General features: G+C 61.8%; 49 protein-coding genes and 1 tRNA gene (1 of these 50 cut by a window edge). 29 read left to right on the forward strand and 21 right to left on the reverse strand.

Annotated features, from left to right (window positions below; translation table 11 throughout):
* Positions 1–258, forward strand: partial view of an exopolysaccharide biosynthesis protein gene (locus tag LC298_RS14175; protein WP_199223325.1) — the end only. Its footprint begins 345 nt before the window's first position; 258 of the gene's 603 nt are visible here — the last part of the coding sequence; its start codon lies beyond the left edge, outside the window; its stop codon occupies positions 256–258.
* Positions 259–323: 65 nt separating this feature from the next.
* Here the strand turns inward: LC298_RS14175 and LC298_RS14180 are convergent, their stop codons facing one another.
* Positions 324–980, reverse strand: coding sequence for a DUF1236 domain-containing protein (locus tag LC298_RS14180; protein WP_131570373.1), 657 nt, complete (start codon positions 978–980; stop codon positions 324–326).
* A 276-nt stretch (positions 981–1,256) separates the two neighbouring features.
* Here LC298_RS14180 and LC298_RS14185 point away from each other — a divergent pair, with 276 nt between their 5' ends.
* Together LC298_RS14185 and LC298_RS14190 are read left to right on the forward strand one after the other, a co-directional pair.
* Positions 1,257–1,415 carry a hypothetical protein gene (locus LC298_RS14185; RefSeq protein WP_158284793.1) on the forward strand — a complete coding sequence of 53 codons (159 nt, stop codon included), beginning with the start codon at positions 1,257–1,259 and terminating at the stop codon, positions 1,413–1,415.
* Positions 1,405–2,841, forward strand: coding sequence for a GMC oxidoreductase (locus tag LC298_RS14190; protein WP_131570370.1), 1,437 nt, complete (start codon positions 1,405–1,407; stop codon positions 2,839–2,841). The genes LC298_RS14185 and LC298_RS14190 overlap by 11 nt, the downstream gene beginning before the upstream one ends.
* Before the next feature lie 34 nt (positions 2,842–2,875).
* Here LC298_RS14190 and LC298_RS14195 read toward each other — a convergent pair whose 3' ends face one another.
* On the reverse strand, positions 2,876–4,129 hold the full coding sequence (locus LC298_RS14195; protein ID WP_131570368.1) for an AGE family epimerase/isomerase: 1,254 nt from the start codon (positions 4,127–4,129) through the stop codon (positions 2,876–2,878).
* Between the two features lie 255 nt (positions 4,130–4,384).
* Here LC298_RS14195 and LC298_RS14200 point away from each other — a divergent pair, with 255 nt between their 5' ends.
* The 7 genes from LC298_RS14200 to LC298_RS14230 all read left to right on the forward strand — a co-directional run bounded on the left by LC298_RS14200 (position 4,385) and on the right by LC298_RS14230 (position 11,860).
* The gene (locus tag LC298_RS14200) at positions 4,385–5,422 is read left to right on the forward strand and encodes a LacI family DNA-binding transcriptional regulator (RefSeq protein ID WP_131570366.1); all 1,038 of its coding nucleotides are present in this window, start codon (positions 4,385–4,387) and stop codon (positions 5,420–5,422) included.
* 40 nt (positions 5,423–5,462) lie between these two features.
* Complete coding sequence (locus LC298_RS14205) at positions 5,463–6,731, forward strand: ABC transporter substrate-binding protein (protein WP_131570364.1); 1,269 nt, start codon at positions 5,463–5,465, stop codon at positions 6,729–6,731.
* A 57-nt stretch (positions 6,732–6,788) separates the two neighbouring features.
* A complete protein-coding gene (locus LC298_RS14210) occupies positions 6,789–7,640 on the forward strand; it encodes a carbohydrate ABC transporter permease (RefSeq protein WP_131570362.1) in 852 nt (283 codons plus the stop codon).
* Positions 7,637–8,482 (forward strand): carbohydrate ABC transporter permease, encoded by an 846-nt coding sequence (locus LC298_RS14215; protein WP_131570359.1) that lies wholly within the window; start codon positions 7,637–7,639, stop codon positions 8,480–8,482. The genes LC298_RS14210 and LC298_RS14215 overlap by 4 nt, the downstream gene beginning before the upstream one ends.
* Before the next feature lie 24 nt (positions 8,483–8,506).
* Positions 8,507–9,550: an ABC transporter ATP-binding protein gene (locus LC298_RS14220; protein ID WP_131570357.1), complete on the forward strand. Its 1,044-nt coding sequence runs from the start codon at positions 8,507–8,509 to the stop codon at positions 9,548–9,550.
* A complete protein-coding gene (locus LC298_RS14225) occupies positions 9,547–10,827 on the forward strand; it encodes an amylo-alpha-1,6-glucosidase (RefSeq protein WP_131570355.1) in 1,281 nt (426 codons plus the stop codon). The genes LC298_RS14220 and LC298_RS14225 overlap by 4 nt, the downstream gene beginning before the upstream one ends.
* A 130-nt stretch (positions 10,828–10,957) precedes the next feature.
* Positions 10,958–11,860: a LysR family transcriptional regulator gene (locus LC298_RS14230; protein ID WP_131570353.1), complete on the forward strand. Its 903-nt coding sequence runs from the start codon at positions 10,958–10,960 to the stop codon at positions 11,858–11,860.
* Between the two features lie 2 nt (positions 11,861–11,862).
* Here the strand turns inward: LC298_RS14230 and LC298_RS14235 are convergent, their stop codons facing one another.
* On the reverse strand, positions 11,863–12,114 hold the full coding sequence (locus LC298_RS14235) for a hypothetical protein (protein ID WP_131570351.1): 252 nt from the start codon (positions 12,112–12,114) through the stop codon (positions 11,863–11,865).
* Positions 12,115–12,131: 17 nt separating this feature from the next.
* Here LC298_RS14235 and LC298_RS14240 point away from each other — a divergent pair, with 17 nt between their 5' ends.
* Positions 12,132–12,980 (forward strand): bifunctional allantoicase/(S)-ureidoglycine aminohydrolase, encoded by an 849-nt coding sequence (locus LC298_RS14240; RefSeq protein ID WP_131570349.1) that lies wholly within the window; start codon positions 12,132–12,134, stop codon positions 12,978–12,980.
* 36 nt (positions 12,981–13,016) lie between these two features.
* Here LC298_RS14240 and LC298_RS14245 read toward each other — a convergent pair whose 3' ends face one another.
* Positions 13,017–13,685: a GntR family transcriptional regulator gene (locus LC298_RS14245; RefSeq protein WP_131570347.1), complete on the reverse strand. Its 669-nt coding sequence runs from the start codon at positions 13,683–13,685 to the stop codon at positions 13,017–13,019.
* Between the two features lie 173 nt (positions 13,686–13,858).
* Here LC298_RS14245 and LC298_RS14250 point away from each other — a divergent pair, with 173 nt between their 5' ends.
* Together LC298_RS14250 and LC298_RS14255 are read left to right on the forward strand one after the other, a co-directional pair.
* The gene (locus LC298_RS14250) at positions 13,859–15,310 is read left to right on the forward strand and encodes an NCS1 family nucleobase:cation symporter-1 (RefSeq protein ID WP_131570345.1); all 1,452 of its coding nucleotides are present in this window, start codon (positions 13,859–13,861) and stop codon (positions 15,308–15,310) included.
* Between the two features lie 117 nt (positions 15,311–15,427).
* Positions 15,428–15,913: an ureidoglycolate lyase gene (locus tag LC298_RS14255; protein ID WP_131570343.1), complete on the forward strand. Its 486-nt coding sequence runs from the start codon at positions 15,428–15,430 to the stop codon at positions 15,911–15,913.
* Between the two features lie 30 nt (positions 15,914–15,943).
* Here the strand turns inward: LC298_RS14255 and LC298_RS14260 are convergent, their stop codons facing one another.
* The 6 genes from LC298_RS14260 to bhcA form a co-directional block, all read right to left on the reverse strand.
* Positions 15,944–18,223, reverse strand: a complete 2,280-nt coding sequence (locus LC298_RS14260; protein WP_280176625.1) for an NADP-dependent malic enzyme — start codon at positions 18,221–18,223, stop codon at positions 15,944–15,946.
* 16 nt (positions 18,224–18,239) lie between these two features.
* Positions 18,240–18,587 (reverse strand): glyceraldehyde 3-phosphate dehydrogenase NAD-binding domain-containing protein, encoded by a 348-nt coding sequence (locus LC298_RS14265; protein ID WP_131570341.1) that lies wholly within the window; start codon positions 18,585–18,587, stop codon positions 18,240–18,242.
* 32 nt (positions 18,588–18,619) lie between these two features.
* Complete coding sequence (gene bhcD / locus LC298_RS14270) at positions 18,620–19,588, reverse strand: iminosuccinate reductase BhcD (protein WP_131570338.1); 969 nt, start codon at positions 19,586–19,588, stop codon at positions 18,620–18,622.
* 72 nt (positions 19,589–19,660) lie between these two features.
* Positions 19,661–20,824 (reverse strand): 3-hydroxy-D-aspartate aldolase BhcC, encoded by a 1,164-nt coding sequence (gene bhcC / locus LC298_RS14275; RefSeq protein ID WP_131570336.1) that lies wholly within the window; start codon positions 20,822–20,824, stop codon positions 19,661–19,663.
* Between the two features lie 16 nt (positions 20,825–20,840).
* Positions 20,841–21,791 carry a beta-hydroxyaspartate dehydratase BhcB gene (bhcB, locus tag LC298_RS14280; protein WP_131570646.1) on the reverse strand — a complete coding sequence of 317 codons (951 nt, stop codon included), beginning with the start codon at positions 21,789–21,791 and terminating at the stop codon, positions 20,841–20,843.
* A 31-nt stretch (positions 21,792–21,822) separates the two neighbouring features.
* On the reverse strand, positions 21,823–23,013 hold the full coding sequence (gene bhcA / locus LC298_RS14285) for an L-aspartate--glyoxylate aminotransferase BhcA (RefSeq protein ID WP_131570644.1): 1,191 nt from the start codon (positions 23,011–23,013) through the stop codon (positions 21,823–21,825).
* Positions 23,014–23,215: 202 nt separating this feature from the next.
* Here bhcA and bhcR point away from each other — a divergent pair, with 202 nt between their 5' ends.
* Positions 23,216–24,037, forward strand: a complete 822-nt coding sequence (gene bhcR / locus LC298_RS14290) for an HTH-type transcriptional regulator BhcR (protein ID WP_131570334.1) — start codon at positions 23,216–23,218, stop codon at positions 24,035–24,037.
* Positions 24,038–24,088: 51 nt separating this feature from the next.
* Here bhcR and LC298_RS14295 read toward each other — a convergent pair.
* Positions 24,089–24,173: transfer RNA gene (locus LC298_RS14295), tRNA-Leu, on the reverse strand.
* Positions 24,174–24,326: 153 nt separating this feature from the next.
* Between LC298_RS14295 and LC298_RS14300 the strand changes: the two genes are divergently transcribed.
* The 3 genes from LC298_RS14300 to LC298_RS14310 all read left to right on the forward strand — a co-directional run bounded on the left by LC298_RS14300 (position 24,327) and on the right by LC298_RS14310 (position 27,029).
* The gene (locus LC298_RS14300; RefSeq protein WP_199223324.1) at positions 24,327–25,106 is read left to right on the forward strand and encodes a competence/damage-inducible protein A; all 780 of its coding nucleotides are present in this window, start codon (positions 24,327–24,329) and stop codon (positions 25,104–25,106) included.
* Between the two features lie 181 nt (positions 25,107–25,287).
* The gene (gene gpt, locus LC298_RS14305) at positions 25,288–25,785 is read left to right on the forward strand and encodes a xanthine phosphoribosyltransferase (protein WP_131570332.1); all 498 of its coding nucleotides are present in this window, start codon (positions 25,288–25,290) and stop codon (positions 25,783–25,785) included.
* Between the two features lie 5 nt (positions 25,786–25,790).
* Complete coding sequence (locus LC298_RS14310; protein ID WP_131570330.1) at positions 25,791–27,029, forward strand: MFS transporter; 1,239 nt, start codon at positions 25,791–25,793, stop codon at positions 27,027–27,029.
* Positions 27,030–27,098: 69 nt separating this feature from the next.
* On the opposite strand, the gene LC298_RS14315 is transcribed toward LC298_RS14310, so the two are convergent.
* Entirely contained in the window at positions 27,099–27,677 is a 579-nt protein-coding gene (locus LC298_RS14315) for a PDC sensor domain-containing protein (RefSeq protein ID WP_131570328.1), read from the reverse strand.
* A 50-nt stretch (positions 27,678–27,727) separates the two neighbouring features.
* The gene (locus LC298_RS14320) at positions 27,728–29,602 is read right to left on the reverse strand and encodes a methyl-accepting chemotaxis protein (protein WP_428977566.1); all 1,875 of its coding nucleotides are present in this window, start codon (positions 29,600–29,602) and stop codon (positions 27,728–27,730) included.
* Positions 29,603–30,782: 1,180 nt separating this feature from the next.
* Here LC298_RS14320 and LC298_RS14325 point away from each other — a divergent pair.
* From LC298_RS14325 to LC298_RS14335, 3 genes are all read left to right on the forward strand, one after another.
* Positions 30,783–34,601 carry a vitamin B12-dependent ribonucleotide reductase gene (locus tag LC298_RS14325; protein WP_131570324.1) on the forward strand — a complete coding sequence of 1,273 codons (3,819 nt, stop codon included), beginning with the start codon at positions 30,783–30,785 and terminating at the stop codon, positions 34,599–34,601.
* 66 nt (positions 34,602–34,667) lie between these two features.
* Positions 34,668–35,351, forward strand: a complete 684-nt coding sequence (locus LC298_RS14330) for an AbiU2 domain-containing protein (protein WP_131570322.1) — start codon at positions 34,668–34,670, stop codon at positions 35,349–35,351.
* A gap of 77 nt (positions 35,352–35,428) precedes the next feature.
* Positions 35,429–36,361, forward strand: coding sequence for a hypothetical protein (locus tag LC298_RS14335; RefSeq protein WP_131570320.1), 933 nt, complete (start codon positions 35,429–35,431; stop codon positions 36,359–36,361).
* Between the two features lie 376 nt (positions 36,362–36,737).
* Here the strand turns inward: LC298_RS14335 and LC298_RS14340 are convergent, their stop codons facing one another.
* Positions 36,738–36,932 (reverse strand): SEC-C metal-binding domain-containing protein, encoded by a 195-nt coding sequence (locus LC298_RS14340; protein ID WP_131570318.1) that lies wholly within the window; start codon positions 36,930–36,932, stop codon positions 36,738–36,740.
* 164 nt (positions 36,933–37,096) lie between these two features.
* On the opposite strand from LC298_RS14340, the gene LC298_RS14345 reads away from it, so the two are divergent.
* The gene (locus tag LC298_RS14345) at positions 37,097–37,366 is read left to right on the forward strand and encodes a DUF2188 domain-containing protein (RefSeq protein WP_131570316.1); all 270 of its coding nucleotides are present in this window, start codon (positions 37,097–37,099) and stop codon (positions 37,364–37,366) included.
* A 326-nt stretch (positions 37,367–37,692) separates the two neighbouring features.
* Here LC298_RS14345 and LC298_RS14350 read toward each other — a convergent pair whose 3' ends face one another.
* Entirely contained in the window at positions 37,693–37,926 is a 234-nt protein-coding gene (locus LC298_RS14350) for a hypothetical protein (protein WP_131570314.1), read from the reverse strand.
* 243 nt (positions 37,927–38,169) lie between these two features.
* On the opposite strand from LC298_RS14350, the gene LC298_RS14355 reads away from it, so the two are divergent.
* Positions 38,170–39,339, forward strand: a complete 1,170-nt coding sequence (locus LC298_RS14355) for a helix-turn-helix transcriptional regulator (protein ID WP_131570312.1) — start codon at positions 38,170–38,172, stop codon at positions 39,337–39,339.
* Between the two features lie 64 nt (positions 39,340–39,403).
* On the opposite strand, the gene LC298_RS14360 is transcribed toward LC298_RS14355, so the two are convergent.
* From LC298_RS14360 to LC298_RS14375, 4 genes are read right to left on the reverse strand one after another with little or no spacing between them, the layout of a single operon-like run.
* The gene (locus tag LC298_RS14360) at positions 39,404–39,724 is read right to left on the reverse strand and encodes a DMT family transporter (RefSeq protein WP_223385676.1); all 321 of its coding nucleotides are present in this window, start codon (positions 39,722–39,724) and stop codon (positions 39,404–39,406) included.
* Positions 39,724–39,942: a hypothetical protein gene (locus LC298_RS14365; RefSeq protein WP_244596598.1), complete on the reverse strand. Its 219-nt coding sequence runs from the start codon at positions 39,940–39,942 to the stop codon at positions 39,724–39,726. Before LC298_RS14365 ends, LC298_RS14360 begins: the two co-directional genes overlap by 1 nt.
* The gene (locus LC298_RS14370) at positions 39,894–40,211 is read right to left on the reverse strand and encodes a hypothetical protein (protein ID WP_223385678.1); all 318 of its coding nucleotides are present in this window, start codon (positions 40,209–40,211) and stop codon (positions 39,894–39,896) included. The genes LC298_RS14365 and LC298_RS14370 overlap by 49 nt, the downstream gene beginning before the upstream one ends.
* On the reverse strand, positions 40,177–40,533 hold the full coding sequence (locus LC298_RS14375; protein WP_158284792.1) for a hypothetical protein: 357 nt from the start codon (positions 40,531–40,533) through the stop codon (positions 40,177–40,179). Before LC298_RS14375 ends, LC298_RS14370 begins: the two co-directional genes overlap by 35 nt.
* A 39-nt stretch (positions 40,534–40,572) precedes the next feature.
* On the opposite strand from LC298_RS14375, the gene LC298_RS14380 reads away from it, so the two are divergent.
* The 6 genes from LC298_RS14380 (at position 40,573) to LC298_RS14400 (ending at position 44,498) form a co-directional block, all read left to right on the forward strand.
* The gene (locus LC298_RS14380) at positions 40,573–41,496 is read left to right on the forward strand and encodes a LysR substrate-binding domain-containing protein (protein ID WP_131570308.1); all 924 of its coding nucleotides are present in this window, start codon (positions 40,573–40,575) and stop codon (positions 41,494–41,496) included.
* Between the two features lie 14 nt (positions 41,497–41,510).
* Positions 41,511–42,260 carry a metallophosphoesterase gene (locus LC298_RS14385; RefSeq protein ID WP_158284790.1) on the forward strand — a complete coding sequence of 250 codons (750 nt, stop codon included), beginning with the start codon at positions 41,511–41,513 and terminating at the stop codon, positions 42,258–42,260.
* 867 nt (positions 42,261–43,127) lie between these two features.
* On the forward strand, positions 43,128–43,292 hold the full coding sequence (locus LC298_RS14390) for a DUF3563 domain-containing protein (protein WP_131571830.1): 165 nt from the start codon (positions 43,128–43,130) through the stop codon (positions 43,290–43,292).
* Positions 43,293–43,452: 160 nt separating this feature from the next.
* Positions 43,453–43,575 carry a hypothetical protein gene (locus LC298_RS18050; protein WP_263289202.1) on the forward strand — a complete coding sequence of 41 codons (123 nt, stop codon included), beginning with the start codon at positions 43,453–43,455 and terminating at the stop codon, positions 43,573–43,575.
* Positions 43,576–43,864: 289 nt separating this feature from the next.
* Positions 43,865–44,203, forward strand: coding sequence for a hypothetical protein (locus tag LC298_RS14395; RefSeq protein WP_131571833.1), 339 nt, complete (start codon positions 43,865–43,867; stop codon positions 44,201–44,203).
* Positions 44,204–44,306: 103 nt separating this feature from the next.
* Positions 44,307–44,498 carry a hypothetical protein gene (locus tag LC298_RS14400; RefSeq protein ID WP_131571836.1) on the forward strand — a complete coding sequence of 64 codons (192 nt, stop codon included), beginning with the start codon at positions 44,307–44,309 and terminating at the stop codon, positions 44,496–44,498.
* 305 nt (positions 44,499–44,803) lie between these two features.
* Here LC298_RS14400 and cckA read toward each other — a convergent pair whose 3' ends face one another.
* Entirely contained in the window at positions 44,804–47,386 is a 2,583-nt protein-coding gene (gene cckA, locus LC298_RS14405; RefSeq protein WP_131571839.1) for a cell cycle histidine kinase CckA, read from the reverse strand.
* 273 nt (positions 47,387–47,659) lie between these two features.
* Here cckA and LC298_RS14410 point away from each other — a divergent pair, with 273 nt between their 5' ends.
* Positions 47,660–48,283 (forward strand): flagellar biosynthetic protein FliO, encoded by a 624-nt coding sequence (locus LC298_RS14410; RefSeq protein WP_131571842.1) that lies wholly within the window; start codon positions 47,660–47,662, stop codon positions 48,281–48,283.
* A gap of 47 nt (positions 48,284–48,330) precedes the next feature.
* On the opposite strand, the gene dksA is transcribed toward LC298_RS14410, so the two are convergent.
* Positions 48,331–48,696, reverse strand: coding sequence for an RNA polymerase-binding protein DksA (gene dksA, locus LC298_RS14415; protein WP_223385679.1), 366 nt, complete (start codon positions 48,694–48,696; stop codon positions 48,331–48,333).
* Between the last annotated feature and the right edge of the window lie 118 nt (positions 48,697–48,814).

The raw sequence follows: 48,814 nt of genomic DNA on the forward strand, positions 1-48,814 counted from the left end.
CGTTTCATTGACAGGCATACAACCGTGCGCCTCGGCATTCTCGTTCACCGCCCGTTTCGCTCCATTCTCCAGTTGGCGTGCATGTTGTGCGGCCTCGCAATGCCGTTTCTCGAACTGGTCCCGTTCTCCTCCTCCATCCTCGGTGCGGCGGTCGCTTTTTTTGCCATTGCACTTGTCGCAAAAGACGGCCTTGTCGCGCTGGCGGGGTTGTCGTTCCTCGCCGCGGTTCTCATCCTCGTCCTGCGCCTGGCGGCCTGATCGAGAAAGCGGAACAAAAAACGCCCCCGGGCAGAACCCGGAGGCGAATTCTCAATGACCGATGATCAACGGTACACGTAGACGATCTGGCGCGTACTCGCGTCGACCAGCACGGGCTGACCGTTGATATACACGTACTCGTAATCGTAATCCGGTACCGGACGCAGTTCGACCGTGTCCGGGACACCGGCGCCGACCACGACCTCGCCTTCGAGATATACCGGCTCAACGCGGTTCTCGACGACATAGGTGCCGACTGTCGGAGGAGGCGTTACAGCCGCGCTGGCAGCCGCACCGGCAACGCCGCCAATGGCTGCGCCGACCGGGCCGCCGATCAGGGCGCCGGCGATCGCACCGCCTGCGGCGCCGATCGTGGCATTTGTCGAGACGTCGCTTTCAACGACCGGAATCTGGGCCGTTGCGGGAGCTGCCGCGATAACGGTGGTCTCGCCGGCGAAATCCGAGCTCAGATACTCCGAATACGACCAGCCGGTCGTGCCGTTGTAGCTGACCTGGCACCATTTGCTGCCTTCGATGCAGCCATTCACGGTGGCCGAATCGTTGTGGGTGATCGCGCCGACCACGTCGAACTGCGGTCCGGGGCCGGAGCGAATATTCAGGTCAGTTGTTGCAGTTGCCGAGAAGTCGGCGAAGGCTGCGGTCGACGAGAGCAACAGAGCGGCTACGCCGGCAGAACTAATATTTCTTATTGTCTTGTTCATGATGAACTCCTTGGGGTTGAAAAGGCATCCCTTCCTTTTCTGTACTTGCAGCCCGATAAGTCTGGAGATGACCGTTCGTTCCTTCTCCAATCGAGGTCATTTGGCGGCTTTTTCATGGCGAGGTTGGAATGAAAGCTGAAGGCGGTGTCCGGAGGAGCGGCACCCGATGGCGCCTTGTTTTCGTTGGAAAAACCTTCCGCCGAAGCCGCGTTTCACGGTTGAGAAGGGTAACCGTGGTATGAACGAACGGCATGCAAGCCCGCTGGGAGACCCGTCATGAAATGCGCAGGAAAAGTGAACCGCCGCAATTTCCTTTCAGGATTCGTCACGCTGGTTGTTGGCTGCGTCTTTCAGGCACGAAAAATCACCGGAACTGATCGCATCGTCATGCGCGACGGCTGGATACTGAAGGAGAGCGATCTCCGTGATCTTTGACGACGCCGCGCAGTACCGTTCATCAGGATTTGCTCCGCAGGTAGCAATCGTTGGAGCAGGCCCGGCCGGGATCACTGTCGCCCGCAGGCTTGCGAAGGCGCGAATTCCGTGCGCTCTGCTTGATGCCGGCGGCAGGGTGTATTCGCAGGAATCGCAGGACGTCTACCGGGGCACCACCATTGGCGACCCTTATTTCGACCTTGATGCCACGCGCCTTCGCTACCTCGGCGGTACATCGGGCCACTGGACCGGATGGACCCGGTTTCTTGACCCGCACGACTTCGAGAAACGTGACTGGATACCAAATAGCGGGTGGCCGATTGGACGCGAGGCGATCGAGCCGCATTTCGCTTCGGCACGAGAGATCCTCGGTCTGCCCAGGTTTCTCGACGACCTGCCGATCTCGGACGACATTTCGCGCATTCACCTCATTCGCAGCGATCCGGTCCGATTCGGCGCGAAATATGCCGGAGAACTGGCGGACAGCGCGCTCATCGCTGTGGTGCTCAACACCTATGCGACGGATCTCGCCGCCGAGAACGGCCGGGTCACCGCGGCGAATATCAATTCGAACAGACGGCCGGCCGGGCGGATTGATGCGCCGCGTTTCGTGGTCGCCACCGGCGGCATCGAGAATTCGCGTCTTCTTCTGTGGTCCAATGAGACGTCAAGCCATCCCGTTGTCCCCGAAGCCGCCGCACTGGGCCGATACTGGATGGAGCATCCGGAATTCGAGGGTGGCGACATTTACGTCGAAGACACCGGGGCGTATCGAGCGGAGGTGGACGGCTGGGCGTATTTCGCGCCGACACCCGCGGCTATGCGCCTGAACCGGCTGATGAACTTTCACGCGGTCATCATGCCCCGGCGCTATACGGGGGGAAAAAGACTTCTTGCGGAACTTGCCTGCACCGCACCGGCCGCCGCCCAATGGCTCGCGGCCAAAGCGGGCAAGAACCTCTCGTGCGGCGCGCGGGTGGGATTGGCATGGGAACAGGCGCCCTTGCCCGAAAACCGGGTCACCCTCTCTTCAGACCAGCGAGATTACGCAGGGATTCCCCGCGTCGAACTTCACTGGAAAAAGGGAGAACTGGAACGGCGCACGCTTCTCGAGGGTCTGAAGCTCTTCGGCGCAACGCTTGCGACCAAGGACATCGGCCGCATTCGCATCGACGAATGGATCCGCAATGGCGGTGATTATCCCACCAACCAGGAGATGGCAGGGCACCACCATATGGGCGGCACCCGAATGAGCACGGATCCCACGACTGGTGTGGTCGACGGGGACTGCAAGGTCCACGGCATGGAGAATCTTTATGTAGCGGGCTCGTCGATCTTCACCACATCCGGCTACGCCAACCCGACGGCCACGATCGTGGCGTTTGCCGACAGGCTCGGCGCGCATCTGGCCGAAACCCGCGCCTGACCCGATGGCGGCGGCGCCAAGCGGCCAACGTCCCTTAACTCAGCCCTTCATTCAGCAGTCCGTGGGTTATCGTGCCGGCCGTGGGCAATAGCGGGATCAGACAGGCCTGGAGCGCGTGATAAAGGTCGGGTTTTCCGTCGAACAGCTTTGACAGCCGCCTCGATTCCTCAGGCTCGGTGCGCCACCCACCGTTTTCCTGATCGATCAATTTGCCGGCAACAAAATCCCAAATACGGCGATACCAGATTTCGTATTCCGGAGCCCCGTCGATGGCATTCAGAAAGGCGGCCGCGCCGATGCCCTCGGCGCAGGGCCACCATAAGCGGTTTCGCAGGCTCGGTTCGCCGCTCCAATCGAGCGTATAGAAAAATCCACCGTTCTCGCTGTCCCAACTGTCGGCGGTCGCCTGCGCGAAAAGGGCCTTCGTAGCCTCCGGAAGCCAGTTGGCTCGACGGCCCGTCATCTCCCAGAGCTGCAGCAGCAAGCGCGCCCATTCCAGTGAATGGCCCGGCGTGGTGCCGAAGGGGCGAAACACGTCGCCATTGGCGTAATCGCGATCGAGTTTCCAGGCTTCGTCGAAGTGTTCGGCCACCCGCCACCCCTGTTCGGCGGCGAGACGGCGGATCACCAAAGTCGCAGCGCTTTCCGCCATCTCAAGATATGACGTGTCACCGGTCGCCTCATGGGCAGCCATAAGGGCCTCGGTCATGTGCATATTCGAGTTCTGGCCGCGGTAACTGCTGATTGGACTCCAGTCTGCCGCAAATTCCTCCGCGAAAGCCCCCCTGTCGGCCTCCCAGAACCGGGTGTGCAAAACCTCGCTAACATCCGCGAGCAAACGGTCAGCATCAGGGTGACCGACAACCTTGGCGCTCGAGGCCGCCAGCAACACGAATGCATGCCCATAGGCCTGCTTCAAGGGATCGCTCGGGCCGGCATCTCCAATTCCCCAAAAATACCCGCCATTCACGCGATCCCGGTGGGATGTCCAGATGAACTCCATCCCGTGGTCGATAAACCGGTCAGTCCCTGGTCGCCCCAACAGGCGGCCGATGGCAAAACAGTGCACCATCCGGCAGGTCGCGTGTATTTCGCGTGCCGGCCGGCCGCCATGCGACCCTTCCCGAAGGATCGGCCGGCCCGTATTGTCGAGTTGATGAAACCCTCCGCGGGGGTCAATGCTGTCACGCTCGAAAAACTCGAACAACCCACTCGCCTGGTCGAGAAGCCACGCGCGATGATAGGCCAGCCCGGCCCATTTCCGTCCGTTGCTCGATCCGTCAGTCATTCACCGCTTCCTCTCTTTCGCTGTGGCCTCGCCCGCCCGGAAGTGCCCAAACATACACAGTCATTTTTTTCCGGGATTGGCACCGTTCAAGATCTCTGCATTTTCCGGCACTTAACGAGTTTTCGCGGGAAACACCATGCGCAAACGTTTGCATAACTGTGTGCAAACGTTTGCATAACCGTGTGCAAACGTTTGCACTAAGGATTTTTATCCGATAGAGTGGAACTTGGACCGAAGATCCATGGGAGGAAGCGCGTGCCCGACAGCGGCAAGACGCTCAAGGATGTGGCTGAAAGCCTAGGAATCTCGATTGCGACGGCTTCGCGTGCCCTCGCCGGGCAAGAGCGGATTTCGCTTGAGACCCGCCGCAAGGTCGTACAGGCCGCGGACAGGATCGGCTACGTCCCGAACCGGGCGGCGCGCGCCCTCGTTTCCGGCCAGACCGGCTTCGTCGGCCTCGTGCTGCCGACGCGCGGCCACGGGTTCGAGGACCCATTTCTGGGAGAATTCGTCACCGGTCTTGGCGCTGGCCTCTCCGAACACGGAAGTGACCTTTTCCTGACCGCTGTACCGCCAGGCGAATCGGAGCTTTCGGTGGTGGAGCACCTCGTGCGGGATGGCCGCGCTGACGGTCTGGTGCTCGCTCGCGTCACCGAGGAAGACCCGCGCGTCAATTTCCTGATGCAACGCAGCTTTCCCTTCGTCGCCCATGGCCGGATTCTGAAGACCGAGGCCGGTTACAACTGGCTCGATACCGATGGACGGACGGCCTTTATCGAGGCCTTCGACCTGCTTTACGCGCATGGCCATCGGCACTTTGCACTTGTCACCATCTCGGAGCCGATGACCTTCAGGCGACAGCGTCTTGACGGTCTGAATGAGGCTATTGCCCGCACGGACGATCCCACCGTCCGGCTGGCGGTCGCCGCCTCCCCGAGGTTCGACCGTGAGACGCGGGCAAAGGAGATCCAACGCTTGCTCACTGCCGCCGATCGGCCGACGGCAATTCTGACCCTTTTCGATGGCTTGGCGATTACCGTTTTGCAGGAAGCCGCTCGTTTGGGGCTCCGCGTTCCAGAGGACATTTCGGTCATCGGGTTCGACAACATTCCCACTGCCGAACATGTGCCACCTGGACTGACCACTTTCGACACCGGAATTCATGATTCCGCCCAAGAGATGGCCGGCATGCTCATGCGCAGCCTGTCGGGGCACAGCAGCAAGCCGGAAACCCGACTGGTCCATCCGCGCCTGGTCTTGCGCGGCAGCCACGGACCGGCGCCGAAAAACTGAATGCACCATTACCACTACCGACAAACACAGGGAGGTTGAAATGTCTGGTAATCGAAATCGCTCGTTGGGTGCGGCGCTTGCTGCCGTGACCACCATCTACTCCGCCGGGGTATTGGCCGAACCACTGTTCTGGTCCACCCAGGCCAATCCGATCGAGGAGACCCAGGCCATGCGCGAGCAAGTCCTTTCGGGTTTCGAAGGTGGCGTCGACTATCAATCCAGTGAACTCGGTCCATGGCTCACCCGCCTGCAGGCGGAGGCCGGCGCGGGCTCCGGCACGATCGCCGTCCTCGGCGGCCTGCATGGCCACTTCTCCGGACTTGAGGACAATCTGGCGGACTTGGGCGACATCGACTCGAGCGCGGTCAAATCCGCGTTGCTCGAACTGGGCACCCTTGGGACCGCCGAGCAGAAATACATCCCCTGGATGCAGGCCACCTACATCATGGCCGCCAACAAGAAGGCGCTGGAGTTCCTGCCGGACGGCGCGGAGTTGAATGCGCTCACCTACGACCAGTTCGTGGACTGGATGAAGGCCATGGCGGAAGCCACCGGAGGGCCGAAATTCGGCTTCCCCGCCGGTCCCAAGGGACTCAAGCACCGGTTCTTCCAAGGCTACCTTATCCCTTCCTACACCGGATCGATGGTTACGAAATTCCGCTCGGAGGAAGCCGCCGCGGCTTGGGAGAAATTCCGCGAGCTTTGGCAGTTTACGAGTCCCGCTTCGCCCAACTACAGCTTCATGCAGGAGCAGTTGGTGAGCGAGGAGGTCTGGGTCGCGTGGGATCATACCGCCCGGCTTGCCGATGCCTTCAACGAGCGTCCCGATGATTTCGTCGCCTTCGCGCCACCGGCAGGTCCGGCCGGACGTGCTTTCATGCCGGTCGTTGCGGGAGTAGCGGTTCCGACCACTGCCCCCGACATGGACGCCTCCAAGGCACTGGTGGCGTACATGCTCAAGCCCGAAACACAGATCGCGACGCTGCGGGCCACCAACTTCTTCCCGGTGGTCGATGTTGCCTTGCCGGATGACATGCCGGCCTCTGTGCGTCTCTCCGGCGAGGCGATCGCCGCGGCAACGGCGGCGTCTGATGCAATGCCTGCCCTGCTTCCGGTGGGACTCGGTGACCTCGGCGGCCAGTTCAACCAGGTCTACATCGACACCTTCGAGCGCATCATTCTTGCCGGACAGGATATTCCGGCAGTGCTCGATCAGCAGGGCGACGCGCTTGCCGCAATCGTCGAACAAGCCGCGGCTCCCTGCTGGGCGCCGGATGAGCCCTCCGACGGCCCCTGCCCCGTCGACTGACCCAGACCTGACGGCCAAGGGAGAGCGCCCTGCGCTCTCCCATACTGCTCGCGGAGGATGCCGCCATTGCCACGCCTTTTGCCCTATTTGCTGCTGCTTCCGGCCACGGCGTTCCTGTGCGTCTTTTTCCTCTACCCGTTCGTTCTTGTGGCGATGGAATCCGTCACACGTGAGGGGTCCTATTCCCTCGACAATTTCCAGCGGATGGTCTCACACTGGAAATTCGGCACTGCCATGCGCAACACGCTGCTGCTTGCTGCGGTCGTCGTTCCGGTCCAGTTGGCCTTGTCGCTCGCGATGGCCAGCGTCGTCACCAAACTCTCGACCGGCCGCAGCACCCTTCTCTACATCTTCGCGATCCCGCTCGGGATTTCGGACCTGGCCGCCGGCCTGATCTGGCTTGCGATATTCGAGCAGACCGGTTTTCTCAATTCCGCCCTGTACGGACTGGGGGTGATTGAGCAACCCGTGCTGTTCCTCAGCTATCAGAACCCGATGGTTATTTTCGCCGCCATCGCGCTTGCGGAAATATGGCGAGCGACGGCGATCATGATGGTCATCCTTGTCGCCGGCATGGGATTGATCCCGAAGGAATACGGCGAGGCCGCCGAGGTCTTCGGTGCCACCGCCTGGCAGCGGTTTCGAAAGGTTACCCTGCCGATGCTCAAGCCCAGCCTCCAGACCGCGCTGATCCTGCGCGTCATCCTCGCCTTCGAGGTTTTCGCGGTGGTGATCGCGCTCGGCGGGACGAACTTCCCGGTCCTGATGGAAGAAACCTTCCAGTGGCAGTTCACCCTGCAGGACAGGGGCGTCGCCGCCGCTTATGCCATGGTAATCCTAGGGATTTCCGTCGCCTTCACCATCCTCATTCTTCGGCTTCTGCATGTTCCAAAGGGGGCGAGGGTATGACCACCGCGACCGATACGGTTTCCGTGACCCGTGACGAGGTCCGCAGCGCCAGCAAGTGGCTGTTCGTCGCCGGCGTGGTGATGCTCTGCATCTGGGTGCTGTTGCCGATCTATTTCCTGATGATCAACGCCCTTTCCTCGCCCGAGGAAGTGACCTCGTTCCCGAAACGGATGTTCCCGTCTTTCGATCTTGCGTCGGTGACGTTCTTCTTCAAGTTCCAGGGGGTTCTGCGCGCGTTGTGGAATTCCGTACAGGTGGCAAGCCTTACGATGATCCTTGCGATCGGTCTCGGTGCGCCGGCCGGCTACGCCTTGTCGCGGTTCGACTTTCGCGGAAAGGAAGCGTTCCGCTTCCTGGTGATCATGACACGGGCGTTCCCCCTCCCCCTCCTGGCGCTCCCGTTGGCGATCATGTTCATACGCACAGGACTGGACGACACCATTTTGGGCCTGGCGCTGGTCCACGCCACACTGGCGTTGCCGTTTGCAGTGCTGATCACCTTTTCGCTGTTTTCCGGCATCCCGGTCGAACTGGAAGAAGCGGCGTGGACGCTGGGCTGCACCCGAATCCAGGCGTTCTACAAGGTAATTCTTCCACTGGCATTGCCCGGCATCGCCGCCTCGGCGGTCTTCGCCTTCGTCATCTCGTGGAACGAAGTATTCGCCGCCGCCGTGCTCACGATCCAGAACCGCACTCTCACGGCGTTTCTGTTGCAGAGCCTCGACGTATCGCCGCTGCCGCTAAAATTCGCGGGCGGCGCGATGCTGGTTCTTCCGGCTTTGATCTTCATCTTCGCCGTCCGCAAATACCTGTTCGCGATGTGGGGCATCGCAAACCGCTAGGAAGTTCGACTTAGGAAGCTCGACATGGCTGAAATTCGTATCAAGAACGTGGCGAAACAGTTCGGCGCCTTCACCGCATTGCATTCGGTGGACATGACGATCCGCGACCGGGAATTCATGGTCCTCCTCGGGGCATCCGGATGCGGAAAGACGACGCTCCTGCGGATCATCGCCGGCCTGGAGACCCCAAGCCAGGGCGAGGTCTGGATCGGAGACAGGCGGGTCGACAAGCTCCCGCCCCGCGAGCGCGGGATCGCCATGGTGTTTCAGAACTACGCGGTATTCCCCCACCTCACGGTGTTCGAGAACATCGCGTTCGGCTTGCGGATGGCCAAGCTTCCGCAGAGCGAGGTCGACCGCCGGGTGAAACGCACAGCCGAATTGATGCACATTGAACAGTTGCTGAAGCGCTACTCGGGCCAGTTGTCCGGCGGCCAACGCCAGCGGGTCGCCGTGGCGCGGGCGCTGGCGATGGAGCCGGACGTCATCCTGATGGACGAGCCGCTGTCGAACCTCGACGCGCTGCTGCGCCTCGAGATGCGCGCCGAACTGAAGGGGGTGCTTGCGGAAAGCAAGACCACGACGATCTACGTCACCCACGATCAGGTCGAAGCAATGTCGCTGGCCGACCGGATCTCGGTGATGAATGGCGGCTACATCGTCCAGTCCGCCGACCCGGTTGAGGTTTACCGCAACCCGGCGGCGCGCTTCGTGGGCAGTTTCATAGGCAATCCGCCGATGAACTTCCTGCCCGCAACCCGCGCCGGAACGAACCAGTGGACCGTCGCCGGACGGGTCGTCCCCGGCCCCAACGCTCCGCGCGACCGCATCGAGTTTGCCATACGCCCCGAAGACATGCGTCTTGGCGAAGACGGCATCCCCGCCACCGTCCGCGTGGTCGAGCCGCTCGGCGCGCACACCCTCGTCACCACCGACGTTGACGGCTCGATGCTGCGTGCCCTGGTCGATTCCGATCTGAGCGTCGCTCCCGGCGACCACCTGTCGCTGGTGCCCCAGCCGGACCGGGTTCGCTGGTTCGATCCCGAAACCATGGAAGCTGTGCGATGAGCGATGTCCAGACGCTGAGCCGGGATGCAGTCGACGTCCTGCGCGAGAACGATCGCGGCAACTATACGGTGCCTACAAAGGGGCTCTATCCCTTCCAGTGGAACTGGGATTCCTGTCTGACCGCTCTCGGGCTGTGGCACGTCGACGAGGATCGGGCCTGGCGGGAGATCGAGACGCTGTTCGCGCATCAATGGCCGGACGGCATGGTCCCGCACATCATCTTCCATGTCGACGACGACGGCTATTTTCCGGGCCCCTCGATCTGGGCGACCGGGCGCCCGACACCAACCTCCGGCATCACCCAGCCGCCCGTCGCGGGATTCGCGGTACGCAGGCTCTGGGACCGCGCCAGAAACCACGACGTCCTTTCCAGACGGGTGAAGGCGCTGTTGCCGAAGGTCGCGGCATGGCACCGCTGGTTCTTCGCCAACAGGGACCCGCAAGGCGAAGGGCTCGTCGCACTCCTGCACCCCTGGGAATCGGGCCGCGACAATTCGATCGACTGGGACGAGGCCTTCGAACGCGTGCCGACGGAAGGAATCGCGCCCTACATCCGGCGGGACACCCAGCACGCCGCCCCCGCTCACCGTCCGACGAAGGATCAGTACGACCGCTATCTCTGGCTGGTCGAGCATTTTCGCGGGCTCGGCTGGGACAACGCAAAGCTGCACGACGCATCGCCGTTTCAGATCGTCGACCCTGGCTTCAACGCCATCCTGCTCCGCTCCTGCACGGACCTGGCGGACCTTGCCGAAGCTCTCGGCGAAACGGCGATCGCTGCGGAAAACCGCGAGTTCGCCCGGCGCGGTCTAGCGGGGATGGAAAGCCTGTGGAGTTCGGCGCGTGGTCAGTACCTCTGCCGCGACCGGACCACTGGCGCGCTTGTCGAAAGCGCCTCGATCGGCGGTTTGCTGGCGGCCTTCGCCGCGATCCCCGGCGGACGGGCCAGGACAATCGCGGCGACGATCGAAACGCTGGCCGCCAAGGCGCGGTTTATCGTGCCGAGTCACAATCCCGACGACCCGCGCTTCGACGCCCGGCGTTACTGGCGCGGCCCGGTCTGGCTGATCGTCAACTACATGATCGCCGACGGGCTCGCACGCGCAGGGGCCGTGGCAACCGCGGAGCGGATCAGCGCCTCCAGCCTCGACCTCATCCGCGAAAGCGGCTTCGCCGAATACTACGACCCCACCGACGGTGCACCGCTCGGTGGCGGCAGCTTCACCTGGACGGCGGCAATGGTTCTGGAAATTCTCAACCCGCGAACAGGCGCGTGACGAAGCGTCGTCTGGAGGGCCGCTTCCACACAAGCTGGCGACGCTGCAGTCCGGCTCAGGCACGGCTTGAGTTTTTCAAAAATCCGGAGTAATTTTCAAGCCGTTTCGCAAATGTTTTGAAAATTGGCCCGTGTCCTACGTAAACAATCTGAGGACTTTCGTGCGTGCCCACGAACTGGGAAGCATGTCGGCCGCAGGAAGGGATCTTCGCATTTCCGCCGCCGTTGCAAGCAGCCGGATCGGCGAACTCGAGAAACATCTGGGTGTCCGCCTGTTTCACAGGACAACCCGGTCCCTGAAGCCCACGGAACAGGGCAAGGTTTTTTATGCCGGAGCGACTCGCGTTCTCGACGCGATCGTCGATGCCGAATCCGAGATCGGGGAGATTACCAAGACGCCCCGCGGCTCCATCTTTATCGCGGCGCCACTCGGTCTCGGCAAGAAACTCGTCGCGCCCTCCATCCCGGCGTTCAAGGAAAAGTATCCGGAGCTCAACATTCGCCTGCGCCTGTCGGACCGCAAGATCGACGTTGCCGGCGAAGGTCTCGACCTCGCGCTTGTTCTGGGGGAATTGTCCGACTCGAACATGCGCGTTCGGCATATCAGGGACTTCGACCGCGTGCTATGCGCCTCGCCCGGCTATATCGAACGACACGGCAAGCCGGCGCACGGGAACGAGTTGCTTGAACGCGATCACCAGTGCCTTCTGCTCCGCTATCCTGGCGCAAGCGAGTTTTTCTGGAACCTGTTGGTCGATGGAAAGACAAAGCGGTTCAACGTCGCCGGCCCCCTGGAGTCCGACGACGGGGACGTGCTGACCGGATGGGCGCTTGCCGGGTGCGGCATCGTCAACAAGCCGCGATTTGAGGTCGACGAACAACTGGCTTCCGGCGAACTGGTCGAGGTTGCCGGGGAAACGCCCCCCACACCAACGCCATTGTCCTGCGTCTATCCGCACAAGAGATTGCAGGATCCCAAGGCCCGCCTTTTCATGGACCACATTGTTGAATCCTGCGCGAAGCTTCTGGACTAGGGTCAGGCGGAACGCCGAGCCGCGAAAGCAGCGGCGGCTCGTGGGCGAGCTATGCTGAACAGGTTTTCCGGAACAGTGTTTCTTATTTTTTTTGAAAATAGGCCATGCCTTTTCTGATAAAATGAAAATTCAAAGATGGCAGCCACAAACATGGGGCGCGATTTTTGGAAACTTTCGAAGATCGCGTTGTGAACCGCTGCGAACTCGAAATCGAAACCGCGTGCGACCGGACCGAACGCATCGCCCGCCGTCATCTCAGGGACACCCCTCCATGCTGGATCAGACAGGGAAACACCGCTCGTACCACAATGTCGAGGGCGGACTGCCGCCGCAAACGCAGCTCATGACCGGGCGTGCCATTTTCACCGAGGCATATGCTGTGATTCCGGGCGGCGTAATGCGCGACATCGTAACCAGCTATTTTCCCCACTGGTCGAACACCCGCGCATGGATCATCGCGCGGCCGTTGTCGGGCTTCGCCGAGACGTTTTCCCAGTACGTCATGGAAGTGAAGCCGGGCGGCGGAAGCCAAAATCCGGAACCGGACGAAGGCGCCGAGGCCGCGATCTTCGTGACATCCGGGGAATTGACACTCACGATCGCCGGCACCCCGCACATGCTCAAACTCGGCGGCTTCGCCTATATCCCGCCGGGAATGGCGTGGACCGTCGAAAATCGCGGCAGCCAGGACGCCTGCTTCCACTGGATCCGCAAGCGCTACGACGCCGTCTCTGGGCTCGACGCCCCCGATCCCGTCATCGCCAACGAGCGCGAAATCGAGCCTGTTGCGATGCCCGATACCGGGGGCGCGTGGGCAACGACGCGCTTCGTCGATCCGGCTGACCTGCGCCACGACATGCATGTCACTATTGTGACCTTCCAGCCGGGGGGCGTGATTCCGTTCGAGGAAACCCACGTCATGGAGCACGGCCTCTACGTCCTCGAAGGCAAGGCCGTCTACAAGCTGAACACCGACTGGGTTGAGGTCGAGGCCGGTGACTTCATGTGGCTCCGGGCTTTCTGTCCGCAGGCCTGTTATGCGGGAGGTCCCGGACCTTTTCGCTACCTGCTCTACAAGGACGTGAATCGTCACCCGTCGCTGGGTCGTTATCGGCCCTGACGGCAAGCGTCATCAACCGTGTGACGCGCGCGACGGTCAGGGCGTGACGCCCCACCATCGCAATGTGTGGTGAAAGTGATCGCGGATCGCCACCGCCGCACGGTCCGCGTCTCGCGCCTCCAGCGCCGCAATAATCTCCAGGTGTTCGTCCATAGCGGAAACGATGCGGTCTGAGAGAAACGGCCGTGTATTCTGAATGATGGCGATGCGGTTGCGATTCTCCGCGTACAGCCGTGCGGCAAGGCGCGTTCCGAGGCCGCGCGACAGCGCGTCGTGCAGGGACAAATCCGTTTCCATCGCCCGCCGCGGCAGTTCGGGCGTTAAATTCGCCGTTGCAGCCTCGCGCAGCTTTTCGTGCGCGTCTCTAAGCCTGCCGAGCGGAATGTCGATACCCTTTTCGATCAGACGGCGCGCGCCTTCGCAATCGAAGATCGCACGCAGATCGAGGCATTCCCGGGTAGTTTCCGGCCCCGCATCCATGATCATCACGCCACGCTTGGGCAGAACCGTGACCAGACCCCCGCTTTCCGCGCGTTTGACAGCTTCCCGCACAGCCGCGAGCGGCAGATCGAGTTGTTCGACGAGCATGGGCATCGACATGAACGCACTGCTCTGCAGACTTCCGTCACGCAGCCGGGCAACAAGCGCGTCGTAAGCGCGCTCAGTCAGCAGATCGGACGTGCCGATCCTCGATTGGTCGTTCATGAAGGACATCCTCCGATTATCGCGATTATCCTGAAAGTCCTTCTTGGTATTTCGAGATATCGTAAGGTCAACATACCATGTAACATGTCAGGTGCAATTCTTGATGGCATGCCGTTCGGTGATTCGTTTTGCAAAAAGGGCCGAGACGGGCAGATCGGACTGGAGGAAGTCGCATGGCCACGATACAGAAAACAGGTGCCGGAGAAGGCGCCCTCTATAATGAGGACCTGGCTCCCTTGCCGCCCGAAAAGCGGAAATGGGGGTCATTTGAAATCTTCAACGTATGGAACAACGACATCCAGAGCCTGTTCGGCTATTCTCTGGCCGCGTCGCTGTTCATCACCTATGGCCTCAACGGTTGGGCCGTTTTCGCCGCCATCGTGATTGCAGGCTTCTTCGTGATGCTGCTCGTCAACCTGACCGGCAAGCCCTCGGTGAAATACGGCGTGCCCTATCCGGTCATGGCGCGCGCCTCGATGGGCGTCTACGGAGCAAGATTTCCCGCCCTTGTCCGCGGCATCGTCGCCATTTTCTGGTACGGCGTGCAAACCTATTTCGCCTCGACCGCGGTAGCCCTGCTGCTCAACACAGTCTTCGGACTGAAGGGCGGAGCGGAGTTTCTCGGCATGTCCGCGATCGGCTGGCTCTCCTACCTCATCGTCTGCGTCTTCCAGGTGGCGCTGTTCATGCGAGGCATCGACTGGGTCGGCAAGTTCCTGAACTGGGCCGGTCCGTTCGTGTACGCCGTCATGATCGCGCTTTGCATCGCGATCTGGTGGAAGGCAGGCAACGGCATCTTCGGCGCGCTCGGTTCGATCTTCGAGGGTTCGGAAGCGTCCGATCCGCGAGGACCCGTCGCGGCCTTCATCGCGATTATCGGTACGATGATCGCCTATTTTGCCGCGGTTATCATCAATTTCGGTGACTTCTCGCGCTTCGTGAAATCCGAAGGCGCGATGAAGGCAGGAAACTTCTGGGGTCTGCCGGTGTCGATGGCATTCTTCTCCTTCATCGCCCTCTTTGTCACGGCGGGCACTGTCGTGCTGTTCGGCGAAAAACTCGTGAACCCGGCCGACATCGTCGACCGCGTGGACAACGTTTTCCTGACGCTGATTGCAGCGGTGACCTTCTTTGCCGCAACCGTCGGCATTAATCTCGTCGCCAATTTCATCCCGCCGGCTTACGATATCGCCAACCTGAATCCCGGAAAGATTTCGGCCCGGATGGGCGGAGTTATCACGGCGGTCATCGCTTTCTTTATCGGCGCGCTGTGGGTGCCGCTTATCTCGAATATCGGCATCGCCGCCTTCGTCGATACGCTGGGTGCAATCCTCGCCCCTCTCTACGGAATTCTTGTCGCGGACTACTACATCGTACGCCGGCAGAGCGTCTCGGTTGACGACATGTTTTCCGCCGATCCGGCTGGCCAATATTTTTACGGAAATGGATGGAACGGCCGGGCGGTCGCCGCTTTCGGCGTGGCCGCTGTCTTTTCCGTGGCGACCGTCTGGGTTCCTGCCCTCGCACAGCTCTCCGGCTACGGCTGGGTGATCGGCGCGGTTCTGGGAGGGCTGTTCCACGTGGTGCTGATGCGCAGCACGGTTGCCGTCCCCCGCAGCGCCTGAGCGGGTTGGGGCGGCGCCAGGCCGCCCCGGCCCATACCCCGAGTGGAACACAACCATATCCGGAGCCGGCGGACGGTCCGCCGGCGGTCGGAAAGCCGACAGGCGGAGCCTCGAGCCATGTTGAATATGAAGCCGGAAATGCTCGACGCAGACGCGTTCCACCCGTACGGGCAAGTCATTGACAAGGAGCACGCGCGCTCGTTTCCCATCAACAGCGGAATGTGTACCCGCTATCACGATCTGGCCGAGATCGACGTAACCGGCCCGGGCGCGCGCCCGATCGTCAGCATTGTCACGGGTGAGCCATATGAACTCCCCGCAAGGATCCCGATGGTCGAACGCCATCCCTTCGGAAGCCAGGCGTTCATTCCGCTGTCATCGCGGCCGTTCCTCGTCGTCGTCTGCGACGATGACGATGGCACGCCGGCGAACCTGAAGGCCTTTCTGACTGCACCCGGTCAGGGCGTGAACTTCAAGAGGAACGTCTGGCACGGCATCCTGACGCCCCTGGAAGACACCTCGGATTTTGTTGTCGTGGATTGGGCCGGCGAAGGAACCAATCTCGAAGAGCATTTCTTCGACCAGCCCTACACGGTCGGCTGACGTTGGCCCTCCGGCGGCCGCATCCCGTCCTCACGCATAGGTCGACACGTCCGCCCCGGCGAGAGCCGCCATGTTGAGCAGGCCCCGCACGGTAATGGCCGGCGTGACGATATGGGCCTGGTTGCCCATACCCATCATGATCGGCCCAACCTCGAGACCGTTCGCCGCCGATTTCAGCAGATTGCGCGCCGCGCCTGCCGCATCCATGTTGGCGAAGATCAGCACGTTCGCCTTGCCGGACAACCGGGAATTCGGAAACAGCCGCTCGCGAAGTTCGGCGTTCAGCGCCGTGTCCGAATTCATTTCGCCCTCGTACTCGAAATCGAGGTCGCAAGTGTCCAGAATTTCCAGCGCACGTCGCATCACACGTCCGGACGGGCTGTCCAGATTGCCGAACTGAGAGCCCGAACAAAGCGCGACCTTCGGCGCGATACCGAAACGACGCACATGCCGGGCGGCCGCGATGACGGTGTTCGCCAGTGTGTCCGGGGTCTGCTCGATATTGATATGGGTGTCGGCGATGAACAGCGGGCCGTCTTCCAGGATCATCAGCGACAAGGCGCCAGCCGGCTTCAACTGGCTGGTGGCCAGGATCTGGCGCACATAGTTCAAATGCCAGTGATACTGGCCGAAGGTTCCGCAGATCATGCTGTCGGCTTCGCCCCGATTGACCATGATCGCGGCTATGGCCGTGGTGTTGGTTCGCATCACGGCCTTGGCGAGATCCGGCGTCGTGCCGCGCCGCTGCGTGACGGCGTGATAGGTCTGCCAGTAGTCCCTGTAGCGCTCGTCACTCTCCGGATTGACGATCTCGAAATCGCGGTCCGGCCGGATCGCCAGGCCATCGCGTTCGATGCGCGCGTTGATCACATCGGGCCGGCCAATCAGGACGGGCACGTCGACACGCTCTTCGATCATCGCCTGGGCGCAACGCAGCACCCGATCGTCCTCGCCCTCGGCGAAGACGATCCGCCTGTCGGCCTGGCGCGCCGCGTCGAAGACCGGGCGCATGATCATGGACGAGCGGTAGACCTGCGCCTGAAGGCTCTCCTTGTAGGTCGGGATGTCAATCGGCCGGGTGGCGACGCCGGAATCCATGGCGGCCTTGGCAACAGCAACCGCGATGGTCGGCAGCAGGCGCGGGTCGAAGGGCTTTGGGATCAGATATTCCGCCCCGAAGGTCAGCCGCTCGTCGCGATAGGCCTGGCCGACCTCCGCCGAGGTCGTGGCGCGGGCTATCCCCGCAATCGCCTCCACGCATGCGATCTTCATCGCATCGTTGATTTCGGTCGCGCCGACGTCCAGTGCGCCGCGGAAGATGAACGGAAAGCACAGCACATTGTTGACCTGGTTCGGATAGTCGGATCTGCCGGTCGCTATCAGCGCGTTCGGCTTACCCCTGCGCGCCTCTTCCGGCATGATCTCGGGCGTTGGATTGGCGAGCGCGAAAATCATCGGATTGTCGGCCATGCGGGCGACCATCTCTGCCGTCAGCAGACCTGGACCCGAAACGCCGAGGAACATGTCCGCGCCCTCCAGCGCCTCCTCGATGGTGCGCAACGTCGTGTCCTGCGCGAACATCTCCTTTTCCGGGGTCAATCCGTTCCGCTGCTTGTGCACGACGCCCTTGCTGTCGAGCATCAGGATGTTCTCGTGGCGGGCGCCCATCGTCATCAGCATCTTGAGGCAGGCAATGCCCGCCGCCCCGGCGCCGAGCGCGACGATACGGATATCCTCGATTTTCTTGCCGGAAAGACGCAGGCCGTTGACGGCTGCCGCAGACGCGACGATCGCCGTGCCGTGCTGGTCATCATGGAAAACCGGAATGCCCATGCGTTCGCGGCAGATGCGTTCAACGAGGAAGCAGTCCGGGGCCTTGATGTCCTCCAGATTGATCGCGCCGAACGTCGGCTCGAGCTTGCAGACGATTTCGGCCAGCTTCTCCGGGTCGGCCTCGTTGATCTCGATGTCGAAGCAGTCGACTCCCGCGAATTTCTTGAACAGGACCGCCTTGCCCTCCATCACCGGCTTCGATGCCTGCGCGCCGATGTCCCCGAGGCCAAGCACCGCGGTGCCGTTGCTGATCACCGCGACCAGGTTTCCCTTCGACGTGTAGCGGCGCGCATTGTTCGCATCGTCAGCGATCTGGAGGCAGGCCTCGGCCACGCCCGGCGAATAGGCACGGCTTAGATCGCGGCTTGTCGCCATCGTCTTGGTCGCGCGTATTTCCAGTTTTCCGGGCTTCGGAAACTCGTGATAGTCCAGTGCCGCCTGGCGTTCCATCGCGGCTTTTTCGCTGCTGTCTGCCATCTGCGTATCTCCCCCCCTAAAATTTGCGCGCTGCCATCATCCGGGCAACATCGATCATGCGGCTGGAAAAGCCCCATTCATTGTCATACCAGCCAAAGACGTGAACCTGATGCCCATCGGCCTGCATTGTCTCCGGCAACACGATCTTCGCCCGCAGGCTTGGACAATTGTAGGGTCGCGTCAATCGCCGAAACACTGGCGTCGTGACCCGGAGCGAGCCGGTGATCCGATCGCCCACTTGCGGCAGAAAATGGCGGAGCAGCCGGATGTCCGTAGGCAAATTTCCGGCAACGAGTTGCCTCAGGATCGTCCTGCCGATGCGGCCAAACCCGTTTATCGCAACCGTGATCGGTTTCCTGGCCACTCTCACCCCAAATACCTGCAGGACCTAAGGATTTAGGTCAGATCGACCTCGAGCGCCACACCCTTTTCAACGGCGAGATCGACCACTGCACCAGCGACCGCCAGATCCTGCAGGCCGACCCCGGTCCCGTCGAACAGAGTGATCTCGTCCTCGGCACGGCGGCCAGGCCGGTCGCCGTTGATCACCTCCCCGAGTTCGCCGACATCGCCCTCGGTCACCGAACCGTCCGCGATAGCGTGCTGGCACTCCCCGATGCTGATCGACTGGGCGACCTCGTCGGTGAACAGCGTGGCCCGCGCGACGAGCGCGGCTTCGACTTCCTGCTTCCCCTTCGTGTCGGTTCCCATGCAGGCCAGATGCGTTCCGGGTTTCACATGCCGGTCGAGGAGAACAGGCTCGAAGCTCGAGGTGATCGTCACGATCACATCCGCCTGTGCGCCCAGTTCTTCCAGTGACACCGCCTTGAAGGGCAAGCCGATCTCTCCAGCCGCTTTCGCCAGCCCGTCCAGCTTGCTCGCCGTCCGGTTCCACGCTACGACCCGCTCGAATCCGCGCTGTTCGGCGACAGCGCGCAACTGGAACGCCGCCTGGTGGCCCGCGCCGACAATGCCGAGCACCTTGGAGTCCCGGCGCGCGAGATGCGCGACGGAGACGGCTGCCGCTGCGGCGGTCCGTAGCGCGGTCAGCAGATTGCCTCCCACGACGGCGCGGCAGCGCCCGCTGTCGGCGTCGAACAGGAACACGGTCGACTGGTGATTCGTGATGCCCTTGGCCGCGTTGCCCGGCCAATACCCGCCGGATTTAAGCCCGAGATTGAGCGCGGCGCGGTCGAAGCCTGACTTGAAACCGTAGAGCGCGTCGGCATGGCCGATCGCCTCACGGATTACCGGAAAATTGGTAGCAGTGCGCTTCGCCATCGAGGCGAACACGCTTTCGACCGCGGTGAACGCGTCCGCGCGGGTTATCAGGGCGCCGATTTCTTTTTCGGGGACGATGATCATATGGCGTCTTTCCGTTGAATGCAGTCGGGGCCGGCGGCAACCGGCCCCGTCGATTTATGATCGCGCAGCGGATCAGTAGGCCTTGCCGCGCGCCGAAACCGGCCACAGCGTCTCGACCTTGCCGTTCCGCACACCGACATACCAGTCGTGGACATTGCATGTGGGATCGCAATGACCCGGAACGAGCTTCAGCTTTTCGCCGATCTTCAGGACGCCATTCGGATCGGCGATCACACCGTGCTCGTCGGAGCATTTCACATATTTGACGTCATCGCGGCCGAAGATGAACGGCAGCCCGCTGTCGACGGACTGGGCCTTGAGTCCGGCATCGCAGATCGCCTTGTCGGCCTTCGCGTGCGACATCACGCTCGTCAGGATGAACAGCGCGTTCTCCCACTCTCCCTGGTCGATGCGATTCCCCTTCTCGTCAAGAATGCGCCCGTAATCGGCGTCCATGAACGCATAGGAGCCGCATTGCAGCTCATTGTAGACGCCGGAATTCGACTCGAAATAATAGGATCCAGTGCCGCCCCCGGAAACGAGTTCGGGCTCCAGCCCCACGGCTTTCAGGCCTTCGACGGCGTCTTTCACCATCGCGATTGCGGTATCGAGCTTGGCCTTCCGATCCTCGTACTTATCGATGTGCTGCATTGCGCCCTGATAAGCCTGGATACCGGTGAATTTGAGGCCCGGCGCGGCGTCAATCGCCTTGGCGATCGCCACCACGGCCTCGGTTGTGGTCACGCCACAGCGGCCCGCGCCGCAATCGATCTCGATGAAGCATTCGATTTGCGTTCCATGGTTCTGCGCCGCAGCCGACAGGTCGCCCACATTGGCAATGTCGTCGACGCAGACGATGATGCGGGAACCGAGTTTCGGCAGCCGGGCAAGCCGGTCGATCTTGGCCGGATCGCGCACCTGGTTGGAAACCAGTATGTCCTTGATGCCGCCGCGCGCGAAAACCTCGGCCTCGGACACCTTCTGACAACAGACGCCGACGGACCCGCCCAGTTTCTCCTGAAGCTTCGCCACATCGACCGATTTGTGCATCTTGCCGTGGACCCGGTGGCGCATGCCGTGCCCCTTGGCGTAGTCGCCCATTTTCCTGATGTTGCGTTCCAGCGCATCGAGATCGAGCACGAGGCAGGGGGTCTGGATATCTTTTTCGTCCATGCCGGGAACGGCCGGGACATCGAAACCGACTTCCAGTTCGCTGAAATTCAAGGGAGCGTTCATGTTGTCTTCCTTCGGTTCAGGAGAGCCAGGGCAGCTTGTCGAGATCGACATTGCCGCCGGTGATGATGACACCGACGCGCTTGCCGGCGAAAAGCTCGCGATTGCGCAGAATCGCCGCCAGCGGCACCGCGCTGGAAGGCTCCATCACGATCTTCATCCGTTTCCAGATGAGCTTCATCGCGTCGATGATTTCCTGTTCCGACACTGTGAGAATGTCGGTGACGTGGCTGGAGACGAAGTGCCAGGTCAGTTCCTTGAGCGGCACTTTCAGCCCATCGGCCACGGTCGTCGGGGCGTCGTCCGCGATGATCCGCCCCGCCTTGAATGACCTGTACGCATCATCGGCCTGCTCCGGCTCGGCGGCGTATATTTTTACCGTGGGCGCGATGTTCGAAAGAGACAGGCAGGTCCCCGAGACCATGCCGCCGCCGCCGATCGGCGCGATGACGGCGTCGAGTGCCTCCACCTGCTCGGCGAGTTCGCGCGAACAGGTCCCCTGCCCGGCGATGACACGCGGATCGTTATAGGGATGAACGAATTCGGCCCCGGTCTCCGCCACCACCTCGGCGAAGACCGCCTCTCGCGACGACGTCGATGGTTCGCATTCCACCACGCGCCCGCCATAGCCGCGCACGGCGTCCTTCTTGGCCTGCGGCGCGGTGCGCGGCATCACCACCGTGCAGGGAATTCCGCGTCGGCCAGCCGCGTAGCTGAGACAGGTGCCATGATTGCCGGAAGAATGGGTGGCCACTCCCTTCGCGGCTTGCTCGTCAGTGAGGCCGAAGACCGCGTTCGAGGCGCCCCGCGCCTTGAATGCGCCGGCCTTCTGAAGATTTTCGCATTTGAAGAACAGCTCCGCGCCCGCCAGCCCGTCGATATGGCTCGACGTCAGCACCGGAGTGCGGTGGATATAGGGTCCGATGCGTTCATGAGCTGCCAGCATGTCGGCAAAGGTCGGGATGTCCATCGACGGCGCCTCCGGGTGAATGTTCATCGTCTCAGGCCGCCCATGCGTGAACGTCGCTCTCGCTCGCCCGGTAGAATTCCTGCGCTGCGGCGACACCCGCGCCTAGCCGGACCGGAAGACCGAGGTCGACCATTGCCATTTCCGCCGTGGCGATGCCGGACAGCGCCATCACGTCAGTCATCGAGCCGAGATGCCCGATGCGGAAGACCTTGCCCGCGACATCGCCGAGCCCCACTCCGAAAGCCACTTTGTACTTCTCGGCCGCGTGGTTGACGATGCGCGTGGCGTCAAATCCCGCCGGGGTGACGACCGCGCTGACCGTGTCGGATTGATAGCGGGTTTCCGTCGCGCACAGGCCGAGGCCCCATGCACGCACCGCCCTGCGCGCGCCCTCGGCGATACGGAAATGACGCGCGAAGACATTGTGCAGACCCTCGGACTCCAGCATTCTGATTGAGAGAGCAAGCCCCCTGATCAGGTTGACTGGCGGAGTATAGGGAAACCCACCGTTTGCGTTGCTTTTCAGCATCTCGCCGATGTCGAAGAAACAGCGGGGTCCGGTTGCGGCTTCCATCGCATCGAGGGCCTTTTCGCTGACTCCCAGAATCGCCAAGCCAGGGGGCAGCATGAAGCCCTTCTGCGATCCCGTGATGGCGATGTCGACGCCCCATTCGTCCATCCGGAAATCCATTGACGCGATGGAACTGACCCCGTCGACGAGGAGAAGGGCCGGATGATTGGCCGAATCGAGTGCCTTGCGGACAGCCGCAACGTCGGAGCGGACGCCGGTCGCCGTTTCGTTATGCGTGACGAGTACGGCGCGAATGGCGTGCGCCTTGTCGCCCGCGAGAATGCGCTCGAACTGGTCCGCCGGTGCCGGCTTGCCCCAGCTCTCCTCAACGACCTCGACGTCGAGGCGGTGACGCCGGCAGAGGTCGATCCAGCGGTGCGAGAACATGCCGTGACGGGCGGCGAGCACCTTGTCGCCCGGCGAAAGCATGTTGGTGACGGCCGCCTCCCATGCGCCGGTCCCCGTGGCCGGGAAAACGAGCGTTCTGCCGATCTCGGTTTTCAGAATGCGCTGGAGTCCCTTGAGCACGGGGCCCAGCATCTCGGGAAAGACCGATGAGCGGTGATCGATGGTCGGGAAGTCGATTTCGCGGCGCAACTCGTCCGGAATGTTGGTCGGACCAGGAATGAAGACGGGGTTCTGCGGAATCATCATGGGACCTCCCGGATTGGGCGCATTGCTGCGGCGCAATCACAGGCTACATGCGGAGGGATTCAGGCACAATTTTTTTGAAAAAGTTTTTCATTTTGCTGTCTTTCTTGTAATTAGCTGATTTCAAAAGGATTTGCATTTTTCATTCCGCAAAATCGTTTTTCATGGAGACGGATTAGAGCGGAAGACCGGAGACAGCACGATGGCGAAAACGATGAGCAGGGCCCGCGGCCGGCCCAAATCATTTCACGACAAGACCGAAAGCGTAACGATCCAGTCGCTCGACCGGGCGCTCGCGGTGTTGAAGATCGTATCGGATGGCTCCGGCATGTCGCTCACGGAGATAGCCGAAGCCGGAGATCAGTCGCCGGCGACCGTTTACCGCATCCTCACGACGTTCGGACTGCATGCGGTTGTCGACTTCGACGAGCGGACCCAGCTCTGGCACGTCGGCGCCGGTGCGTTTCGCATCGGCAGCAGCTTCCTGCGCCGCACGCGGCTGGTCGAACAGAGCCGGGTAGTGATGGAGCGGATGATGGTCGAGAGCGGTGAGACCGCGAACCTCGCCATCATCGACCACGGCGAGGTCATCTTCATCAGCCAGATCGAGACGCACGAGCCGATCCGTGCGTTCTTCCGTCCGGGCACGCGCGGACCGGTTCACGCTTCAGGGATCGGCAAGGCCATCCTTGCCTACCAGCCGATCGAGCAGGCCCGCGCGACCCTGCGCGGCGGCGCACTCGAGATGTTCACGGACCACACCATCGTCGCCGAGAACACGCTGCTCGAGGAACTGGATACGATAAGATCGCGCGGCTGGGCCGTCGACGACGAGGAGCGGACGAACGGCATGCGCTGCATCGCTGCGCCGATCTTCAACCAGTTCGCCGAAGCGGTGGCCGGTGTTTCGGTATCCGGCCCCACAGTGCGGATGACGGGAGGCCGCGATGCCGCGCTTGGCGAACTCGTGCGCCAGGCGGCCGATGAGATCACCGACGCGATCGGCGGGCGGCTGCCCGGCTGATCGTACGCCCGAAACCCGAACGGCCCGGAAGCGTCGGCGCACCCGGCTTCTTGGTGCCCCCTGCCGGACTCGAACCGGCACGGCCGAGGCCGAGGGATTTTAAGTCCCTTGCGTCTACCAGTTCCGCCAAGGGGGCAACCATTCCCGCCTAGCCGCTTGGCAGGCGACAATCAAGAAGCGAAGGCGACCGTTGCGCTCCGCCCCATACCGGCTTCGACCTCGCAGGGCAGGACAGCCCCGGGTTTCTTCCCGCTTCACAACATGTGGCAACCTGCCTAAGAATACCGGCATGACGCAACACCCGGAAAACCTGCCCGACGGCAGGCAACGCGACTCCGTGCCGATCGTCACCGCGGCCATGCTGGTGATCGGCGACGAGATCCTGTCGGGTCGCATTCGCGAAAAGAATGCCGGTCATCTGGCCGCCGTGATGACGGCAATCGGGATCGACCTGAAGGAGGTGCGCATCGTCGGAGATGACGAAAACGCGATCATCGAGGCCGTCAACGCTCTGCGCGTGCGCTACACCTACGTGTTCACCTCGGGCGGCATCGGCCCGACCCATGACGATATCACCGCTCCGTCCATCGCCCGCGCGTTCGGCCTGCCATGGGACTACGACGCCCGCGCGATGGAAATTCTCGGCTCGCATTACAAGCAGCGTGGCATCGAGTTCACAGAAGCGCGCAAGCGCATGGCGCGGATGCCGGAGGGCGCCTTTCACATCGACAATCCGATTTCCAGGGCGCCCGGATTTCTGATCGGCAACGTTCATGTGATGGCCGGCGTGCCGGCGATTTTTCAGGCGATGCTCGACAATGTCGTGCCGACCTTGCGCACGGGACGAACTCTGCTTTCGCGAACGGTGCATTGTCCCGTCGGCGAGGGAACGATCGGAGAAGCGCTGTCGGGGATACAGGACGATTACGCCGATGTCGCGATCGGCTCATACCCGAAATACGATGCCGGCAAGTTCTGGACCGAGATCGTTCTGCGCAGCAGCGACGAAAGCCGTCTCGACGCCGCCGAGGAGACCGTCCGCGCGATGGTGAACGAACTGGCTGGCTGACCGTGGCGCATCGATGACGGACCGTACCGCACCGCCGGGCCGACCCGAACATGTAAGGTCTCCACAGCTGAATGTCCCGACCGGTTAGGATGAGGCACTGTGGATGACGGCCAAGCTTGCTGGGCAGCGCCATTCCCGCTATGTCGCTCCCCACCTTCAATCCGACCGCCGAGACTGCCCTATGTCACTGCCCGAAAAAGCCTTTCCCGTTTCATGGGACCAGTTCCACCGGGACGCCCGCGCCCTCGCCTGGCGCATCGCAGGCATGGGCAATGGGTGGAAGGCGATCGTTTGTATCACCCGTGGCGGTCTTGTCCCCGCCGCGATCATTTCGCGCGAACTTGGCATCCGCGTCATCGAGACGGTCTGCGTCGCCAGCTACCATGACTATTCCAAGCAGGGCGAGATCGAGGTCTTGAAGGAAGTTCACGCAGAGCTGCTGGCCAATGACGGCGAGAACGTTCTTATCGTCGATGACCTGACCGACACCGGCAAGACCGCCGGTCTCGTGCGTGCAATGCTGCCGAAGGCGCATTTCGCCACCGTCTACGCCAAGCCCAAGGGCCGCCCGCTGGTTGATACCTTCGTCACCGAGGTCAGCCAGGACACCTGGATCTATTTCCCTTGGGATCTCGGCTTCAGCTACCAGGAGCCCATCGCCAAGGATCACGCCGGCTGACCACTGTGGAGCAAAGCCCTGCAGGGTCGGACCTGGGAAAGACCCGCGCCACCGTCTTTCTTCTGATCACCGTCTTCATCAACATGCTTGGCGTCGGCCTTGCATGGCCGGTTCTGCCGAAACTGATCCAGCAGATGGGTACCGGTTCGGTGTCGGAGGCCGCCGCCGCCTATGCGATCATCGGCACCGTCTATGCGGTCGCGCAGTTTTTGTTCTCTCCGCTGATCGGAACCCTGTCCGACCGCTTTGGGCGCCGCCCCGTCCTGCTCGTCACCCTCGCCGGCCTCGGCCTCGATTACCTGCTCACCGCTCTTGCCCCCAACCTTGTCTGGCTCGCCTTCGCGCGCCTCGCCGGCGGCATATTCGGCGCCACTGCGACCACTGCGAATGCCTATATGGCCGACGTCTCCACGCCGGAGAACCGGGCCCGCAATTTCGGTTATATCGGCGCGGCCTTCGGTATCGGCTTTGTGCTTGGCCCGCTTCTCGGCGGGATGCTGGGAGCGATCGACATCCGTCTCCCCTTCTACACCGCCGCGGCGCTGGCAGCATTGAACGTGGCGTTCGGCCTGTTGGCGCTGCCCGAGTCCCTCAAACAGGAGAACCGGCGGCCGGTGGCCCTGCGCGAGATCAATCCGTTCGCGGCCTTGAGGCGCATTGCAGCCTTTCCGGCACTGCTACCGCTGATGATCGCACTCTTTGTCACCGCGACAGCCCAGCGCGGACTCGAGGGCACGTGGGTGCTCTACACCGATTTCCGGTTCGGCTGGGGCGTTCGCGAGGCCGCCTGGTCCCTAGCCTTCGTCGGCGCCTTGTATTTCCTCATTCAGGGATTTCTGGTGGGCCCGGTCGTCGGGTGGCTCGGTGAATGGGCGACGGTGATCGCCGGATTTGCCGTAAGCGGCCTCTCCCTCGCCCTCTACGCGCTCGCGGACCAGGGGTGGATGGTCTATCCGCTGATCGCCGGTTACGCCGTCGGCAATGGCTTCGGCGGCCCCGCCCTGAATGCGATCTGCTCGCGCACGGTGGACGCCACGCGCCAGGGTCAATTGCAGGGAGCGCTGAATGCGATCAACGCGCTTGCCATCATCATTGGCCCGTTCCTCGCCTCGCTGGTTCTGGCTCACGTGTCATCGCCGTCGCCGGCGTTCGAATTGCCCGGCGCGTGGTTCATCCTGAGCGCAACCGCCTTCGCCGCGGCGACCCTGACCGCCTGGCGTTCCGCAAGAGTGCGGGAACGGTGAAAAGGCCGCGCCCGGCCAAAAAAGAAGGGCCCTGGAGGGCCCTTCGCACCATTCATCTGTAACGTTCGCTCAGAGCGAGTTGAGGTTCACACCCACTGTAACCGCGCCGATCGGGGCGCCGCCCTCGTCGGTGACGGTCATGCTGGCTTGGGACTGGAGCATCTGCGTCGATTCATCCTTCTCGGCCTCATCGACGAAAATCGCATTCGCGTCGCTGGCGCCATAAGTCTTTTGCCATTTGGCTTCGTCACCCTGCCAGTAATCCGACGTTACGTCGCTCTGGCCGACATTGAGACCTTTCGCGTCCATGACGAAAACTTCGGTGATCACACCGGAGGAGGCCATCTGCTTGTCGCGCAGAAACGCCGAGAGCGAGTTTGACAGGACATTGTCGATCAACGACTTGTCGCCACCGTCCACGCCGGCGCGCCATTTGTTGTCTAGCGCGACGATTTCCTCTTCGGAAAGACCGGAATTCGCCTCGTTCTGCGCCTTGACCGCTGCGATCACAGCCGGATCCTTCAGCCAGGGCATGACGCTCGCCTGTATGAATTCCTTCACCGCCGGGACGTGAGGGCCCTCTGCCTGAGCTGGATTTCCGGCGATGGCAAGTGCGGAAGCTGCGAGAATGATCTTGATGGTTTTCATGTGTTTCTCCTCGTTGAATTTTGATTTCACAGTGTTTGGTTCTCCCCGGTTCAGAAGTCCTCCCATTCGCTTGTATCCACCGCGAGCGCGTTGTTTCCCGCGACGGCGGGAATTGATGATTTTGCCGAACTGGCCTTGGAAGCGCATGCAGTGGCCGGTGACCGTTCCTCCGTCGAATCTCTGCCGGCTTGGATCGAGAAGCGCGCCAGCGCACGTGTCAGCTGCCCGCCCTGGGATTTCAGTTCCTGAGAGGCGGCGTTGGTTTCTTCCACCATGGCGGCATTCTGCTGGGTCGCCTCGTCCATGCTGACGACCGCCGTATTGATTTCCTCCAGACCGGTGGATTGTTCCTGGTACGCTCCGACGATCGCCTGGATGCGGTCGGTGATCTCGTTGACCTGCCGTTCAATGGAGAGCAGCGATTTCCCGGTCTGGTTTACGAGGTCGACTCCCGCGTCGACTTCCTTCCCGGATTCGCTGATCAGGCCGGTGATTTCCTTTGCAGCCCCGGCGCAGCGCTGCGCGAGTTCCCGCACCTCGTGGGCGACGACGGCAAAGCCTTTCCCCGCCTCGCCTGCCCGCGCCGCTTCCACGCCGGCGTTCAAGGCCAGAAGGTTTGTCTGGAAGGCGATTTCGTCGATGACGGAAATGATCTGGGCGATCTTTGAGGATGATTCCTTGATCCGGTCCATTGCCCCGATGGCGTCGCGAACCACGGCCGCCGAAGTTTCGGCATCCTGTTTTGTCTTCGTGACAAGCGTGCCCGCCTCGCCGGCGCGCTCGGAGGACTCACGAACGTTGGATGTCATCTCGTGCAGTGCCGCGGCCGTTTCTTCCAGTGCAGCGGCGGTCTGCTCGGTCCGGCGCGCAAGAGTATCGGCGGAATTTGCGATCTCGTTGGCGCCGGCGTCGACCGCCGAGGTTGAGGTTTTTATCTCGAGAAGCGTGGACGAAACGGCGTCGGTCATCTTGTTGAAGTCGGTCACGAGCTTTTCGAATTCCGGGCCGAGATCGTCGAGACGGTGTGTGAAATCGCCTGTTGCGAGCCGAGCGAGAACATCCGCCACCTGTGAGACGGCATCGCTTTGCCGCTGTGCGACGGCAACGGTCCGCTCGGCGTTTTCCGTACGCTCGGCCTCGAAGCCACGCCGCTGCTCTTCTGCCTGCCGGCTTTCTTCCTGCTGTTCGATGGACTTCGTTCTGAAGGTATCGAGGGCCCGCGCCACGACACCAATTTCGTCCCCGTTGTCCTGGTAGGAAATCTCTGTTGCGTAATCGCCTTCCTGAAGCCTGTTGATGCTCTCGCTCAGTGCGCCCAGCGGGGTTCCGATCAGCCGCCTCATCACCATGAGGAACACGCCCACCGCGATCGCCACGACCACGCCCTGAATGGCCAGCAGCGTCAGCGCGTTTCTCGACGCCGCGGCAAAAATGGAGCCCGTCGTCCAGGCGGTCACGACGTGGCCCGACGCCTCTCCGGTCGCCGATCTGGGAAGCGGCGCCACCACCACGACCAAATCCTCCGAGAGACGCTGGAAATCCGCCCTGGCCTCGTAGATCTCGTTCGGAAGCGCGTTCAGGTCGGCGTCCGTAAGCGTCGAGTGGCCGTCGCGCCGCCATTGGTCGACGATCGCGCCGTCCTTGTTGAGCGCTACGAACTGGACCATGTTGAGTGTGGCATCGTCACGAAACAACGAGTAGGCATCGCGAACGACTTCCGGCTTGTCCCATTTGATTCCGCCGGCTGCCAGCGTTGCGAATTGTTCCGTGTCGCCTTCCCATTTCGCACCGGCGCGTTCGACGGCCGTCTGCGTTTCGTTGATCCACGTATATGTCGCTATTGCCGCCACGCCGACGATGTTGGCGATCACCATCACGGCGGCCAGCTTGGCGGAAACGGAAAGATTCCGGAATTTATTCAGCATGAATGAGAACCCCCAACCCAGGACACCCTCGCCCGCCCCGAGGCGATCGGCATCGTGTCCCATAGCCATTCAAATGACATTCACGGGGGGTGCATGAGCAGTCCCATTCCTGCTTGCGCGACGCGCTTCCCGTGCGTGAGCTACAATTTATGACACCCGTTAAAGAAGGTGTCAGTTGCGCAGTGTGAAAAAGGGGGATGCTTACGTTAATTCAATCTTCAGCGGAACTGGCGCAGCGCGATCATCAGCGTTGCAGGTGGGAGAATTATCGCCGCATACCAGCGCGCCGGAGCGCACTGGTCATCTACACGGCAGTCTCTGTTCACTGACGCTCGAACATCCTTGTACCGCCGACACTGAGACGCTTTACGGGCACCTCGCAATCGATCGCCCGCCGGAGATTGTCCAGCGTCCGGACGTGCAGGACAGGGCGCGAATCGAAACCCCGGCCGGCCTGAAGGAACTGACCTGAAACGGGAGGGTCCGGCGACGTCTTCCGGCGATCGGGCACAGCGGCGGCGGTTTTCCACAGACGGCCGCCCAAACCTCTCTGCGGCTCCCACGCCCGCGCCCAGTCGGCGGCCCGCAGGTAACCCGGCGGCCTCGGAAATTCCAACGTCCAGCGGCACGCAATGCACGAATTGCCGTTATCCCCGGCTTCCACACAGCCACACACAACATATTGGGTTTTCGTCTGTCGCAAAAACTAGCGCTTGACCGGATTTTGCGAGTCGCCTTTTATGGCAGAAACGTGACTGCGGTCACTGCGCCGGAATGTTCATTGGGGCCGGCTTTTTTCAAATTCTGTCGCTCGACTGGGGTGCGGCGGAGCCTTAGGGCTTATCCGCTTGGTCGGCAGACGTGTGCGCGTGAGGGGTTTTTGGCAGTTCGGAAAGTGGTGGCGTAAAGCACTTGTTAATACTATATTTAGTGTTTGCGGCTATGTTCACCACTAGATAGAGTGATCCTTCCGGACCGGAAGAGACTCACCGAGATCGAACCGGGCGGCAATCGTGAATAAGTGGTGCTGGCAGCGAAAAGGCGTTCGAGGACGCGAATCGCGCCGACACGATTGGGCGGCGCGTGAGAGCGCGTCGGATGGCAACGCTATGTCCGGAACGGTCCCGTTGGGACAGGTTTTGCGGCATACTATATATTGAGAGACGAGGATCCGACGACAATGCGCATCGAACGCCGCTTTACCAAGCCAGGCCAGTCCCCTTACGCCGAGATTGCGTTTCGCAAGGCGACGAGCGAGATCCGCAATCCGAACGGGTCGATCGTATTCCGCCTCGAGGATATCGACGTCCCGCAGCAGTTTTCGCAGGTCGCTGCCGACATTCTGGCGCAGAAATATTTCCGCAAGGCCGGCGTGCCCGCGCGCCTCAAGAAGGTCGAGGAAAATTCCGTCCCTTCGTGGCTGTGGCGCTCGGTCGCTGATGAGGATGCGCTTGCCGAACTTCCCGAGGACGAGCGCACTGGCTCAGAGACCGACGCACGTCAGGTCTTCGACCGCCTCGCCGGCACCTGGACCTATTGGGGCTGGAAGGGCGGCTACTTCGAGTCCGAGGAAGACGCGCTGACCTTCCGGGACGAGCTCGCCTACATGCTCGCCACCCAGCGCGTCGCGCCCAATTCGCCGCAGTGGTTCAACACCGGCCTGCATTGGGCCTACGGCATCGACGGCCCCGGCCAGGGCCACTTCTATGTCGACCCGTTCACCGGCAAGCTGGTGAAGTCGAAATCCTCCTACGAGCACCCGCAGCCGCACGCCTGCTTCATCCAGTCGGTCGGCGACGACCTCGTCAACGACGGCGGCATCATGGACCTGTGGGTACGCGAGGCGCGCCTGTTCAAATACGGCTCGGGCACCGGCTCCAACTTCTCGCATCTGCGCGGCGAAGGCGAGAAGCTGTCGGGCGGCGGCAAGTCGTCCGGCCTGATGAGCTTCCTGAAGATCGGCGACCGCGCCGCCGGCGCCATCAAGTCGGGCGGCACCACCCGCCGCGCCGCCAAGATGGTGGTCGTCGACATCGACCATCCCGATATCGAGCAGTATATCGACTGGAAGGTGAACGAGGAGCAGAAGGTCGCGGCGCTCGTCACCGGCTCCAAGACCGTCAAGAAGCACATGACCGCCGTCATGAAGGCCTGCATCAATTGCGAGGCCGACAATGACGAATGCTTCGATCCGAACAAGAACCCGGCCCTCAAGCGCGAGATCCGCGCGGCGAAAAAGGCAATGGTTCCAGAGAATTACGTCAAGCGCGTGATTCAGTTCGCGAAGCAGGGCTACACCGACCTCGAGTTCAAGACCTACGACACCGACTGGGATTCCGAGGCCTATCTCACCGTGTCCGGCCAGAACTCCAATAACTCGATCTCGGTCAAGGACGAGTTCCTGCGCGCCGTCGAGAACGACGGCGACTGGAACCTCGTCAACCGCATCGACGGCCAGGTCGCCAAGACCGTCAAGGCCAAGGAACTGTGGGAGCGCGTCGGCTATGCCGCGTGGGCATCCGCCGATCCGGGCATCCACTTCAACACCACGATGAACGACTGGCACACCTGCCCGGCCGAAGGCCCGATCCGCGCCTCCAATCCGTGCTCGGAATACATGTTCCTCGACGACACGGCCTGCAACCTCGCCTCGATCAACCTGCTGCAGTACCGCGATGCTGCCACCGGCAAGTTCGACATCGAGGCCTATGAGCACACCGTCCGGCTGTGGACCGTCGTGCTCGAGGTCTCGGTGATGATGGCGCAGTTCCCGTCGAAGCAGATCGCCGAACTGTCCTACAAGTACCGCACGCTCGGCCTCGGCTACGCCAATATCGGCGGTCTGCTGATGACCTCCGGCATCCCCTACGATTCCGACACCGGCCGCGCCATCTGCGGTTCGCTGACGGCGATTATGACCGGCATCGCCTATGCGACCTCGGCCGAGATGGCCGGCGAGCTCGGCCCCTTCCCCGGCTACAAGCCGAACGCGAAAAACATGCTGCGGGTGATGGAGAACCACCGCCGCGCCGCCTATGGCGAAACGCAGGGCTACAAGGGTCTCGCCGTCAATCCGGTGCCGATCAAGGCCGGCGACTGCCCGGACGCCGAGATGGTCGCCCACGCGAAGGCCGCCTGGGACAAGGCGATCGAGCTCGGCAAGAAAAACGGTTACCGCAACGCCCAGGCCACTGTCATCGCGCCCACGGGCACCATCGGCCTCGTCATGGATTGCGACACCACCGGCATTGAGCCGGACTTCGCGCTGGTCAAGTTCAAGAAGCTCGCCGGCGGCGGCTACTTCAAGATCATCAACCGCGCCGTGCCGGAAGCCTTGCGCACGCTCGGCTACTCGGAAGCCGAGATCGCCGAGATCGAGGCCTATGCGGTCGGCCACGGCAACATGAACCAGGCGCCCGCCGTCAATCCCGGCGCGCTCAAGGCCAAGGGCTTTACCGACGAGAAGATCGAGGCCGTCAACGCCGCGCTGGCGTCGGCCTTCGACATCAAGTTCGCCTTCAACAAGTGGACCCTCGGCGAGGAGTTCTGCAAGGAGACGCTTCAGCTCACCGACGAGCAGATGGACGATTTCTCCTTCGACATGCTGGCCGCGATCGGCTTTGCGAAGAAGGACATCGAGGCCGCCAACATCCACATCTGCGGAGCGATGACGCTGGAAGGCGCGCCGCACCTCAAGGAGGAGCACTACCCGGTCTTCGATTGCGCCAATCCGTGCGGCAAGGTCGGCAAGCGTTACCTTTCCGTCGACAGCCACATCCGCATGATGGCCGCCGCCCAGCCCTTCATCTCGGGCGCGATCTCCAAGACCATCAACATGCCCAACGACGCCACGGTCGACGACTGCAAGTCCGCCTACCTGCTGTCATGGAAGCTGGCGCTGAAAGCCAACGCGCTCTACCGCGACGGCTCGAAGCTGTCGCAGCCGCTCAACGCCTCGCTGATCGAGGACGGGGAGGACGAGGACGACGTCATCGAGGCGATCGTCGAGGCGCCCGCCGCCGCCCGCGCGGTGGAAGTCACCGAGCGCATCGTCGAGCGGGTGATCGAGAAGGTCGTCCGCTCCCAGGAGAAGCTGCCGTCGCGCCGCAAGGGCTACACCCAGAAGGCCAAGATCGGCGGCCACACCGTGTTCCTGCGCACCGGCGAGTATGACGACGGCCGCCTCGGCGAGATCTTCCTCGACATGAACAAGGAAGGCTCGACGCTGCGCGCGCTGATCAACAACTTCGCCATCTCGGTGTCGCTCGGCCTGCAATACGGCGTGCCGCTGGAGGAATATGTCGACGCCTTCGTCTTCACCAAGTTCGAGCCGGCCGGCATGGTCGCGGGCAACGACGCGATCAAGAACGCCACGTCGATCCTCGACTACGTGTTCCGCGAGCTTGCCGTCTCCTATCTCGGCCGGCACGATCTCGCCCATGTCGACCAGTCGGAGTTCACCTCCACCACGCTCGGCAAGGGCATTTCGGAGGGCAAGGCGCAGGCCGTCTCGTCGGGCCTGACGCGCGGCCACAAGTTCTCGGTCGTTTCCGGCCAGGGAAGCGGCAAGCCGAACGAGCCGGCCGGTTCCGCTGGAGGCGCGCCCTCCAAGGCCACCACGCCGACGGCCGTCAACGCCAACCGGGTCAGCGCCGTCGCCTCGGCGGCCGCCGCCAGCCTCGCCACCAAGCCGGTCGCCGAACTGTTCGAGGAGACCTCGGCCTTCAAGCGCGACTACGAGGAGCGCAACGCCGATCTGCAGGCGGAAGCCGACGCCGACGCCAAGGCGGAGGCCGTCCATGCCGCCGCCACCGGCCTGTCGCCGGTCCGCGCAACCGACCGCGCCGAGGCCAAGAAGCTCGAGGCCGACCGCCGCGCCAAGGCTGTGATGCAGGGCTACACCGGCGACATGTGTTCGGAATGCTCCAACTTCACCATGGTCCGCAACGGAACGTGCCTGAAGTGCGACACGTGTGGGTCAACTTCAGGGTGTAGCTAGGAGCTAAAACACGACTCCGAAATAGATGCCCCGCGCTAATTCCAAGTGCGGGGTCACTCTTTTGATATGGAAATACCGAGTGAAATAATCCTGACGTTAAAACGCCTTCGCAGCGAATGCGGACTCGCATTGGCAAGCTGGGCGTTTTTTGAAGTCGCAAACGGCTACCCACACGGCGAAGCGCAAGCCAAGCTAAGAGACGCCGTCAATGCAGCGCACGAAGCTACCGGGTTTCGCTATCTTTTAGAGACCTGTGCTAAAGATGCTGTCCTAACGATTTCTCGTATAATCGATGAATCATCGGGTGCTGGAAAAAAGGACCGCGCAAGCCTAAAGCGCATATATGAGTTCGTAAATCGACCAGAAAATGCGGATGCCTTACCGGTGCTTGCTCGGAAATGGACACCTGGTATTGGAGAAGACCGGAACGAAGAGCTCACACGTACATGCATCGAACGTTTGAGAATACGCCTTTCTGGTAGGCAGAAAGCAGCTCGAAATATCGGCCATATAAAAGCGGCAATTGATGACATTCGAAACTATCATCTTGCCCATGCTCTCAATGCTGATCCTGCACGTCTTCCTCAAATCCGAGAAATTCGCGATGGCATAGTCCTCAGTGTTTGCGCGACGAAAGATGCCTCTTTCGCGATAGAAGGACTCAATTGGGATTCAAAGGGCACTTGGCAGCGATCTCTGGTAAAAGCGAAGGTATTTTGGGATCGGTATGAGAGAGGCTTCCGGGCTTGAGCGAAATTCAAAGCATTTAACTGTGCGAGTTGAAATCAGTGGGACGCTAAAAGATAAGAAGTACTAAGAAGACTAAAATGACTTGCGTTGCATTCACGAGATTCAACAGTAAAGCGGAGCCCATCCCGCTCTCTAACGACGAATATGAACGCGTCGCCTATTCTCGAAAACTGCTTCTGGATTTCATGAGTTTCCAAGAGCAGGTACGGCAGCTAATCCTTAGGCTCCATGAGGTTGAAAGATTTCAACTAGAAAGAGCGCTGTATGACCTCTTAGTCGCCGCCATGGACTACCATGAATTCCAAGAAAGCCGCCTTCAAGCTAACAATGTAGTAGCCGCCTATCTCAACACAATGACATCAATTCGCGATCAGGCGACCAATATCGAAGCACCAAAAGGAGAGTTTCGGTTTCGCGAAAAATTCAGAAGGGAATGGGATAAGGCAAAGAGCAATTCAGCAACTTTCCGACTGGCCTGTCGCTACCGGGTGTATACTCAGCATCAAAATCAGGCAACAACAGGTATTACGTCGGGAGGTGGCTGGGATGAAGAAATGGTACGGTGCGAAACGCATATTACAATCAATGCCAGTCTTTCTGAAATTTGTGAGAATCGGGATATAAGAAAGACTGAGCGAGACGAATATAAAGAGATTTTTGGAGAAGAAATTGATGTGGGATTCCTACTAAGATCGACCTCCAGCGAAATCGCCAAGATAACGAAATCATCCATAAAGGAAATAAGAGATGAGCTTGATTCATCGATGAATTTCTTAACTGAATTCATTGATAAGTATTCTAGACTCGGATCACGAACGATTTCTCTCGGCGTAATCAAAGATAATCGGTTCGTCGAAAGTTTTGTAGTTTTTGATAACCTCGTTGAAAGAGCCAGAGATCTGTTAAATTTTCGATTACTAGAAAACTACGAACTGCATTTCGTATCCAATCGAGACAGAGGGCACGAACGTTCTCCCAAGCTCAGAAGTAAGTTTGTGAAGAAGAAATAATATTAGCTTCAGCTTGGTATTTCCGATCAAACTCCGTAGTTCTCGGGCTTAACCCGGAGATCCACGGCAAAGCCCCCTCATCCGCCTTCTCCGCGATGGGGGAAGGAAGGGTGCCCCATCTCCCCCTTGGAGGGGGAGAAAGCCTTTTCCTGCGCTTACGAAGGCGCATGCCTGAGTAAGTGCTTGGAAAAGGCCAGAGAGGAAGTCGTCAAACATCAGGCCAACAACGCCCGCTCTTGCGATTTCCAGCACTTGGCTGAAGCCAAGACGCTGAAATTGCTTTCTCGCCCTCCAGGGGCAAGAGAGTTGCCCAGTCACCGCGCCAGCCCCGCATCCTACTCCCTCTCCCTGAAAGTAGTGGTCGCGCGGCGCGCCGTCATAGCGGCCGGATGTAAGGCAGCATTTCTTGAAATCTGCGTCCCGATCCGCACGGGCACGGATCGTTGCGGCCCAGCTTCTCTGTCAGCTCGACATCGCCATGGACGGTGCGCGGGCCGGTCTTGACGCGCGTTTCGGACGGGAAGGACTTACGCCGCTTCGACATCACCTCGAAAGGACGGACGGTCGTCATGATCGCGAAATTTGGTCATCTTCGCCTCCATCGCTAGCGTTGACGGGCGGCGTCCATACCCTGGATCTTGGGCGCAAGCAACAATCGCCCCCATATTCTCCTCCGCACGGAACGCTCGTTCACCGCCCGCGTTGTGCATTCGACACCCTGAAAAGGAGAAACCCATGACCAAGGTCACCTACGAAGTCGTCGAGCACAACGGCGGTTACGCCTACCGGGTCGGAGACGTCTACTCGGAGACCTACCCCACCCACGATGCGGCGCACGAGGCCGCCGCCGACGCGGCCAAGCGCCAGCAGCTCGGCGACGAAACGACGCCGATCCAGTACCAGGACGCAAACGGCAAGTGGCACGAGGAGATCGCCCGGGGCGGTCAGCGGCCCGAGACCGAACTCGTCGACGAGACCGCCGGCGAAACCCGCGAGCGCGATTGACGAAGCGCCTTTCTCCCCCGCCGGGGGCGCGATAAATTCCGAGCATGCCCCTCCTCTTCGCCATCGGTGACGTCCACGGCCGGCGCGATCTTCTCGCGGCGCTGCTCGGCGCCGTCGCTCGCATTGACGGGCGGCGTCAATACATTGAACTTCAGGCGGAGGCAGCACGCCCTGATTGTGGCGCACCAAGTGCGAGTGGCTGCACGCCATGCGCCAGCGTGCGGAATCCCACAGGCCCGCGCCGCCGCGGTGCATCTGCATCCCTGCGGCTGTCGCCTCGACGTTCTCTATGGCGATGCAGAACCAGCGGGTACATAGGACCGAACCTAGCGGATATCCTCGGGCTTGACCCGACGATCCACGTCAAAGGCCGCATCAAAAAAACGGTCCGGATCGTCGTCGCTAGCTGAAGTGTCCGGCACGCAGCGAAAGCGCCAGCCCCCCTGTTCGAGACGCATGGACACGCCGATGTCCTCGCTGACCAATCCGCAAAACGCATAGCCGCGCATGCCCGCATCCTCGGCTGTTTCGGTCACGGGTTTCAGGTACACGAGTCGCATGGATCTTTCCGAGCATAACTATTTTTAAGGGGTCAAAAACGCCCAGTATAAAACAGATATATGAGTGTGAGCCAACCCCCAAACGGGGGCCCGGCGGCCGCTTCGAAACCGGCGGCGGCAAGCCCGACGCCTTGCCCTGGTGCCCCGTTCTTGAGATGATGGGCAGGCGAGGGATGCACGATACTCTCGCCCGACCGGCGAGAACATTCCGATCGCAGGACCCGCGGCAAGGAGCAGGCAACGGTGGAAGCGGAAACGGCCAGGATTACCAACGGTCTGATCAGCGCGGCGTACGGCGCCGCCGTGGGCGACGGAAGCTGGGAGGAGTTCGTTGGGGCGTGCGGACGCGCCTTTCCCTGGTCGAAAACGGCCTTTACCCTGTTCGACCGCGACACGCGGCATTGCTCCACCTTTTCGTCGGCCAATTACGAACCCGGCTACCTTGAAAGCTGGCACGCCCACTACTCGTGCATCGACCCGTGGATCGAAATGAGCCGCGGCAGCGGCTGGACGCTGCGATGGTCGAACGAGACCCTCAGCATGCGCGATCTCAAGAAATCCGAGTTCTATGCGGACTGGCTGCGGCCCCAGGACGACAATTGCCTGGGGTTCGCCGTCAACATGCACAATGGGCCCGGCCGCAACTTCATGATGTTGCACATGTTCAGGGAGAGAGACGAGCCGGCGGCGAAACAGCAATACAAGGTCATGCGGACGGTCAGGCCCCATCTGCTGCGGGCCTACGAGATTCAGCGTCAGGTCGCCCTCGAACGGGCGCGCACCGCGGGATTGGAAACCGCGCTGGACTGCATGCGGCACCCGGTTCTCATGCTCGATCCCGACTGCCGGATCATATACGCGAACGGATCGGCCGAAGCGTCGATGTCCGAGGGCAGCCTCTTTACGTCCGACGCCACCGGGCGTCTCGCGATGCGCGACAGCAATAACGACGCGGCCGTAAAAGGTCTGGCGCGTCGGCTCTTGCGGCCCCGCCAGGTCAGCGATCCGCCTCTCCTGTCACTCAAATCCGGCGATAGCGGCCGGTTCGTCTGCATCCTGGCCCCGTTCTATTCCAGGGACGCCAGGTTGGATCTGGTTCGCGGCACGGAAATCCGGCCGTCCGGTTTTATTCTGGTCATCCTCGATCTGCGGCGAACCCCGGTGGAACCGGGCACGGTCCTCGCCCATCTTTTCGGCCTGACGCCGGCGGAGGCGCGCCTTGTCGCCGCACTCTCCGGAGGAGCGACACTGAGGAGTTACGCCGACCGCCGCCGCATCCGCTACGAAACCGCGCGAAACCAGCTCAAGACGGTCCTGCACAAGACGGCGAGCAGCCGGCAATCTGAGCTCATGCGTGTGGTGTCGCGGGTCGTCGACTTCGAACCGGGGCTGACGTCACGGGAGAAGCGGTAAAACGAGGCCCAGACTGCCGACGCCCTCACTTCTCCCAAAAGGGGAGATGGGAGGTCCAGCGCCCTCACCCCGCCCGGCTCTCCCGCCAGACGATGAACACGCCGCTGGCGATGATGACGGCCGCGCCGAGCCAGGTCACGGCATCGGGGATTTCGCTCCAGAACAGCCAGCCCAACAGCGTCGCCCAGATCAACGCCGTGTAGTCGAACGGCGCCACCACCGCCGCCGGCGCGATGCGGAACGCTTGTGTGATCAGGGTGACGCCCGCCGTGCCGAACAACGCGATCGCGAAGAACAGCCAGAGATCCTCGCCCCGCACGGCGGTCCACAGGAACGGCATGGCGAGCGCGCACAGCGCCCAGCTGGCCCCCGTCAGATAGAGCATCAGCGTCCAGACAGACTCGCGCGGATCATCATCACCGCGTAGAGAAAGGCAGTCGCCACCGGGAATAGCGACGCGGTCTGGAAGGCGGCGCTCCCCGGCCGCATCACGACCAGAACCCCGATAAAGCCGGCGAGAACCGCCGACCAGCGCCGCCAGCCGACGGTTTCCTTCAGCACCACCGCGGACAGAGCGGTGATGAAGACGGGCGCGGCGAACACCAGCACCGTCGCGCCTCGGCCAGCCCGAGATGGCGCAGGCCGGTGAAGAACAGGGTCGCGGCGGCGACCCAGATCACGCCGCGCGCCAGATGCGCCAGCGGCTTGCGCGAGCGCAAAGCCGCCGCGCCGCCCATCTTCCAGGCGATCGCCGCGGCGATCGGCAGGGCGATCAGGTTGCGGATGAACAGGATCTGCAGCGGCGTGTAGCCGGCGGTCAGCGTCTTGGCGATGGCGTCATTGACCGACAGGCAGGCGACGCCGACGGCCATCAGCGCTATGCCGGTGACCGCCTGCGGCCTTGCAACTGCCCCGCCTCCTGCATGTCTCCAACCCTCCCTGCCGCGCCTGGCGTATCGCTTCCCTATCGCCGGCGTGGCGGGGAAGGAAGAGCTTTCGGCGCCGGGCCCGGCCGGCGAGCGTCGCGAACAGCGCGGAGACCGCCCGCGCCATCGCGCCGAACAGCGCCCCGATCGCCGCGCTGCGCTCGGCCGCAGCGGCCGCCCGCGCCTCGTCCATCAGCGCGTCCTGCTCCTGCGCCGTCAGCGCATGGAAGTCGTATCTTGAGGCGGCAAATTTGCGGATCGTCCTCATGGCCCGTACTACGGATTGTCATGCCGCCGGAATAGCAGGATGGCATTATCTGAGAAAATGAATTATTGGAATATTTCCATTCTCTATTTGAGACTTGCAATGGAACTAACCGATCTCTACATCTTCCGCACCGTCGCCCGTGAGGGCGGCATCACCCGCGCCGCCGAGAAGCTGAACCGCGTTCAGTCCAACGTGACGACGCGCGTCCGCCAGTTCGAGGAGAAGCTCGGCGTCGACCTGTTCGTGCGCACCGGCAAGCGCCTGACGCTGTCGCCCGCCGGCAACACGATGCTCGCCTATGCCGACCGCATGCTCGATCTGGCGGCCGAGGCGCAGAACGCCGTTACCGACCGCGCGCCGCGCGGGCCGCTGCGCCTGGGCGCGATGGAGAGCACCGCCGCCATACGCCTGCCGGCCGCGCTTGCCGAGTTCAGCCGCCGCTTTCCAAAAGTGACTATCGAGCTTCGCACCGGCAACACGCTGGAGCTGGGCGCCACGCTGCTGGCCGGCGATGTCGACGCTATCTTCGCTGGCGAGCCTCTGCCCGAGGGGCCGTTCGACACGCTCACCGCCTATGTCGAGGAACTGGTCGTCGTCACCGCCAGGAACGTGCCACTGGACGGGCCGCCCGGCAGCCCGTCGCGCGTCATGCTCGCCTTCGAGCATGGCTGCCCGCACCGCATGCGGCTGGAGGAATGGTTCGAATCCCGCGCCGTGATGCCGGAGCGCATCGTCGAGCTGGGCTCCTGGCACGCCGTTCTCGGCTGCGCCGCGGTCGGCATGGGCGTGGCGCTCCTGCCCCGCGTCGTCGTCGACACCATTCCCGACCGCGCCGCGCTGCGGCTGCACGAGCTGCCAGACGGCAGGAACCGCGCACGCACCCTGCTCGCCTGGCGCAAGGGCGTCACCCCGCCCAATGTCGAGGCGCTGGCCTCGCTCTACAGGGAAGGGTCCGCGATCTGACCGGTGACCCGGCCTTGCCTCTCCTCTTCGCCATCGGCGACGTGCACGGCCGGCGCGATCTGCTGGCCGCGCTGCTCGCCGCCGTGGAGGTCGAGGCGGAGCGGCTCGGAAAGCCGCCGCGCCTGATTTTCCTCGGCGACATCATCGATCGCGGGCCGGAAAGCCGGCAGGCGCTCGATCTGGTCGTCGCGGCACTCGCAGAACATGCCGGCTCGAAGCTCATCCTTGGCAATCACGAGGAGTTCCTGCTGGATTTTCTCGACAACGCCGAAAATCGCGAGAGCGCGGCCCGGAACTGGTTCGCAAATGGCGGCCTTGCGACGCTCAAGTCCTATAAATTCGGCGAGACGGAGCGCATCGACACCATCGCAGCGCATTTCGCGCGCGACTTTCCCGGTCACGTCGCCGCCATGCGCGCGGCGGACTGGATGGTGGAGACGGAACGCCACGTCTTCGTTCATGGCGGGATCGACCCGCACGTCTCCCATTCTACGCAGGACCCGGGGACGACGCGGTGGATCCGCCACGATTTCCTCGACTGGCGCGGATCGCTGCCGAAAGCCGTCGTCCACGGCCACACACCGACCGACTCATGCCTGCCGGAAGTTCACCCCAACCGCATTGCGCTCGACACCGGCGCGGTGTTTTCCGGCCATCTCACCTGCGTGATTTTCGATGACGGCACGCCGCCCCGCTTCCTGGCCACGGACGACAGCGGCGGCGAGATAACGGTGGCCGAGGTCGATCCCGTCGTCTTCGGCTGACCGCCCGCCAAGCCCGTCGCGCGCGATGCACAGCTATCCGGGACGTGGATAAGTTTTTTGCCGGGTTCCGGCCAACCCATTGTTCTCTCTGGGTATTATATTTTTTCTACCGAAAACTTATCAACACCTCTGAGATCTCCCGCATACTTGCCGGACGTTCCTCCACGGGGAGCCGGGTTCATGGACCGGATGGCCAGGCGGAGGGATGCGGTGCCGGCTGGGGCGTGCGGTTCACGCCTGGCAAGAGCTTACGGCCGGGCCCTAGCCTTCAGCTTTTCGGCCGGTCCCACGGGACCGCGAGCCGTGGCCGGGAGGCGGGTGAGCAACCGGCTGGCGGTCGATCCGATCGCACCAAACCTATTCACAGAAGCGTGACGACGACCGCCCGCTTCCCATGAATGTTTCAATGGCCAGACTGGAGACAGGGCGTGGCAAGAAAGAGGCACGCCCGCAAGGGGCCCATCAGCGAGGGCGTAGCCCGAAGCTTAAGGATGGGACAGATAACGGCCCATCAGCGAGGGCGTAGCCGGAAGCTTAGGATGGACAGACGACTCGGCCCGCCGGCGAGGACCGGATAGCGGCATGCCGCTTACGAAAGAAAAGGGTCAGGAGCTTAAGGGCGGGACAGATAACTCGGCGTGGCAATGGGGAGGCATGTGTCGATATCGAAATCCCGGCCGCAGCCAAACCCAGGATCGTCATTCTCGGGCTTGATCCACGGATGACGGAGGTATCAAGCCCCACCCGCGGGCCGCCCTCCCCGCACCGGTTCCATGCTTGGCGCGCATGGCTGGATTGCGCTTGCCCCCCTGCCGGATGCTGCACTGCAGCGCCATATTGCCGTCAACAAGAAGAAAGGAAAACAAGATGAACAACAAACGACTGGCAAATGTGTTTGGCCGCATCTCCGGAATCCTGCAGGGTCCGAGCCGCCAGCAGATTGAAACCGAATATCTGAACCGCTCGCTCTCGATTCACGATCTCGAGCGCCGCCAGCGCGAGATCGACGCCGGCAAGTTCAGCAGCTTCTGACGAATTTCCGGGCGCGGGTCGCAAACGGAAAAGCCCGCGTCCTTTTGCGACGCACGCATGCACGATCGGCATGGCAGGGATCGCGAAATCGCGTTGGTGCGCACTTTTGAAAAGGCGTACGGGCGCGATCGGATCAACTGGTAACGATGGAATACCACCAATGAGCAACCGTGGAATTTTCGGCGCTTACACCGGCATGTTGTCGGTTGCGTCGCGCCAGGACGCACAGCCTGCCCCGTTCTCGCGGCCCAAACGCCGCAAGCGCTTCCTGCGGCTCTTCTGAGACCGCACCATAGCCGAACCTTGAAAAGCGGGGCGTCCGGAAACGGGCGCCCCGTTTCGCGTTACCCCGCGCGACGGCTCCCGCAACCGTGACAGCCGGCACGCGCCTCGTGATCGCCCGGGGCTGGTTTTAGCACTCGCCACCCCCCACATGTTCATCACGGGATGAAAATCCCGGAAATGCGTTCCGTTAAGGGAGAAAACGGTGACGAGAGCAACTGACGAAAGGCCCGCCCGCGCGGCATGATGTGAGCCGTCTCCGCGCCGAAAGGCGGGAGAAAGGTGACGGCATGCCACGGTTCATTCCGTACCGAACCCTGTTCCGACCTGCCCTTGCCGGTCTGGCGCTGCTTGCGGCTTCCGCCGCGGCCGTCGCGCCGGCGAGCAGCCAGCCGGTTCCGCCCCAGCGATGCGCCGCCCATGACGACCTGCGCGACTTTCTCTCCAGCCGTTACAAGGAACAGCCGAAATCGATCGGGGTCATCGGTGAGGCGGCCGTGATCGAGGTCTTCGTGGCCGAGTCCGGAACCTGGACGATCCTCGTCACCCGGGCGAATGGCAACAGTTGCATTGTCGCAGCCGGCCATTCCTGGGAGGACATTCCGATCGTCCTTGGCCAGGCAACCTGACGGGAAATTCTTTCCTTTCAGGAACCCCTGCAGGATTCGAGCGTTCGACCCACAGCCCGTCTTGCCGGGCAGCTGAAACGGACAACCGGCAGAGGAGACCGTCATGTCCAGCCGCACCAACTTCCTTTTCGATCTTGCCCGCATCATGATCAGGCAGGCCAGACTTCTGAAAGCCGAGGGACTTATCTCAGAGGCCAAAGCTGTTGCGAAACGCGCGGTCGAGATCAACCATATGGGCCACGCCGCGCAGCTTCAGCCGGTGCGCATCCGCACCGATCGCGCGCACCGTCGCTAAGCCGCTTCGATCTGGTTGGAGCCTGAAACTAGTTTCACGCAAGCTCCCCATGCGTCACTGTGCCGGAACACCTGAAATGAGTCGGGGATCCGAAAGACGCCATGATGGTCGAACCAAAAAAACTTCAACGCATCGCCCTTGCAATCGAGCAACAGGCCACCCTCCTCCGCCGGTCGGGCCGCCTCTCCCAGGCCGCCGCCATGGAACGACGCGCTAGCGAGCTGCAGGACTTGTGCGCAGCGCAGGCGAACGTTCCGTCAAACGTCCGGATGCGGGCCGCCTGATTCTACCGGGACGCGGAACGCTCAGCCGCTGCCGTCTTCCAGCATTTCCTTCACTGTCGTCGCAAGTTGTTTGAGCGAAAACGGCTTCGGCAGGAATCCGAACTTCGCGTCCTCCGGCAGGTTCTTGGAGAACGCCTCCTCCGCATACCCGGAAACGAAGATGAACTTGATGTCCGGATGGGTCTTGCGCAATTCGGCGAGAAGCGTCGGCCCGTCCATCTCCGGCATCACCACATCTGACACCACGATATCGACCTTGCCTTCGAGTTCTTCCATGATCTCCAAGGCTTCAACGCCACTTGACGCCTCATGCACCGTATAGCCGCGCGAGGTCAGCGCCCGAACACCCCCCATCCTCACCGCATCTTCATCCTCGACCAGCAATACGGTAGCGCTCCCTGACAGGTCGCGCTTCTTGTCAGCGACGTCGGTATCCGCCCTTTCCACAGGCACGTCCGTCTCCGACGCGGTATGGCGTGGCAGGAAAATCCGGAAGGTCGATCCCTTCCCCTCTTCCGCGTCGGCATAGATGAACCCGCCGGTCTGCTTGACGATGCCGTAGACCATCGACAGGCCGAGACCGGTTCCCTTGCCGACTTCCTTGGTGGTGAAGAACGGCTCGAATATTTTTTCCAGGACATCCGGAGGAATGCCTGTCCCCGTATCCTCGACCTCGATCAGGACGTAATCGCCTGCCTCCATGCCCCGGTATCCGAACGTCTTGGACTCGGCCTCGTCGACATTGCGCGTGCGGATAGCGATGTTGCCCCCGTTCGGCATCGCATCGCGCGCGTTGACAGTCAGATTCACAATTACCTGCTCGAACTGGCCCAGATCGGCTTTCACCGGCCACAAGTCGCGGCCGTGCTCGATCTGGAGATCGACGCCGGTACCAGCCAGGCGCGAAAGCAGCATGCGCAGGTCAGCCAGCACGTCGGTGAGCGCCAGTACTTCGGGCCTCAGTGTCTGCCTTCGCGAGAACGCAAGCAACTGGCGGACCAGGGAGGCCGCGCGGTTTGCGTTCTGCTTGATGTTCATGATGTCCGGGAACGACGGATCGGAGGGGCGGTGGTTGGCGAGCAGCAGATCTGAAGCCATGATGATCGCCGTCAACACGTTGTTGAAGTCGTGCGCAATCCCGCCCGCCAACTGTCCGACAGCCTGCATTTTCTGACTTTGCGCCATCTGGCCTTCGAGCGCCTTCTGCTCGGTGGTGTCCATGGCATAGACGATGGCAGCCTCTTCCGCCGTATCGTCATCGGCATCCTGGTGCCCCGTCACTGCATTGACGAAGACCCGCAGATGCCGTTCGTCCGGCCCGGGATTGAGCACCGTATCGAAGGGTTCGATCTTCGCCTGGTTGTTGCAAGCGGCCGTAAACGCCTTCCGGAACCGTTCCGCGGCATCTCTGTCGAGCAGCGCTTCGAACTTGATGCCCCCCTCCACTGCATCGGAGTCGGTGACCGCTGCGAAGAGGCTGAGAAACGGCGCATTGGTCCGCAGCAACCGCCCCTCGCTGTCCACGGCCGCGATCGCCATCGGTGTGGAATTGAAAAATCGCGTGAAGCGGACTTCCGATCTCCCGGAGATACTTTCGAGGTCGACGCCTTCCGAACGGTTGAGAACGATCGCACGTGTGGGGCCCGAATGTCCGTCGCGGTCGACCTGAATTCTTCGGATCAACTGCACCGGCAAGCTGACTCCATCCGCCTTGGCCATCTCGACGTCGACCACCGATATGCGCGCCGTTCCTGCCTCGGGCCGGGGCGAACTCAACAGCGCCACGCCATCGCCGACGACGATTTCCTCTACCGACATCGAGCCCGGCTGGAACGTGGTCAGATCGACCCCCAGCCAGTTTGCGAGCGTGGCGTTGATGTACTGGATGCGACCTTCGGCATTGGAGGAATAAAATCCTACCGGAGCCTGATCGAGGTGGTCGATTGCCTTCTGGAGTTCCAGAAATGTCTGTTCCTGATGGTCACGTTCCTTGCTGATATCCGCAAGCCTCCAGACGCGAAGCTCGCCTTCGCGGCCCGGCATGCGCAACAACCGCGTACTTGCGCGGTACCAGCGCGGCCCGGAGAATTCTTCGCTCAGTCCGGTATTGAGGCGAAATTCCTCGTCAGCCTCGAGGCCGCGGATCGCGTTGTTGGCGAGGCGATAGACTGCGTTCGCGGCGTCATCATGTTTGGAAAGCACAGTTTCCGGGGTGCGCAGGTCTTCCAGTGAAGCAGCGCCGGTGAGGCCGCAATACGCGGAGTTCGCGTAAACGATTCCGCCCTTTTCGTCGAGAATGCAGATGCCTTCGTCCATCGCATCGACAAAGCTGCGCCCGATATCTTCCGGTCTGCTGGACTTTGCGACCTGAACGAAGCCGATCGCCGAGGCGAAGAGGTAAAACACACCCACCATCGCCAGAACGCCGAGCATCACCAGCAGGAAAGCGTCATTGAGATTGTCGCGAAAGAAAAACAGAAACGCGGCTGCGCCTAATGATGCGATGCCCAAGACAAGCAGACGGAACGCGGCGTTCGGTCGACCGCCATCCGGCCCGGTAATCTGAAAATTAGCCGCAGTATGCGATTTACCGGTGTCGGCCATTGCCCTCTCACTGCCGCATTGCGGCCTTGGATATGGATTTGGGTTGAATCACAAACGTGAAACAGGTGAAAGCCCCGGCACTCAATTTTGTGATTCGTCCGCGCTGTTGCTAACACCCTTCAGCGTTGCGAAAGCGCCGGCAACAGGAGAGCCGCCATGCATGCTTGGATATCGGAAAGGTTTGGCGAGCAAGTCGCGACCTTTGTCACATACGGACTGGGAGCCCTGGCGCTTCTGATCGTCGTATGGATGCTTTGATTCTGGACACGCCGGGTGCGCGGCGGAGTGTTCATCGCAGGCAGCCGGGGACGCAAGCCCCGGCTTGCCGTCGTCGACGCGGCGGCGGTCGACAGCCACCGGCGCATTGTCCTCGTACGACGTGACGACGTCGAGCATCTTGTGATGATTGGAGGGCACAACGATATGGTCATCGAGCGGAACATCGGCATTTCCGCTGCTATTGGTGAGCAAGCGTCGATACGCAATGCCAATCACGAACAGTCAACAGGGCGAGGACAGACGAAGGTTAAGCTGGTTCCCGAGAACCCGGGGCCCGGGGGGCACCGGCCGGTCTCTGCCGATCGGGAACACCGCGGCCGCCAGGAGCCGGTCTTGCATTCATCGGCCTCATCGCGGCCGACTGCAGTCGAGGCAACCTCCGCCGTGCAGCATTTTGCGCCCCCATTTGTCGACGACCCCTCCTTCGGAGCAAAGCAGGAAGGCGAGCCGTACGAAGTGAGAGCAAGCTCACGGGTCGAGGAACCGATTCATGCCCCGAGCGGTGACCTGGTTCATTCCCCAGCACCGATTGCGGAGAAAAGAACTCCCGGCCCCAGAGACGAGGCCTCGCTGGAAAACGAGATGGAAAAACTGCTCGCCGAACTGTCTGACAAGTAGCCGTCGATTTCCCGGCAGATCGCGCCGTTCGGCGCGGATGCGGGTCGTCAATCGTCGCGATAGACCTTTTCCCGCCGCTCGTGACGTTCCTGCGCCTCAAGTGACAGTGTTGCGATCGGCCGTGCGTCCAGTCGTTTCACGCCGATCGGCTCGCCGGTTTCTTCGCAATACCCGTAGGTCCCGTCATCCAAGCGTTTCAGGGCAAGATCGATCTTGTTGATCAGTTTCCGCTGGCGATCCCGGGCACGCAATTCGATCGCGCGATCCGTTTCTGAGGATGCTCGGTCCGCAAGGTCTGGATGATGCGAATTATCGGCCTGCATATGATCGAGCGTTTCACGCGCCTCGCGCAGAATGTCGTTTTTCCATGCGACCAGCTTCGTCCGGAAATAGGTACGCTGCCGATCATTCATGAAGGGCTCGTCCTCGGCCGGCGTGTAATCTGCAGGAATCTCGCTTCTAGGCTCAGGACCTATTAATTTGGTTTGAGATGTGATTCAGGATTTCCGAACAGGAGGTTCTGATGGGTGA

Origin of the sequence: Oricola cellulosilytica (assembly GCF_019966575.1) — a bacterium.
Lineage (GTDB): Bacteria > Pseudomonadota > Alphaproteobacteria > Rhizobiales > Rhizobiaceae > Oricola > Oricola cellulosilytica.

Coding starts and splice junctions, on each gene's coding strand:
- LC298_RS14180 (WP_131570373.1), bottom strand. CDS start 980: ATGAACAAGACAATAAGAAATATTAGTTCTGCCGGCGTAGCCGCTCTG.
- LC298_RS14185 (WP_158284793.1), top strand. CDS start 1,257: ATGAAATGCGCAGGAAAAGTGAACCGCCGCAATTTCCTTTCAGGATTC.
- LC298_RS14195 (WP_131570368.1), bottom strand. CDS start 4,129: ATGACTGACGGATCGAGCAACGGACGGAAATGGGCCGGGCTGGCCTAT.
- LC298_RS14205 (WP_131570364.1), top strand. CDS start 5,463: ATGTCTGGTAATCGAAATCGCTCGTTGGGTGCGGCGCTTGCTGCCGTG.
- LC298_RS14210 (WP_131570362.1), top strand. CDS start 6,789: ATGCCGCCATTGCCACGCCTTTTGCCCTATTTGCTGCTGCTTCCGGCC.
- LC298_RS14215 (WP_131570359.1), top strand. CDS start 7,637: ATGACCACCGCGACCGATACGGTTTCCGTGACCCGTGACGAGGTCCGC.
- LC298_RS14220 (WP_131570357.1), top strand. CDS start 8,507: ATGGCTGAAATTCGTATCAAGAACGTGGCGAAACAGTTCGGCGCCTTC.
- LC298_RS14225 (WP_131570355.1), top strand. CDS start 9,547: ATGAGCGATGTCCAGACGCTGAGCCGGGATGCAGTCGACGTCCTGCGC.
- LC298_RS14235 (WP_131570351.1), bottom strand. CDS start 12,114: ATGACGGCGGGCGATGCGTTCGGTCCGGTCGCACGCGGTTTCGATTTC.
- LC298_RS14240 (WP_131570349.1), top strand. CDS start 12,132: ATGCTGGATCAGACAGGGAAACACCGCTCGTACCACAATGTCGAGGGC.
- LC298_RS14245 (WP_131570347.1), bottom strand. CDS start 13,685: ATGAACGACCAATCGAGGATCGGCACGTCCGATCTGCTGACTGAGCGC.
- LC298_RS14250 (WP_131570345.1), top strand. CDS start 13,859: ATGGCCACGATACAGAAAACAGGTGCCGGAGAAGGCGCCCTCTATAAT.
- LC298_RS14255 (WP_131570343.1), top strand. CDS start 15,428: ATGTTGAATATGAAGCCGGAAATGCTCGACGCAGACGCGTTCCACCCG.
- LC298_RS14260 (WP_280176625.1), bottom strand. CDS start 18,223: ATGGCAGACAGCAGCGAAAAAGCCGCGATGGAACGCCAGGCGGCACTG.
- bhcD (WP_131570338.1), bottom strand. CDS start 19,588: ATGATCATCGTCCCCGAAAAAGAAATCGGCGCCCTGATAACCCGCGCG.
- bhcC (WP_131570336.1), bottom strand. CDS start 20,824: ATGAACGCTCCCTTGAATTTCAGCGAACTGGAAGTCGGTTTCGATGTC.
- bhcB (WP_131570646.1), bottom strand. CDS start 21,791: ATGGACATCCCGACCTTTGCCGACATGCTGGCAGCTCATGAACGCATC.
- bhcA (WP_131570644.1), bottom strand. CDS start 23,013: ATGATTCCGCAGAACCCCGTCTTCATTCCTGGTCCGACCAACATTCCG.
- bhcR (WP_131570334.1), top strand. CDS start 23,216: ATGGCGAAAACGATGAGCAGGGCCCGCGGCCGGCCCAAATCATTTCAC.
- LC298_RS14300 (WP_199223324.1), top strand. CDS start 24,327: ATGACGCAACACCCGGAAAACCTGCCCGACGGCAGGCAACGCGACTCC.
- gpt (WP_131570332.1), top strand. CDS start 25,288: ATGTCACTGCCCGAAAAAGCCTTTCCCGTTTCATGGGACCAGTTCCAC.
- LC298_RS14315 (WP_131570328.1), bottom strand. CDS start 27,677: ATGAAAACCATCAAGATCATTCTCGCAGCTTCCGCACTTGCCATCGCC.
- LC298_RS14320 (WP_428977566.1), bottom strand. CDS start 29,602: ATGCTGAATAAATTCCGGAATCTTTCCGTTTCCGCCAAGCTGGCCGCC.
- LC298_RS14325 (WP_131570324.1), top strand. CDS start 30,783: ATGCGCATCGAACGCCGCTTTACCAAGCCAGGCCAGTCCCCTTACGCC.
- LC298_RS14330 (WP_131570322.1), top strand. CDS start 34,668: ATGGAAATACCGAGTGAAATAATCCTGACGTTAAAACGCCTTCGCAGC.
- LC298_RS14335 (WP_131570320.1), top strand. CDS start 35,429: ATGACTTGCGTTGCATTCACGAGATTCAACAGTAAAGCGGAGCCCATC.
- LC298_RS14340 (WP_131570318.1), bottom strand. CDS start 36,932: ATGACGACCGTCCGTCCTTTCGAGGTGATGTCGAAGCGGCGTAAGTCC.
- LC298_RS14345 (WP_131570316.1), top strand. CDS start 37,097: ATGACCAAGGTCACCTACGAAGTCGTCGAGCACAACGGCGGTTACGCC.
- LC298_RS14350 (WP_131570314.1), bottom strand. CDS start 37,926: ATGCGACTCGTGTACCTGAAACCCGTGACCGAAACAGCCGAGGATGCG.
- LC298_RS14360 (WP_223385676.1), bottom strand. CDS start 39,724: ATGCTCTATCTGACGGGGGCCAGCTGGGCGCTGTGCGCGCTCGCCATG.
- LC298_RS14370 (WP_223385678.1), bottom strand. CDS start 40,211: ATGGCCGTCGGCGTCGCCTGCCTGTCGGTCAATGACGCCATCGCCAAG.
- LC298_RS14375 (WP_158284792.1), bottom strand. CDS start 40,533: ATGAGGACGATCCGCAAATTTGCCGCCTCAAGATACGACTTCCATGCG.
- LC298_RS14380 (WP_131570308.1), top strand. CDS start 40,573: ATGGCATTATCTGAGAAAATGAATTATTGGAATATTTCCATTCTCTAT.
- LC298_RS14390 (WP_131571830.1), top strand. CDS start 43,128: ATGAACAACAAACGACTGGCAAATGTGTTTGGCCGCATCTCCGGAATC.
- LC298_RS18050 (WP_263289202.1), top strand. CDS start 43,453: ATGAGCAACCGTGGAATTTTCGGCGCTTACACCGGCATGTTGTCGGTT.
- LC298_RS14395 (WP_131571833.1), top strand. CDS start 43,865: ATGCCACGGTTCATTCCGTACCGAACCCTGTTCCGACCTGCCCTTGCC.
- LC298_RS14400 (WP_131571836.1), top strand. CDS start 44,307: ATGTCCAGCCGCACCAACTTCCTTTTCGATCTTGCCCGCATCATGATC.
- cckA (WP_131571839.1), bottom strand. CDS start 47,386: ATGGCCGACACCGGTAAATCGCATACTGCGGCTAATTTTCAGATTACC.
- dksA (WP_223385679.1), bottom strand. CDS start 48,696: ATGAATGATCGGCAGCGTACCTATTTCCGGACGAAGCTGGTCGCATGG.